General features: G+C 64.0%; 51 protein-coding genes (1 of these 51 cut by a window edge). 25 read left to right on the top strand and 26 right to left on the bottom strand.

Features of this window, described 5'->3' with window-relative positions; translation table 11 throughout:
* Positions 1-71 precede the first annotated feature (71 nt).
* Together FXB40_RS22810 and FXB40_RS22805 are read right to left on the bottom strand one after the other, a co-directional pair.
* A complete protein-coding gene (locus FXB40_RS22810; RefSeq protein WP_148774451.1) occupies positions 72-1,616 on the bottom strand; it encodes an acyl-CoA synthetase in 1,545 nt (514 codons plus the stop codon).
* A 162-nt stretch (positions 1,617-1,778) separates the two neighbouring features.
* On the bottom strand, positions 1,779-2,588 hold the full coding sequence (locus tag FXB40_RS22805; RefSeq protein ID WP_148774450.1) for a crotonase/enoyl-CoA hydratase family protein: 810 nt from the start codon (positions 2,586-2,588) through the stop codon (positions 1,779-1,781).
* A gap of 105 nt (positions 2,589-2,693) precedes the next feature.
* On the opposite strand from FXB40_RS22805, the gene FXB40_RS22800 reads away from it, so the two are divergent.
* Together FXB40_RS22800 and FXB40_RS22795 are read left to right on the top strand one after the other, a co-directional pair.
* The gene (locus tag FXB40_RS22800) at positions 2,694-3,566 is read left to right on the top strand and encodes an SDR family oxidoreductase (RefSeq protein WP_148774449.1); all 873 of its coding nucleotides are present in this window, start codon (positions 2,694-2,696) and stop codon (positions 3,564-3,566) included.
* A gap of 78 nt (positions 3,567-3,644) precedes the next feature.
* Complete coding sequence (locus tag FXB40_RS22795; RefSeq protein WP_148774448.1) at positions 3,645-5,222, top strand: fatty acid--CoA ligase; 1,578 nt, start codon at positions 3,645-3,647, stop codon at positions 5,220-5,222.
* 131 nt (positions 5,223-5,353) lie between these two features.
* On the opposite strand, the gene FXB40_RS22790 is transcribed toward FXB40_RS22795, so the two are convergent.
* On the bottom strand, positions 5,354-6,628 hold the full coding sequence (locus FXB40_RS22790) for an acyl-CoA dehydrogenase family protein (protein WP_148774447.1): 1,275 nt from the start codon (positions 6,626-6,628) through the stop codon (positions 5,354-5,356).
* Between the two features lie 211 nt (positions 6,629-6,839).
* On the opposite strand from FXB40_RS22790, the gene FXB40_RS22785 reads away from it, so the two are divergent.
* A complete protein-coding gene (locus FXB40_RS22785) occupies positions 6,840-7,619 on the top strand; it encodes an enoyl-CoA hydratase-related protein (protein ID WP_148774446.1) in 780 nt (259 codons plus the stop codon).
* A gap of 113 nt (positions 7,620-7,732) precedes the next feature.
* On the opposite strand, the gene FXB40_RS22780 is transcribed toward FXB40_RS22785, so the two are convergent.
* The 3 genes from FXB40_RS22780 to FXB40_RS22770 are packed head-to-tail and all read right to left on the bottom strand — an operon-like array spanning position 7,733 to position 9,884.
* Positions 7,733-8,110, bottom strand: coding sequence for a DUF6285 domain-containing protein (locus tag FXB40_RS22780; RefSeq protein ID WP_148774445.1), 378 nt, complete (start codon positions 8,108-8,110; stop codon positions 7,733-7,735).
* A gap of 2 nt (positions 8,111-8,112) precedes the next feature.
* A complete protein-coding gene (locus FXB40_RS22775) occupies positions 8,113-9,099 on the bottom strand; it encodes a phosphotransferase family protein (RefSeq protein WP_148774444.1) in 987 nt (328 codons plus the stop codon).
* Positions 9,096-9,884: an enoyl-CoA hydratase/isomerase gene (locus FXB40_RS22770; protein ID WP_148774515.1), complete on the bottom strand. Its 789-nt coding sequence runs from the start codon at positions 9,882-9,884 to the stop codon at positions 9,096-9,098. The genes FXB40_RS22775 and FXB40_RS22770 overlap by 4 nt, the downstream gene beginning before the upstream one ends.
* Positions 9,885-10,076: 192 nt before the next feature.
* Here FXB40_RS22770 and FXB40_RS22765 point away from each other — a divergent pair, with 192 nt between their 5' ends.
* The 4 genes from FXB40_RS22765 to FXB40_RS22750 all read left to right on the top strand — a co-directional run bounded on the left by FXB40_RS22765 (position 10,077) and on the right by FXB40_RS22750 (position 13,707).
* Positions 10,077-10,856, top strand: coding sequence for an SDR family NAD(P)-dependent oxidoreductase (locus tag FXB40_RS22765; protein ID WP_148774443.1), 780 nt, complete (start codon positions 10,077-10,079; stop codon positions 10,854-10,856).
* A gap of 109 nt (positions 10,857-10,965) precedes the next feature.
* The gene (locus FXB40_RS22760; protein ID WP_148774442.1) at positions 10,966-11,346 is read left to right on the top strand and encodes a VOC family protein; all 381 of its coding nucleotides are present in this window, start codon (positions 10,966-10,968) and stop codon (positions 11,344-11,346) included.
* 292 nt (positions 11,347-11,638) lie between these two features.
* Entirely contained in the window at positions 11,639-12,916 is a 1,278-nt protein-coding gene (locus tag FXB40_RS22755; protein WP_148774441.1) for an acyl-CoA dehydrogenase family protein, read from the top strand.
* Positions 12,917-13,089: 173 nt separating this feature from the next.
* Complete coding sequence (locus tag FXB40_RS22750) at positions 13,090-13,707, top strand: flavin reductase family protein (RefSeq protein ID WP_148774440.1); 618 nt, start codon at positions 13,090-13,092, stop codon at positions 13,705-13,707.
* Positions 13,708-13,777: 70 nt separating this feature from the next.
* Here the strand turns inward: FXB40_RS22750 and yghU are convergent, their stop codons facing one another.
* From yghU to FXB40_RS22735, 3 genes are all read right to left on the bottom strand, one after another.
* Positions 13,778-14,656 carry a glutathione-dependent disulfide-bond oxidoreductase gene (gene yghU, locus FXB40_RS22745; RefSeq protein ID WP_148774439.1) on the bottom strand — a complete coding sequence of 293 codons (879 nt, stop codon included), beginning with the start codon at positions 14,654-14,656 and terminating at the stop codon, positions 13,778-13,780.
* Between the two features lie 102 nt (positions 14,657-14,758).
* Positions 14,759-16,435, bottom strand: a complete 1,677-nt coding sequence (locus FXB40_RS22740) for a methyl-accepting chemotaxis protein (RefSeq protein WP_148774438.1) — start codon at positions 16,433-16,435, stop codon at positions 14,759-14,761.
* 173 nt (positions 16,436-16,608) lie between these two features.
* Positions 16,609-18,267 carry a flavin-containing monooxygenase gene (locus tag FXB40_RS22735; protein WP_148774437.1) on the bottom strand — a complete coding sequence of 553 codons (1,659 nt, stop codon included), beginning with the start codon at positions 18,265-18,267 and terminating at the stop codon, positions 16,609-16,611.
* A 221-nt stretch (positions 18,268-18,488) separates the two neighbouring features.
* On the opposite strand from FXB40_RS22735, the gene FXB40_RS22730 reads away from it, so the two are divergent.
* A complete protein-coding gene (locus FXB40_RS22730) occupies positions 18,489-19,622 on the top strand; it encodes a nitronate monooxygenase (protein ID WP_148774436.1) in 1,134 nt (377 codons plus the stop codon).
* Positions 19,623-19,807: 185 nt separating this feature from the next.
* Positions 19,808-21,322: an acetyl-CoA acetyltransferase gene (locus FXB40_RS22725; protein WP_148774435.1), complete on the top strand. Its 1,515-nt coding sequence runs from the start codon at positions 19,808-19,810 to the stop codon at positions 21,320-21,322.
* On the opposite strand, the gene FXB40_RS22720 is transcribed toward FXB40_RS22725, so the two are convergent.
* The 6 genes from FXB40_RS22720 to ltnD all read right to left on the bottom strand — a co-directional run bounded on the left by FXB40_RS22720 (position 21,319) and on the right by ltnD (position 30,763).
* The gene (locus FXB40_RS22720; protein WP_148774434.1) at positions 21,319-22,515 is read right to left on the bottom strand and encodes an efflux RND transporter periplasmic adaptor subunit; all 1,197 of its coding nucleotides are present in this window, start codon (positions 22,513-22,515) and stop codon (positions 21,319-21,321) included. The genes FXB40_RS22725 and FXB40_RS22720 overlap by 4 nt on opposite strands.
* Positions 22,502-25,681 (bottom strand): efflux RND transporter permease subunit, encoded by a 3,180-nt coding sequence (locus tag FXB40_RS22715; RefSeq protein WP_148774433.1) that lies wholly within the window; start codon positions 25,679-25,681, stop codon positions 22,502-22,504. The genes FXB40_RS22720 and FXB40_RS22715 overlap by 14 nt, the downstream gene beginning before the upstream one ends.
* 242 nt (positions 25,682-25,923) lie before the next feature.
* Positions 25,924-27,615: a methyl-accepting chemotaxis protein gene (locus FXB40_RS22710; RefSeq protein WP_148774432.1), complete on the bottom strand. Its 1,692-nt coding sequence runs from the start codon at positions 27,613-27,615 to the stop codon at positions 25,924-25,926.
* Positions 27,616-27,776: 161 nt separating this feature from the next.
* Positions 27,777-29,054 carry a 3-oxo-tetronate kinase gene (gene otnK / locus FXB40_RS22705; RefSeq protein WP_148774431.1) on the bottom strand — a complete coding sequence of 426 codons (1,278 nt, stop codon included), beginning with the start codon at positions 29,052-29,054 and terminating at the stop codon, positions 27,777-27,779.
* Positions 29,051-29,833, bottom strand: a complete 783-nt coding sequence (gene otnI, locus FXB40_RS22700; protein ID WP_148774430.1) for a 2-oxo-tetronate isomerase — start codon at positions 29,831-29,833, stop codon at positions 29,051-29,053. Before otnI ends, otnK begins: the two co-directional genes overlap by 4 nt.
* Positions 29,834-29,845: 12 nt before the next feature.
* Positions 29,846-30,763: an L-threonate dehydrogenase gene (gene ltnD / locus FXB40_RS22695; protein ID WP_148774429.1), complete on the bottom strand. Its 918-nt coding sequence runs from the start codon at positions 30,761-30,763 to the stop codon at positions 29,846-29,848.
* 105 nt (positions 30,764-30,868) lie between these two features.
* Here ltnD and otnC point away from each other — a divergent pair, with 105 nt between their 5' ends.
* Entirely contained in the window at positions 30,869-31,573 is a 705-nt protein-coding gene (otnC, locus tag FXB40_RS22690) for a 3-oxo-tetronate 4-phosphate decarboxylase (protein WP_187437074.1), read from the top strand.
* 139 nt (positions 31,574-31,712) lie between these two features.
* Here the strand turns inward: otnC and FXB40_RS22685 are convergent, their stop codons facing one another.
* The 6 genes from FXB40_RS22685 to FXB40_RS22660 form a co-directional block, all read right to left on the bottom strand.
* Positions 31,713-32,417: an ABC transporter ATP-binding protein gene (locus tag FXB40_RS22685; protein WP_148774427.1), complete on the bottom strand. Its 705-nt coding sequence runs from the start codon at positions 32,415-32,417 to the stop codon at positions 31,713-31,715.
* Complete coding sequence (locus tag FXB40_RS22680) at positions 32,401-33,132, bottom strand: ABC transporter ATP-binding protein (RefSeq protein WP_148774426.1); 732 nt, start codon at positions 33,130-33,132, stop codon at positions 32,401-32,403. Before FXB40_RS22680 ends, FXB40_RS22685 begins: the two co-directional genes overlap by 17 nt.
* The gene (locus tag FXB40_RS22675; protein ID WP_148774425.1) at positions 33,129-34,112 is read right to left on the bottom strand and encodes a branched-chain amino acid ABC transporter permease; all 984 of its coding nucleotides are present in this window, start codon (positions 34,110-34,112) and stop codon (positions 33,129-33,131) included. The genes FXB40_RS22680 and FXB40_RS22675 overlap by 4 nt, the downstream gene beginning before the upstream one ends.
* Positions 34,112-34,990, bottom strand: a complete 879-nt coding sequence (locus FXB40_RS22670; protein WP_148774514.1) for a branched-chain amino acid ABC transporter permease — start codon at positions 34,988-34,990, stop codon at positions 34,112-34,114. The genes FXB40_RS22675 and FXB40_RS22670 overlap by 1 nt, the downstream gene beginning before the upstream one ends.
* Positions 34,991-35,141: 151 nt before the next feature.
* On the bottom strand, positions 35,142-36,386 hold the full coding sequence (locus tag FXB40_RS22665; RefSeq protein ID WP_148774424.1) for an ABC transporter substrate-binding protein: 1,245 nt from the start codon (positions 36,384-36,386) through the stop codon (positions 35,142-35,144).
* A gap of 84 nt (positions 36,387-36,470) precedes the next feature.
* Complete coding sequence (locus FXB40_RS22660; protein ID WP_148774423.1) at positions 36,471-37,286, bottom strand: putative hydro-lyase; 816 nt, start codon at positions 37,284-37,286, stop codon at positions 36,471-36,473.
* Positions 37,287-37,405: 119 nt separating this feature from the next.
* Here FXB40_RS22660 and FXB40_RS22655 point away from each other — a divergent pair, with 119 nt between their 5' ends.
* Genes FXB40_RS22655 through FXB40_RS22640 form a run of 4 tightly spaced genes read left to right on the top strand, consistent with a single transcriptional unit; the run spans position 37,406 to position 41,614 of the window.
* Positions 37,406-38,323 (top strand): LysR family transcriptional regulator, encoded by a 918-nt coding sequence (locus tag FXB40_RS22655; RefSeq protein ID WP_148774422.1) that lies wholly within the window; start codon positions 37,406-37,408, stop codon positions 38,321-38,323.
* A 31-nt stretch (positions 38,324-38,354) separates the two neighbouring features.
* Complete coding sequence (locus FXB40_RS22650) at positions 38,355-39,605, top strand: Zn-dependent hydrolase (RefSeq protein WP_148774421.1); 1,251 nt, start codon at positions 38,355-38,357, stop codon at positions 39,603-39,605.
* A gap of 12 nt (positions 39,606-39,617) precedes the next feature.
* Entirely contained in the window at positions 39,618-40,529 is a 912-nt protein-coding gene (locus FXB40_RS22645) for an NAD(P)-dependent oxidoreductase (RefSeq protein WP_148774420.1), read from the top strand.
* 11 nt (positions 40,530-40,540) lie between these two features.
* On the top strand, positions 40,541-41,614 hold the full coding sequence (locus FXB40_RS22640) for a malate/lactate/ureidoglycolate dehydrogenase (protein ID WP_148774419.1): 1,074 nt from the start codon (positions 40,541-40,543) through the stop codon (positions 41,612-41,614).
* A gap of 61 nt (positions 41,615-41,675) precedes the next feature.
* On the opposite strand, the gene FXB40_RS22635 is transcribed toward FXB40_RS22640, so the two are convergent.
* A complete protein-coding gene (locus tag FXB40_RS22635) occupies positions 41,676-42,749 on the bottom strand; it encodes a tartrate dehydrogenase (protein ID WP_148774418.1) in 1,074 nt (357 codons plus the stop codon).
* Positions 42,750-42,905: 156 nt separating this feature from the next.
* On the opposite strand from FXB40_RS22635, the gene FXB40_RS22630 reads away from it, so the two are divergent.
* Together FXB40_RS22630 and FXB40_RS22625 are read left to right on the top strand one after the other, a co-directional pair.
* Entirely contained in the window at positions 42,906-43,682 is a 777-nt protein-coding gene (locus FXB40_RS22630; RefSeq protein ID WP_148774417.1) for an SDR family oxidoreductase, read from the top strand.
* Between the two features lie 113 nt (positions 43,683-43,795).
* On the top strand, positions 43,796-45,214 hold the full coding sequence (locus FXB40_RS22625) for an amidase (RefSeq protein ID WP_148774416.1): 1,419 nt from the start codon (positions 43,796-43,798) through the stop codon (positions 45,212-45,214).
* Positions 45,215-45,274: 60 nt separating this feature from the next.
* Here FXB40_RS22625 and FXB40_RS22620 read toward each other — a convergent pair whose 3' ends face one another.
* Together FXB40_RS22620 and FXB40_RS22615 are read right to left on the bottom strand one after the other, a co-directional pair.
* Entirely contained in the window at positions 45,275-46,381 is a 1,107-nt protein-coding gene (locus tag FXB40_RS22620) for an amino acid ABC transporter permease (RefSeq protein WP_148774415.1), read from the bottom strand.
* 2 nt (positions 46,382-46,383) lie between these two features.
* Complete coding sequence (locus FXB40_RS22615; RefSeq protein WP_148774414.1) at positions 46,384-47,571, bottom strand: amino acid ABC transporter permease; 1,188 nt, start codon at positions 47,569-47,571, stop codon at positions 46,384-46,386.
* A gap of 87 nt (positions 47,572-47,658) precedes the next feature.
* Here FXB40_RS22615 and FXB40_RS22610 point away from each other — a divergent pair, with 87 nt between their 5' ends.
* From FXB40_RS22610 to FXB40_RS22595, 4 genes are all read left to right on the top strand, one after another.
* On the top strand, positions 47,659-48,531 hold the full coding sequence (locus FXB40_RS22610; protein WP_148774413.1) for a MurR/RpiR family transcriptional regulator: 873 nt from the start codon (positions 47,659-47,661) through the stop codon (positions 48,529-48,531).
* A 3-nt stretch (positions 48,532-48,534) separates the two neighbouring features.
* Positions 48,535-49,884 (top strand): aspartate aminotransferase family protein, encoded by a 1,350-nt coding sequence (locus FXB40_RS22605; RefSeq protein WP_148774412.1) that lies wholly within the window; start codon positions 48,535-48,537, stop codon positions 49,882-49,884.
* A gap of 12 nt (positions 49,885-49,896) precedes the next feature.
* On the top strand, positions 49,897-50,910 hold the full coding sequence (locus FXB40_RS22600; RefSeq protein ID WP_148774411.1) for an amino acid ABC transporter substrate-binding protein: 1,014 nt from the start codon (positions 49,897-49,899) through the stop codon (positions 50,908-50,910).
* A gap of 61 nt (positions 50,911-50,971) precedes the next feature.
* A complete protein-coding gene (locus FXB40_RS22595; protein WP_148774410.1) occupies positions 50,972-51,610 on the top strand; it encodes an aspartate/glutamate racemase family protein in 639 nt (212 codons plus the stop codon).
* Here FXB40_RS22595 and FXB40_RS22590 read toward each other — a convergent pair.
* Entirely contained in the window at positions 51,607-52,254 is a 648-nt protein-coding gene (locus FXB40_RS22590; protein WP_148774409.1) for a TetR/AcrR family transcriptional regulator, read from the bottom strand. The genes FXB40_RS22595 and FXB40_RS22590 overlap by 4 nt on opposite strands.
* A gap of 155 nt (positions 52,255-52,409) precedes the next feature.
* Here FXB40_RS22590 and FXB40_RS22585 point away from each other — a divergent pair, with 155 nt between their 5' ends.
* The 5 genes from FXB40_RS22585 to FXB40_RS22565 all read left to right on the top strand — a co-directional run bounded on the left by FXB40_RS22585 (position 52,410) and on the right by FXB40_RS22565 (position 57,202).
* Positions 52,410-52,619 (top strand): ferredoxin, encoded by a 210-nt coding sequence (locus FXB40_RS22585; protein WP_148774408.1) that lies wholly within the window; start codon positions 52,410-52,412, stop codon positions 52,617-52,619.
* A gap of 78 nt (positions 52,620-52,697) precedes the next feature.
* Positions 52,698-53,918, top strand: coding sequence for a cytochrome P450 (locus FXB40_RS22580; protein WP_148774407.1), 1,221 nt, complete (start codon positions 52,698-52,700; stop codon positions 53,916-53,918).
* A 33-nt stretch (positions 53,919-53,951) separates the two neighbouring features.
* The gene (locus FXB40_RS22575; protein ID WP_148774406.1) at positions 53,952-55,274 is read left to right on the top strand and encodes an MFS transporter; all 1,323 of its coding nucleotides are present in this window, start codon (positions 53,952-53,954) and stop codon (positions 55,272-55,274) included.
* Between the two features lie 18 nt (positions 55,275-55,292).
* The gene (locus FXB40_RS22570) at positions 55,293-55,952 is read left to right on the top strand and encodes a sulfite oxidase-like oxidoreductase (RefSeq protein ID WP_148774405.1); all 660 of its coding nucleotides are present in this window, start codon (positions 55,293-55,295) and stop codon (positions 55,950-55,952) included.
* Positions 55,953-55,978: 26 nt separating this feature from the next.
* On the top strand, positions 55,979-57,202 hold the full coding sequence (locus tag FXB40_RS22565; RefSeq protein WP_148774404.1) for a bifunctional alpha/beta hydrolase/OsmC family protein: 1,224 nt from the start codon (positions 55,979-55,981) through the stop codon (positions 57,200-57,202).
* Between the two features lie 61 nt (positions 57,203-57,263).
* On the opposite strand, the gene pdxR is transcribed toward FXB40_RS22565, so the two are convergent.
* A protein-coding gene (pdxR, locus tag FXB40_RS22560; protein ID WP_187437079.1) for a MocR-like pyridoxine biosynthesis transcription factor PdxR crosses the window boundary here: on the bottom strand, positions 57,264-57,310 show its 3' portion. The gene runs 1,384 nt beyond the window's last position; 47 of the gene's 1,431 nt are visible here — the last part of the coding sequence; its start codon lies beyond the right edge, outside the window; the stop codon is at positions 57,264-57,266.

Here is a 57,310-nt window from a genome sequence, read left to right as displayed (position 1 = left end):
GCAGCGAAATCCGGGGTTTTCGACGCAAGCACCGCCCCGGATTGCGCTTCGCTCCATCCGGGCTACACAGTTCAAATCTTCCGCCCTGCCTGCTCCCAATAGGGATCGCGCAGGCGGCGCTTGAAGATTTTTCCGGAGTCTTCGCGCGGCAGGCCCGAGCGGATCTCGATATGCTTGGGTATCTTGTAATCGGCGAGTGACGCTTTCAGCCGCGCGCGGATGCCGGCGGCATCGAGCGTGATGCCGGGTTGCGGTTCGACCACCGCCATCAGCGCTTCGCCGAACTCGGCGTCGGGGATGCCGAACACGGCGCAATCATGGACGCCGGGCACGGCATGCAGCACGGATTCGATCTCGGCCGGATAGATATTGACGCCGCCCGAGATCACCATGTCGCGCTTGCGGTCGCAAATGAAGACATAGCCGTCCTCGTCGATATAGCCGACGTCGCCCGAGGTGATGAAACCGTCGCGATCGATCTCGGCGCGCTTCTCGGGCTTGTTGTGGTAGGTGAAGTCCGCCATCCCGACCATGCGCGAATAGATCTCGCCGATCTCGCCCACGCCCAGCACGCTTCCGTCATTGCCGATGAAGCGCAGCTCGGCGCCGGGCGAAATCTTGCCGACGGTGCCGGGCTTCTTCAGCGCGTCCTCGGAGGTCGCGAACGTGACGGCGCTGGACTCGGTCGAGCCGTAGAATTCATAGATCACCGGCCCCCACCATTCGATCATGGCGCGTTTGACGTCGGCCGGACACGGCGCGGCGGCATGAATGATGTGGCACAGCGAGGAGACGTCGTATCTCTTGCGCACCTCTGCCGGCAGCTTCATCAGGCGGATAAACATGGTCGGCACCATGAAGATGGTGTCGATCTCAAAGCGCTCGATCAGCTCCAGAAACTCTTCCGGCTCGAAGCGCGGCATCAGCACCAGCGCGCCGCCGAGTTTTCCAGCGCGGATGCCGAACGAGTTCGGCGCGGAATGATAGAGCGGGCCCGGCAGGATCGCGCGGGCTCCGGGCTTCAGCCCGTAGATCATCGCGCGCATGCGCTCGCCGGCGGCCTGCTGATCCGCCGTCGGCGCGTTGCGCCGCACGCCCTTGGGATGGCCTGTCGTCCCCGACGTATAGATCATGTTCATCGGCTGCGGCACGACCGGACCGTCATAGGGCTGGTGCTGCGCGAGCCAGCTTTCGAAATCGATCGCAAAGTCAGGAGTCGTCAGGTGATCGGGATCGATCTTGTAGTTCTTCAGGATCTCCGGCGGCGTCGGCACGCTGAGCACCGTGACGCCAGCGGGAATCGCATCGCGCAGGGCGTGCAGCATATCGGCATGTCCGATCAGCACGGACGTGCCGGTATCACCAAGGATGTAGTTGATCTCCTCCGGCTTGAAATGCCAGTTGACCGGCACTCCATAGGCGCCCAATCGCATCGCGGCGTAGGCAGCTTCCAGGAAGGCGATATCGTTTCGCATCAGCATGCAGACGCAATCGCCCTGCTTGACGCCGATTTTGGCGAGACCGGACGCGATGCGGTCGGCGCGATTGGCAACCTCGGCATGGGCGCGATGGCGCTCGCCGGAGACAATGCCGAGGAATGGGGACGTTTCGCTCATTTGTTTTTTCTTTTTGTTGAAATCGACCCTCTTGGTGAGGAGGCGCCACCGGGTCCGCGCAAAGCGCGGACCGATGATAAACTCCACGCCGTCTCGAACCATGAGAGCCCGTGGCCCATCCCTCGAGACGCCGCTTCGCGGCTCCTCGGGATGAGGACCGTGCTAATCCGCATACTTCGCCGCACGCTTCTCCAGATTCGACCGCACGGCTTCGGTCTGGTTCGCGCTGCCGATCAGCTTCTGCTGCTCAACCGACTCCGCGAGCAGCGCGGGGCCCGGATCGACCGAGAGATTGTTGAGCAGGCGCTTCGCGGCGCGGATCGCATCGGGGCTCTTGCCGGCGATCTCGCGCGCGACTTCGAGCGCCGCGGCCCGCGGATCATCGCAGATACGCGTGGCGAGGCCATATGTTATCGCCTCCTGCGCGGAGAAGATGCGGCCGGTGTAGGTGAGATCGCGCAAGATGTCGTCGCGCACCAGCGAAGCCAGGATCGGCGTGCCGGCCATGTCCGGCACGAGGCCCCATTTGATCTCCATCACCGACATCCGCGCATCGGGCGCGAGGAAGCGCATGTCGGCGCCGAGCGAGAGCTGGAAGCCGCCGCCGAAGGCAACGCCATGCACGGCCGCGATCACGGGAACCGGAAGCTTGCGCCATCCCCATACCGCCTGTTGCGGAAAGTTTGCCTGGCCGTGCGTCCGCTTGGTGAGGTCGCGATTTTCGCCACCCGGAATTCCGTTGCCACCGCCCTCCTTCATGGCGGCAAAACGCCCCATGTCGAGACCGGCGCAGAAGGCGCGTCCTTCACCTGATAGCACTACGACGCGCACGCCTTTTTCCTTCGAAAGCCGCTCGGTTGCCGCAACAAGGGCCTCGAACATGGCCTGATCGAGCGCATTCATCTTGTCCGCACGCACCAGCCGCACGTCGGCGACGCCTTCCGAGATCGAAATCGAGACGCGCTCTTCCATGGATGAATTCTCCCCTGTTCTCGTTCGGTGCCGCTTTACAGAAAGCTGACGGCCGGATTTAGTCAATCGACCAATTAACTGACAATCCGTACGGGAGAAACAGCCATGTTCAAGGAAAATCTTCTGGCTGGTCGGCGTATTCTCGTGACCGGCGGTGGCACGGGTCTCGGCAAGTCGATGGCGGCGCGCTTTCTTCAACTCGGCGCCGAGGTGCACATCTGCGGCCGGCGCAAGATCGTCTGCGACGAGACCGCGACCGAGCTGATGGCTGAGTATGGCGGCCGCGTCACCAGCCACGGCGTCGACATCCGCAACGCGCTCGCGGTCGACGAGATGATCGAGACCATCTTTCGCGATGCGCCGCTGACCGATCTCATCAACAACGCCGCCGGCAACTTCATCTCGCGCAGCGAAGAGCTCTCGCCGCGCGGCTTCGACGCCGTCGCCAACATCGTCATGCACGGCACGTTCTATGTGACGCATGCGGTCGGCAAGCGCTGGATCGCCCTGAAGCAACCCGGCAACGTCGTCTCGATCACCGTGACCTGGGTGCGCAACGGCTCGCCTTACGTGGTGCCGTCGGCGATGAGCAAGTCCGCGATCCACGCCATGACGATGTCGCTCGCGACCGAATGGGGCCGGCACGGCATCCGCCTCAACACCATCGCACCGGGCGAGATCCCGACCGAGGGCATGAGCAAGCGCATCAAGCCGGGTGATGAAGCCGGCGCACGCACCAAGGCGATGAACCCGATGGGCCGCGTCGGCACCATGGAGGAATTGCAGAACCTCGCAGTGTTCCTGATCTCCGGCGGCTGCGACTGGATCACCGGCGAGACCATCGCCATGGACGGTGCGCAGGCCCTCGCGATGGGCGGCAATTTCTACCAGCTCCGCGACTGGAGCGACGACGACTGGAAGACCGCGCGCGAGAGCATCATGGCGCAGAACGAGAAGGATCGGGCGAAGCGGGGGTAGCGTCCTCTCCCGTATTGTCTTTGCTCGCGGATGACGCCACACTCCGCAGCATAAAAACAAAACGCCCACGGGAGAAACATGACCACACAGCCATTGGCGAATCTCGCCGACATGGTGCGCGAACGCGCGACGAGCCGCGGCGATGCCATCGCCTATGAGTTCGAGGGCCGCGTCACCAGCTTTGCCGAGTTCAACGTCAAGACCAACAAGGTCGCGAACGCGTTGATCGCGATGGGCGTCAAGAAGGGCGACCGCATCGCCCATCTCGGCAAGAACAGCGACCTCTATTTCGAGCTGCTGATGGGCGCGATGAAGGCCGGCGTGGTGATGGCGCCGGTGAACTGGCGGCTCGCCGGGCCCGAGGTCGCCTTCATCGTCGCGGATTGCAAGGCGCCGGTGCTATTCGCAGGGCCGGAGTTCATCACGCAGGTCCGCCAGATCAGGGATCAGCTCCCGGGCGTGCGCACCATCATCACCACCGAAGGTGGCGCGCCGGAATGGCAGGATTTTACCGCATGGCGCGATGCGCAGAGCGGCGACGATCCGAAGGTTGCGATCGACACGAAAGACATCGCGATCCAGCTCTACACGTCGGGCACGACAGGCAAGCCGAAGGGCGCGATGCTGAGCCACGCGAACTTCCTCAACCTCGTGCAAACCGGCAATGCCGCGGACAAGCCGGAGTGGAACCGGTGGTCCACCAACGACGTCTCGCTGGTCGCAATGCCGATCTTCCATATCGGCGGCTCCGGCTGGGGCGTGATGGGGCTTTATCACGGCGCCCGCGGCGTGATCGCGCGCGAGTTCGATCCGACCAAGGTTTTGGATTTCTTCGAGCGGTCGGGCATCACAAAGCTGTTCATGGTGCCGGCGGCGATGCAGTTCGTGGTGCGGCAGCCGCGCGCGAAGACGGTCGACTTCTCCCGGCTAAAATACATGCTGTACGGCGCCTCGCCCATTCCCGCGGCCTTGCTGAAGGAATGCATCGAGGTCTTCAAATGCGGTTTTGTCCAGATGTACGGCATGACGGAGACGACGGGCACCATCGTCGCGCTGCCGCCGGAGGATCACGTCGAGGGTCTCGAGCGGATGCGCTCGGCCGGCAAGGCGCTGCCGGGCGTCGAGATCGCCATCCTCGACGCCGACGGCAAGCCGCTGCCGCCGCGCGAGGTCGGCGAGATCGCGACGCGCTCGGGCTCCAACATGGCGGGCTACTGGAATCTGCCGGAAGCGACCGCCTCGACGCTGCGCGGCGACGGCTGGCTGCGCACGGGTGACGCCGGTTACATGGACGAGGACGGCTACCTCTACATCCACGACCGCATCAAGGACATGATCATCTCCGGCGGCGAGAATATCTATCCGGCCGAGGTCGAGACCGCGCTGTGCGATCATCCTGACGTCGCCGAGGCCGCCGTGATCGGCATCCCCGACGACAAATGGGGCGAGGCCGTGAAAGCTGTCGTGGTGATGAAGCCGGGCAAGCAGGCGACCGCAACCGACATCATCAACTTCACCCGCGAGCGCATTGCAGGGTTCAAGACGCCCAAGAGCGTGGAGTTTCTGCCGGCGCTGCCGAGGAATCCGAGCGGCAAGATCCTGCGGCGGCAACTGCGCGAGCCTTATTGGGCGGGGAAGGATAGAAGGGTGAATTGATCGCGTAGCGACGAAGTGCCGTAGGGTGGGCAAAGGCGCGCTCTTCGCGCGCCGTGCCCACCATCTTGTCCCGCATTCAAGGCGCGGTGGGCACGCTTCGCTTTGCCCACCCTACCGCACCGGTGCAAGCCTCAATGCTTCCCCGGCCCCATATACCCGAACAGGAATCCCGCCACCTTGCGCATCTGGATCTCCTCGCTGCCCTCGGTGATGCGGTAGCGGCGGTGGTGGCGATAGATGTGCTCGAACGGCTTGTGGCGTGAGTAGCCCATGCCGCCGTGGACCTGCATGGCGCGGTCGGCGGATTCGCAGCAGAGGCGGTTTGCCCAGTAGTTGCACATGGAGACGCGGTCGGACAGCGTGCGCTCGATCTGCTCCTCGTTGAGCTGGTCCATCTCCCAGGCAGTCTTGCGGATCAGCAGGCGCAGCATCTCGGCTTGGGTCGCAAGCTCGACCAGCGGAAACTGGATCGCCTGGTTCTCGGCAAGCGCCCTGCCAAACGGCTTTCGTTCGCGCGCGTATTTCACACTCTCGTTGATGCAGTAGACGGCGGCACCGAGCGAGCTCGCCGCCTGGCGGATGCGGTTCTGATGGACAAAACACTGCGCCAGCGACAGGCCGCGGCCGACCTCGCCGAACTGCGCATCCTCGGGCACGAACACGTCCGTAAAACTGACGCGCGGGTGATCGGTCGGCATGTTGAAGGTCCACATATATTCCTCGACCTTCACGCCGTGGCTCTTGGCCGGCACCAGGAAGCAGGTGATGCCGCGGGCATCGCCGTCATTGCCCGACGTGCGCGCGAACAACGCGCAATGCGTGGCGACGTGCATGCCGGTGGTCCACATCTTCTCGCCGTTGATGATCCAGCCCTTGACGTTGTCGCGGGTCGCCGGCACCGCACGCGTCTCCATGTGGGTCGCGTCCGAGCCGTGATTTGGCTCGGTCAAGCCGAAGGTGATGCGATACTTGCCCTTGATCGAGCCATCGATCATCGCCTTCTGGTCGTCGCGGCCGTAGCGGTCGAGCATGGTGACGACGGGAAAATTGCCGACGATGGAATGCTCGTTCTGGAGGTCGTTATGCAGGCCAAGACCCTTTGCCGCAAAATGCTCGCGGATCACGGCCATCCAGAGGTTGGAGCCGTCCTTGCCGCCATATTGCTTCGGCACCGGGAAACGCAGATGGCCGGCGGCGTCGGCGAGATCCTTGGCCTTGCGCAGCAGCGCTTCCCATTCGTGGCGCGGCAGGCCGTCATTCTCGAAATCGGTGCGCGCCCATTCGCGGCGATGATCGAAGAAGCGGATGTTGTCATCGGTCTGTTCGAGCGGCTTGATCTCGCGTTCGATGAAACGATCGAGCTCTCCGAGATAGGCGACGAGATCGGCAGGCAGTGAGAAATCCACGGTTCTCTCCCGGATTGATTTTATCGTTTTGTGTTAAGGCGCTAGGCGCGTTTTGCTTCGCACGATTAAGGTGAGAAGAGCGTCTCCGAGTCAAGCAAAGCGAGGCGTGTCAGCGGCGCAAGGCGCACCCACGCAATTCGATGGTGCTCCGGCGCTGACGCGCGGTAGTATGACGCCAATATTCCTTCACGAGAAACTGCGGGAGCGCGCGATGGAGCTGAAATTCTCAAAGGTGGAACGCAAGGGGCCGATCACGATCATCACGCTGTCGCGGCCCGAGGTCTACAACGCGCTGCACATCGACGCGCATTTCGAGCTCAACAAGGTGTTTGACGATTTCGCCGCCGATCCAGAACAATGGGTCGCGGTCGTCACCGGCGGCGGCGACAAGGCCTTCTGCGCCGGCAACGATCTGAAGTGGCAGGCAGCGGGCGGCAAACGCGGCTGGGACAAGGGCGGCTTTGCCGGCCTCACCTCGCGCTTCGACTGCGACAAGCCGATCATCGCCGCGGTCAACGGCGTCGCCATGGGCGGCGGCTTCGAGATCGCGCTCGCCTGCGACCTGATCATCGCGTCGGAGAATGCCACCTTCGCCCTGCCCGAGCCGCGCGTGGGCCTCGCTGCGCTTGCCGGCGGGCTGCATCGGTTGCCGCGACAGATTGGCCTCAAGCGCGCCATGGGCATGATCCTCACCGCGCGTCATGTCAGCGCCAAGGAGGGACAGGAGCTCGGCTTCGTGAACGAGGTGGTGCCGCAGGGCGAGGCGCTTGCGGGCGCGCTGCGCTGGGCGGAGATGATCACCAAGAACTCGCCGATGTCGATCCGGGCGTCCAAGCAAACCATCCGGAAGGGCCTTGCCGTGTCGCTTGAGCAGGCGATCGAAGAGCAGCGGGAATATCCGGCGGTGAAGGCGATGATGGCTTCTCAAGATTACATCGAGGGCCCGAAGGCGTTTTCCGAGAAGCGGCCGCCGAAATGGATGGGGAAGTAGAAGGCCATCCCTCCGCCGTCATTGCGAGCGCGGCGAAGCAATCCAGAAATGCATCCGCGGAAGTACTCTGGATTGCTTCGTCGCAAGGGCTCCTCGCAATGACGGGGAGAGGTCTACCCGCCTCGCGACAGCTCGCGCTTGTAGGAGGCGTAATTTGGCTGATCGACGGCGAGTTTGTCCATCGTGGTCGCCCACAGATGCTCCGCCAGCCCCGGCGTTGCGAGATCGACCTCGCCCTTGGCGATACGCTCCGCGAGCGCGCGATTGAGCTCCGTCACCGAGCCATCCATGCCGAGCAGCGCACGCAGCCGCTCCACTTCACTCGCGTCACGCCCCTCCTCCTGTGTCAGCTGCCGCGTGACAAGGTCGAGGATGTTGATCGCCACGCGCAGCTTGAACGCCTGGTGACCCGTGATCAGCGGCGTGATGTCATTGCGGAGGAAATCGGCGACCGCCTTCGTCAGCTCGATCGGTGTCGGTTCGTCCTGCATGCCTAACCTCCCCGCGGCGCGAGCAGCCGCAGCAGATCGATCTCTGTCTCGGACGCACGGCGGCCGATCATCGCGCGCTCCATGGAATGATCCGGCCCCTCGCGGAACCGCTGCATCATGCCGCCGCACATGATGCCCCAGCGCAACGTACCCATCACTTCCCAGAATTTTACGCGCGACGGATCGACTTTGCGGCCGGCCGCCTCGTAACCCGCAAACAGCTCTACGCGCGAGCCAAAGCCGCCGACAGGCTTGTCGATCTCGCCGAAGCGCCAGGAGTTGACGCAGACCCAGCCGAGATCCTCCATGGGATCGCCGAGATGGGCGAGCTCCCAGTCGAGCACCGCACGGACGCCATCGGCGCCGATGATGAGATTGCCGTTGCGGAAATCGCCATGCACCAGCGTCGTCTCGACCGAGGGGCCCGGATCGTGGTCGCGCAGCCAGCGCAGCGCCAGCTCGAACACCGGCTTTGGCCAATTCAGGCTGCGATAGTCGCGCTCGAACTCGGAGATCTCCTGGGTCGCGGAGCGGCTGCGCAGCTCCGGCAGCTTGTCCTGCGGCAGCCTGTGCAGGCCGGCAAGCACGCCGCCGATCTGCCGCGCGAGATGCGGCCGCGCCGCGGCAAACTCCTCGTCGCGAAGAATCTTGCGGGCGATGGTCTCGCCCTCGACGCGCTGCATGATGAAGCCAGTGCCGAGATCCTCGTCCGGCGTCAGCACATGCATGACGCGCGGCGACGGCACGCCCGCCTCAAAGGCGAGCTGCATCAGTTGCGCCTCGGCGGCAAGGCCAGCCGCGCGCGTCGGCGCTGCGCCATAGCCTTTCGGCGAGCGGCGCAGGATCGCGCCGATCGGCCCGTCGGGATGCGTGATGTCGAAGCGCCAGGTTTCCTGACTGGCGCCACCCGAAAGCTTTGCCGCGCCGGTGACGCCGGTCGCACCGGCACACCAGCGCTGGACGCTGCGGGAAAGCTCCCCCTCGATCATTTGCCTTTGAACTGCGCAGGGCGCTTCTCCAGGAACGCGCCGACGCCCTCACGGAAATCCTGCGTGTCGCCAGCGCGGAGCTGGCACTGGAATTCGAGATTGAGCTGGTCCTCGAAGGAATTTTCCGGGCTGTCCCAATAGAGCTTGCGGATCAGCGACAGCGCGATCGTCGGGCCGCTGGCAAGGTCGCGCGCGAGCTTCATCGCCTCGTCCATCAGCACGCCGTCATCATAGACGCGGTTGACGAGGCCCCATTCCAGCGCCTTCTCGGCCGGCAGGCGCTCGCCCATCAGCGACAATTCGACCGAACGCGCCTTGCCGATCAGGCGCGGCAGCAGCCAGGTCGAGCCGCAATCCGGCACGAGACCGATGCGCCGGAAAGCCTGAAGGAAGTAGGATGAGCGTGCGCACAAAATCATGTCGCCGAGCAGCGCGAAGCTCATGCCGGCGCCGGCGGCGGGGCCGTTGACCGCAGTGACGATCGGGCAATGCAGATTGCGGATGCGGCGCAGGAACGGATGAAAGCCGGTTTCGAGCGTCAGGCCGGCCTTGGTCTTCTTCGACTGGTTGTTGCGGCCCTGGAGATTTGCACCGGTGCAGAACGCGCGGCCCGCGCCGGTCAGCACGACGCAGCGCACCTGGTCCTTCTTCTCCTCGATCGCGTCGAGCGCATCGGAGAGGCCGCCCAGCATGTCCATGGATACCGCGTTCATCACCTCCTGATGGTCGAGCCTGAGGATCGCAACCGAACCATCGAGATCGAGCGTGACGTGTTTGAACTGCATCGTTTCCTCGTCAGTTACCGCCTGCGTCAGTTTCGCAGGCCGGAATTCATTTTGCCGCGGCGCATATTTGATTTTTGGCACGGTCTTGTCCATGGTGACGAAAGCATACCCCACCGTCATATCGCATGATCTTGCGCGCACCGGCTGACGCGCGTCATACCAAGAAACCTTGCCAAAAACAGGAAACGCGCCATGAACCTTTTCGACCTCACTGGCCGCGTCGCGGTGATCACCGGCGGCAATGGCGGTATCGGGCTCGGCATCGCGCAGGCGCTGGCCGGCCAGGGCTGTAACGTCTCGATCTGGGGCCGCAATGCTGACAAGAACAAGGCCGCTGCCGCGAGCATGGCGGGCCTGTCCGGCAAGGTCGATACCCGCGTCTGCGACGTCACCGATCCGGCTTCGGTCAATGCCGCGATGAAGGCGACGCTCGACACCTTCGGCCGCGTCGATGGCTGCTTCGCCAATGCCGGCATCGGCGGCGGTGGCCGCCGGTCCTTCATCGAGCGCACCGAGGAGGAATGGCGCACGATGTTCGCGACCAATCTCGACGGTGTGTTCCACGCCTTTCAGGCCGCCGCAAAACACATGACCGACCGCGCCAATGCCGGCGATCCCTTCGGCCGGCTGGTCGCGACATCGAGCCTCGCCTCGATCTTCGGCACTGCGCGCAACGAGCATTATGCGGCGACCAAGGCCGCCATCAACGCGCTGGTGCGCGCGCTCGGTGTCGAGCTGGCGCGCCACGGCGTCACCGCGAACGCGATCCTGCCCGGCTGGATCAAGAGCGACATGACCGCCGGCATCATGGCCAACGAGAAATTCGTCGCCAACGTGATGCCGCGGATTCCGATGCGCCGCTTCGGCGAAGCCAGCGATTTCGGCGGGATCGCGGTGTATCTGATGAGCAAGGCGTCGTCGTATCACACCGCGGATACGTTCGTGATCGACGGCGGTTATACCGCGTTTTGATTTTCGTCGCCCGGATGGAGCGAAGCGTAATCCGGGATTTTCAAAACTAAGCAAGACCCGGATTTCGCTGCGCTCCATCCGGGCTACAAACTCTGAGGGGAATGGGCAAATGTTCTCACACATCATGATCGGCACTAACGACCTCGACAAGGCCAAGTCGTTCTACGACAACCTGCTCAGCACGCTCGAAGTGCGCCCGGCCAAGGTCGACGGCCACCGCATCTTCTACTTCACCAAGACCGGCGTGTTCTCGGTGACCAAGCCGATCAACGGCGAGCCGGCGACCTGTGCGAACGGCGGCACCATCGGCTTTGCCGCCAATTCGCCTGAGCAGGTCGACAAGTGGCACGCCGCCGGTGTCGCCGCCGGCGGAGCGCCGATCGAAAATCCGCCCGGCATCCGCGAGGGCGCAGGGAACAAGCTCTATATCGCCTATTTGCGCGATCTCGACGGTAACAAGATCTGCGCGATGCACCGGATGCCGAACTGAGCCGGCCGACACTGTCATTCCCGCGAGAGCGGGGAATCCAGTACGCCGCGGCCTCTCGATTCAATCACCGCCGTCTCTGGAATACTGAATCGCCCGGTCTTCGCCGGGCGATGACAGCGGAGAGTACGGCAGGCACATCGAGCCTGCGCCCCTCCATTCAAACAACATTTCAAACGCCCTTGCGAAATTCCATCGCATGGCATGGCTTGCGTGAGAAAATACGCGCTCGCCCTTTGGCCGCGCTCCGACTATTCTCCGGCCCAACGCGATCTCAGTGACCCCGGGAGGAACAATGACAAAGCACGCCTACATTCCCCGTACCACCAACTACACGCTCAATCCCGGCGACGAGCTCAACGACCTGCGCATGTCGGACCAGGTCCGGCCGCTCTACGATCACGTCAGGAAATTTATTCGCGACACCGTCGAGCCGATGTCGATCGAATTCGCCAAGGCCGGCGAAGGCAAACAGGATCGCTGGAGCTTTACGCCGAAGCAGCTCGAGGTGCTTGAGGTCGCCAAGAACAAGGCCAAGAAGGAAGGCCTCTGGAACTTCTTCCTGCCCGATGACGAGACTGGCCAGGGCCTGAAGAACCTCGACTACGCCTATATCGCCTCCGAGCTCGGCAAGAGCCCGCTGGCCTCCGAGACCATGAACTGCTCGGCGCCGGATACCGGCAACATGGAGGTGCTGGAGCGCGTCGGCACCAAGGAGCAGAAGGAGAAGTGGCTGAAGCCGCTGATGAACGGCGAGATCCGTTCGGCCTATGTCATGACCGAGCCGAATGTCGCCTCCTCCGACGCCAAGAACATTTCGACCACGGCAAAGCTCGTCGGCGATGAGTGGGTCATCAATGGCGAGAAGTATTACATCTCCGGCGTCGGCGATCCCCGCTGCAAGATCCTCATCGTGATGGTGAAGACCAGTCCGGACGCGGCGCCGAGCAAGCAGCAATCGCAGATCCTGGTCCCCCGCGACACGCCCGGCGTCGAGGTACTCGGCCCGATGTACGTGTTCGGGCAGGACCACGCGCCGCGCGGTCACATGCACATGCGCTTCAACAATGTGCGCGTGCCGAAGGAGAACATGTTGCTCGGCGAGGGCCGCGGCTTCGAGATCTCGCAGCTCCGCCTCGGACCGGGCCGCATCCATCACTGCATGCGCACCATCGGCAAGGCCGAGAAGGCGCTGGACCTGATGGTGCAGCGTGGCCTCACCCGCGAAGCCTTCGGCAAGAAGATCGCCCATCTCGGCGGCAACATGCAGATCATCGCGCAGGCGCGCTGCGAGATCGAGGCGATGCGGCTGATGGTGCTGAAGGCCGCGAAGGCCATGGACGTGCTCGGCAACAAGGAGGCCCGCGTCTGGGTCTCCATGGTCAAGGCCATGGTGCCGGAGCGCGCCTGCAAGATCATCGACCAGTCGATCCAGATGCACGGCGCCACCGGCATCTCGCACTGGACGCCGCTTGCGGAGATGTACCAGGACGTCCGTCATCTGCGCTTTGCCGATGGTCCGGACGAGGTGCACTGGATGGTGGTGGGACGTCACGAGCTGAGCATGGCGTAGAGTCTTTCCTCTCCCTCTCCCCGTTCTTACGGGGAGAGGGTTGGGGTGAGGGGCCTCTCTCCACACATGAGATCGTCGAGGGACCTGTACCCCCTCACCCGAATTCGATCTGCGATCGAATTCGACCTCTCCCCGCAAGCGGGGCGAGGTGAAGAACCTCCCACGGAGCCCCCATGGACTACGCCGCCAGCGATCTGACGCCACGCGAGCGCTACAAGGTGCTGACGTCCTTCATCCTGCCGAGGCCGATCGCTTGGGTGACGTCAATGGGGCCGACCGGCGTGGTCAACGCCGCACCCTTCAGCTTCTTCAACGCGTTCTGTGAGGATCCGCCGCTCTGCATGTTCGCGGCGAACCGCAAGCCGAATGGTCAGGACAAGGACACCTTCCTCAACATCCAGCGGACCGGCGAGTTCGTGGTCAATCTCGCGGACGAACCACTGGCGAAGGCCATGCATGAGAGCAGCGGCGACTTTCCGCCTGACATCGGCGAGCCCGACTATCTCGGCCTGAAGCTCGCGCCCTCGACCAGGATCGCAGTGCCGCGGCTCGCCGACACGCCCTGGGCGATGGAGTGCAAGCTGTGGAAGATGATCGACGTCAATGATGATCGCCGGCTGATCATGGGCGAAGGCATCCACTTCCACATCCGCGACGAGCTCTGGGACAACGAGGCGATGCGGGTGCATATGGACCGCTATCACCCCATCGGCCGTATGTTCGCCGACCGCTATTGCCGCACCGATGACCGCGTGGTGTTTCCTGCGGCGGAGGGTGTGAAGAGATCGTAGGGCGGATTAGTTTGCGGACAAATGGTGGGCACGCTTCGCTTTGCCCACCCTACGATATCGGCGAGCGACGTTACGCAGTCTTCGCCGTCTCGATCTTGTCCTGAGTCTTCGTCTCGAAGTCAGACGCGTCGTGGCGTTCGTGGAGCTGGCTGGCGGGGTCGCCGGAGACGCGGTTGACCATGCGGCCGCGCTTTACCGCGGGGCGTTGCGCGATCTGGTCCGTCCAGCGCTGCACGTTCTTGTAGTCCTGCACCGACAGGAACTCGCCGGCGCCGTAAACCAGCCCCTTGGCGAGCGCGCCGTACCAGGGCCACACCGCCATGTCGGCGATCGTGTAGTCCCTGCCCGCGAGATATTCGTTGTCGGCAAGGCGCCGGTCGAGCACGTCGAGCTGGCGCTTGACCTCCATCGCGAAGCGATCGATGGCGTATTCGATCTTGAACGGCGCGTAGGCGTAGAAATGGCCAAAGCCGCCGCCGAGATAGGGCGCGCTGCCCATCTGCCAGAACAGCCAGGACATGGCCTCGGTGCGGGCCTTGATGTCCTTGGGCAGGAAGGCGCCGAACTTTTCGGCGAGGTAGAACAGGATCGAGCCGGATTCGAAGATCCTGACGGGCTCGGGGCCGGAGCGGTCCATCAGCGCCGGGATTTTCGAATTCGGATTAATATCGACGAAGCCGCTGCCGAACTGGTCGCCATTGCCGATCTTGATCAGCCAGGCGTCATATTCGGCGCCCTTGTGGCCGAGCGCCAGAAGCTCCTCCAGCATCACCGTCACCTTCACCCCGTTCGGGGTCGCCAGCGAATAGAGCTGGAACGGATGCTTGCCGACCGGCAGCTCCTTGTCGTGGGTGGCCCCGGCAATCGGCCGGTTGATGCTGGCGAACTGACCGCCGTTCTCCTTGTTCCAGGTCCAGACTTTTGGCGGCACGTAAGGGGTATCGGTCATGCGAAGGGCTCCGGCGAAAAGATGCGCCTGCATTAATTAGCCCACGGACCGCCGATGACAAGGCCTGTCGGGTCTGCGTCCGGCGCGGGCCTCAAGGCTGCGTCATGCAGCCCTGACCTTACCGAGGAAGTTTTGGACCAGCGAGCGCATTGCTTGCGCCTCGTGCGACAGCGAGGTGGCCGCGGACAGCACCTCCTGCGCGGCACCGCCGCCCGAACGCGCCGACTGGCTCACGCCCTCGATGTTCTGCGTCACCGTGCCGGTGCCGGCGGAGGCCTGCTCGGCGCTGCGCGCAATCGCCTGCGTCGCGGCGCCCTGCTCCTCCACCGCCGAGGCGACCGTGGTCGAGATCTGGCTGATCTCCTGGATCGTGCCGCCGATCGCGGTGATGGCGTCGACCGCCTGCGCGGTCGCCTGCTGTACCGAATTGATCTGCTGGCTGATCTCGTCGGTCGCCCGCGAGGTCTGCGCGGCGAGGCTCTTCACCTCATTGGCGACCACGGCAAACCCCCGGCCGGCATCGCCCGCACGCGCCGCCTCGATGGTCGCGTTCAGGGCGAGCAAATTGGTCTGGCTGGCAATCTGGTTGATGAGGTCGATCACCTCGCCGATGCGGCGTGCCGCCTGCTGGAGGCCACCGACGATGTCATTGGTATGGTTGGCCTGCTTCACCGCCTTATGGCTCACCTGGGCAGCGAGCGCGACCTGCCGGGAAATCTCGTGGATCGAGGACGTCAGCTCCTCGGCGGCGGAGGCCACCGTCTGCACGTTGGCCGAAGCCTGCTGCGCGGCCGCAGCCACCGTCATGGCCTGTTGGCCGGTTTGGCCGACGGTGGACGACAGGCCGCCTGCGGTCACCTGCATGCGGCTCGCTGCATCGGCGACGCCACCGATGGCCGAGCTTGCCGCCACGTCGAATTCCTGCGCCAGTCCCATGATGTAGGCGGCATGACGCTCCTTCGCTTGCCGCTCCTCTTCCTGGCGCGCACGCATCTGATCGGCCGCGACCATGCCCTCCTTGAAGACGAGCACCGCGCGGGCCATGGCGCCGACCTCGTCGCGCCGCGACGTCGCCGGCACTTCGGTCGTGGTGTCGTTCTGCGCCAGGCGCCCCATCGCCTTGTCGAGCGCGAGCAGCGGCTTGGCAATTGCCGAGCGCAGCACGAAGCCGGCAGCCGCCGCGAGCACCATCATCACCAGCAGCACAATCATGATCACCGCGCGCGCATTGTCATAGGTCCATTCCGCCGTGGCGACGGAACGGCCGGCACCGTCGGTGTTTACCTTCACGAGTTTGTCGGCGTCCTCGAGCAGCTCGCGAAACTGGTTTCTGCCTGCGAAGAAAGCGTCCCTGGTACCGTCGGGATTGGTGCCCAGCATGTCGAGCGCCTTGTCCGATTCCAGGAAGGTGGCGTAGTGAGCGCTGAGGCGCTTGAGGGCCGCCTGCTCCTCCGGCGAGGTCACTAGCGCCTCATAGGATTTGAGGCTGTCGGTCACGGTCTGCTCGATCTTGCGCAGGGTCTGGCGGATCTCCTCGCGGTCGCCCTCCTTCGCCATCAGCACCGAGAGCTGGTTGGTCCGGATGCGGGCGATCTGGTATTGCAGGCCCCTCGCCTTGTCGACGCTCGGGAGCCAATTGCCGGACAGCTCGCGCGCCGCGCCATGCAGGTCGGACAGCGATTTCAGCGCGAAACCTCCGAGCACCACCACCAGCAGCACGACTGCCGAAAATGTGAGCAGGAGCTTGCGCCCAACAGACATGTTGTTGAACCAAGCCATCGCACTCTCCATTCCAGATAGTCATTCCGCGCTTGCGCGCGTTCGTTGTAATGGAGGCGACTTACCGAATAATTACGTTCCGTTAGACGGCCGCGCTGAAATGTTGAGCGCACGGCGTCGATCCCGGTACGCTTTGCCGATTTAACTAGGGGCGTTTCGGTGATGTCCGCGTTCTACCCCGCCGCCACCTTGCGCGGCTGCCCCTCCGCTTCCATCACGAATCCCTCATATCCCTTGGCTGCGACCTCATCGCAGATCCGCCGATAGACGCCGACCCCGCCGATATAGGGCATGAAGATGCGCGGCTTGCCGGGGATGTTGGCGCCCATGTACCAGGAATTGGCCTGCGGATAGAGGGTGCCATGGGCGACCTCGTTGACATGCGCCACCCACTTCTCCTCGGCGTCCCTGCCCGCCTCCATCGTGGCAAGGTTTTGCTTGCGCATATGGACGAGGCAGTCGGCGATCCAGTCGACATGCTGCTCGATCGACACGATCATGTTCGACAGCACTGACGGGCTGCCGGGACCGGTGATGATGAACAGGTTCGGAAAGCCCGCGGTCATCAGCCCGAGATAGGTTTTTGGGCCTTCCGCCCATTTCTGGTTCAGGATCTCGCCGCTGCGCCCACTGATGTCGATCTTCGCCACCGATCCGGTCATAGCGTCAAAACCTGTCGCCATCACCAGTGCATCGACCTCGTGGTCCTTGCCAGCAACACGCACCGCGCTCGCCGTGATCTCCTCAATCGGATTGGACTTGATGTCGACCAGCGAGACGTTCGGCCGGTTGAAAGTCGCAAAATAATCGGTGTCGACGCAGATGCGCTTGGTACCGATCGGATGGCTGTTCGGTTGGAGCAGCTTTGCAGTCGCGGGGTCCTTTACGATCTCGGCGATCTTGCCGCGGACGAAATCGGCGGCCGTGTCGTTGGCGGTCCGGTCGAGACCGAGATTGTTGTAGACGTACATGAAGGTCAGTCCGCCGCGCTCCCAACGCGAAGCGTACTTTCCGTTCCTGGTCTCGTCGCTATCGTCGAGCGCACCGTGATCGGGCTGCTCGGCATAGATGCCGTTGCGCGCGATCTCGCGGGCGAAGCGGCGGATCTCCGGATACTTTTTGCGAAACGCGTCGCGCTCCTCTTCCGTCAGCGCGGCGTTGCGGGCGGGAATCGAGAAATTCGCCGTTCGCTGAAACACCGTGAGATGCTTGGCCTGTTCGGCGATGACAGGTGTCGATTGGATGCCTGACGATCCCGTACCGATCAGACCAATGCGCAAGCCAGTGAAGTCGACGTCTTCATGCGGCCAGTTTCCGGTGTGGTAGACGGGGCCTTTGAAATTCTCGAGGCCCTTGATGTCGGGCTTGCGCGCATTCGAGAGGCAGCCCGTGGCGAGCACGACGAATTGCGCCTGAACTGCCCTGCCGTCAGATATCGTGACCGACCATCTGTTCGCGCGTTCGTCGAATACGGCGCGCTCGACGCGCGTGTCGAACTGGATGTCGCGGTGCAGGTCAAAACGGTCGGCGACGTGATTGGCGTATTTCAGGATCTCTGCTTGCGGCGCGTAGTGCTCGCTCCAGTCCCATTCCTGCTGGAGCTCTTCGGAGAACGAGTAGGAATATTGCATGCTCTCGACATCGCAGCGCGCACCTGGATAGCGATTCCAGTACCAAGTGCCGCCGACGCCACCGCCCTGCTCGTAGACTCGCGCCGAGAAGCCGAGCCCACGCAGACGATGCAGCATGTACATGCCGGCAAAGCCGGCGCCGACGACAACCACATCGTAGGCCTCGGCGGCTTGAGCCTGGCTCGCTTGCGCTGGCGACATTGGTTAGCGCTCCCTGATCGTTTTCTGTTGTTGTGAGCCAGCATTCTCTGACATCAACGAAAGCGCAAGAGGCTAATCCGTAGCCCCTCTCCCGCTTATTTTGCGCGACGGAATGGCTCAGCGCGCGACGCGACGCCTGCACGCAAGATGCGCGCGGGAATCCGGCATGGCATCGCACATGACGATGGGCTAGCGTCGTCGAAGGCCGCCGGGAGAGGACCATGAAATCGCCGATCTGCGACATGCTGGGTATCGAGTTCCCCCTGCTCGCCTTCAGCCATTGCCGCGATGTCGTTGCTGCCGTCAGCCGCGCCGGCGGCTTCGGCGTGCTCGGCGCCACCGTGCATACGCCCGATACGCTCGAACGCGAGCTGAAATGGATCGACGATCACGTCGACGGCAAGCCCTACGGCATCGACGTGCTGATCCCCGAAAACATCTCGACGGCGGGCGAGAAGGACGTCACCTGGAAGAGCCTGGAAGCGCGTGTGCCGCAGGAGCACCGCAAATACACAAGCGACCTCCTGAAGAAATACGACATCGAGCTGATCACCACCGATGTGGCCGACAACCAGCCGCAGCCGTTCGACGCCGAGACCGCGCTGGAGCTGCTGAAAGTCTCGTTCAATCATCCGATCCGGCTGATCGCGAACGCGCTGGGCGTGCCGCCGAAAGCGATGATCGAGATGGGCAAGAAGCACGGCGTGCCGGTGGCAGCCCTCGTCGGCGCCAAGGAGCACGCGTTGCGCCAGGTCGCTGCCGGCGTCGATATTCTCGTGGTGCAGGGCACCGAGGCCGGCGGCCATTGCGGCGAGGTCTCGACCATGGTGCTGGTGCCGGAGGTGATCAAGGCGATCAAGCCGATCCGCGACGTGCCGGTGCTGGCAGCCGGCGGCATCATGACGGGCCGGCAGATGGCGGCCTGCATGGCGATGGGCGCGGCCGGCGCCTGGACCGGTTCGGTGTGGCTTGCGACCGTCGAGTCCGAGACCTCTGCGATCTTTCGCGAGAAGATGATCGCCGCATCGTCCCGTGATGCAATCCGTTCGAAGGGCCGCACCGGAAAGCCGGCGCGACAGCTCCGTTCGGTCTGGACCGATGCCTGGGACCGCGCGCCGGAGAGCCCCGGCGCCCTGCCGATGCCGCTGCAGAGCATCATCAGCCGCGATGCCTTCAACTCGATCGACCGGGCCGCGGCCGCCGGCAATGCCAGGGCGCGCGACCTCGTCAGCTATTTCGTCGGCCAGGGCGTCGGCCTGATCGACAGCGTGAAGTCCGCCGGCGCCGTGGTGCAGGAGTTCAAGGAAGAGTTTGCCGAAGCCGTCGAGCACATGAATGCGCTGGTGGCGGAGTAGTTGCTCGTGGCCGGAACAGTACTCGCGGCCCATCCTTCGAGGCTCGTCCAACGGCGGGTTGCGCCGTCGGCCTCGCACCTCAGGATGACGCTGTCCCCGTAGCCGTCACCCTGAGGTGGCCGCCTCTTCAGCGGCCCTCGAAGGGCGACGACGTGCCGAAAATCTAACACGTGAAGCAAGAAGAAATGTCCAACTCCCCTATTCCCGAAGACCGCATCCCCGTCATCGTCGGCATCGGCGAGATCGTCGACCGCCCCAAGGAGATCATTGAGGGCCTCGAGCCGCTCGATCTGCTCGAACAGGCACTGCGACGCGCAGAAGCTGACGCCGGCGCGAAGCTGCTCGGCGAGGTGCAGTCGCTCGACGTCGTCAACTTCCTGAGCTGGCGCTATCGCGATCCGGAGAAGCTGCTGGCGCAACGGCTCGGCGTCTCGCCGGCGCATTGCTATTACGGTCCGGTCGGCGGCGAGAGCCCGATCCGCTTCATCCACGAGGCCGCAAAGCGCATTGCGCGCGGCGAATGCACCGTCGCCGCGGTCTGCGGCGCGGAAGCGCAATCGACGGCAACCAAGGCCGAGCGCGCGGGCGTCAAGCTGCCATGGACGCCGTTCGCCCACGATGTCCCGGAGCCGAAGCGCGGCGCGTCGTTCCAGAAACCGCTCGCCATGAAGCTCGGCGTGTTCCGCCCCGTCACGGTCTATCCGTTCTATGAAGCGGCATCGTCCGCGCATTGGGGCCAGACCCCGCGCGAGGCGATGGCGGAATCAGGCACGCTGTGGTCGCGCTATTCGGCGGTCGCCGCGCAAAATCCCAATTCCTGGTTGAAGCGGCGCTACGCGCCGGACGAGATCACGACGCCGACCGCGGACAACCGGCTCATTGCGTGGCCCTACAACAAGCTCATGGTCGCCAACCCCAGCGTCAACATGGGCGGCGCGCTGTTGCTCACCAGTCTTGCCAAGGCACGCGCGGCTGGCATTGCTGAGGACAGACTGGTCTACCCGCTCGGCGGCGCCTCGGCAGAGGAGCCGCCTGACTATCTCGTGCGCGACCAGTTTTACGAGAGCCATCCGCAGAACGCGGTGCTGAAGACCGTGATGGATATCGCCGGCGGCGACGGCAAGAAGTTCGACGCGATCGAGCTCTATAGCTGCTTCCCTTGCGTGCCGAAGATGGCGCGGCGGACGCTGGGTCTTTCCGCCGACGTGCAGCCCACCGTGAACGGTGGCCTCACCTTCTTCGGCGCGCCGCTCAACACCTACATGACGCATGCAGCCTGCGCGATGGTGCGGCGCCTGCGTGGTGGCGACAGGCTCGGCCTGCTCTACGGCCAGGGCGGCTTCGTCACCAAGCATCACGCCCTGGTCGTTTCGAAGACACCGCCGCAGGATGCGCTGGCGCAGGAGACCAGCGTGCAAGGCGAGGCCGACCGCAACAAGCGTGCGGTGCCGGGGTTCGCCACCGAGGCTTCAGGAAAGGGGCAGGTCGAGAGCTTTACGGTGCTCTACGGCCGTGGCGGCGATGCCGAGCACGGTGTGGTGATGTTGCGCACGGCAGATGACCGGCGCACGCTGGCGCGGATCCCGGCGAGCGATGGTGCGACGCTGGGGCATCTATTGAACATGGACAAGACGCCAGTCGGCTCAATTGGCGAGATCACCATGGCAGCCGATGGCACACCGGAGTGGCGGGTGGCTTAGCTCTTCGGCGCCTGCTTTTCCGACGCCGTCGCCGGCTTGCCGCCGGCGCCGACGACGCGAACCGCATCGCCGTCGGACAGGCCGTCCGGCGGAGCGGTGATGACGCGGTCGTCGGGCGCAATCCCTGAGGCAAGCTCGATCTCCTTGCCGAGATCGCGGGCGATGGTCACGGTCTTGAATTGCACCTTGTCGTCCGCACCGACCGTCGCGACGCGCAGGCCGCTGCCGTTGAAGATCAGGGCGCTGGCGGGAATGCTCAGCGGCGCGGTGTCGCGCTGCAAATTGAGTTTCACACTGGCATAGCCGCCAGGCATCAGCTCGCCACTCGAGTTGTCGAGACCAAGCTGCATGCGCGTGGTGCCCGAGGCGACATCGACGGCCTGCGAGGAGGCTTCCACCGTCGCCTGGAACGTCCGGTTTGGGTATTCCGGCATCACCATCGTAGCCTTGGCGCCGATCTTGATCGCCGGCACGTAGTTCTGGGGAACGTTGACGTAGACGCGCAGCTTGGTGATGTCGGAGACCACGAACATCGCCGGTCCGGACCCGCCGCCGGCGTTGATCAGCGCGCCGACGTCGGTGTCGCGCGCCGTGACCACGCCGTCGAACGGCACGGTGATCTTCTTGTAGCCCGCGAGCGCCTCGAGCCGCTCAACATTAGCCTGTCCGGAATGGACGGCGGCGTTCTTGTTGGAGAGGTCAGCGGTGCGCTCGTCGATCTCCTGCGCCGAGACGAAGTTGGAGGCGACCAGCGTCTTGCGCCGGTTCAGGGTTGCTTCCGACAGCCTGGCGCTGGCCTGCTGGCTGGCGAGGTCGGCGCGGGCCTGCAAAAGCTGCTGGTCGAGGTCGGGCGCCTCGATCTCGGCGATCACCTGGCCTGCCCTGACGCGGGCGCCCATGTCGACGCTCCAGCTTTTGAGATAGCCGGAGACGCGCGCGAAGATCGGCGCGCGATAATAGGCCTCAAGCCGGCCCGGCAGATCGATGGTGGAATTGAGCGCCTTGGCGTTGGGCAGGGCCACCGCAACACTGGGAACGGCCTGGTCGTCGGTCCATTCCTTCAGCTTGGAGCTCTGGTCCTCGCGGGCCCGGATGCCGGTGCCGACCACGAGGCCTGCCGCAATCAGCGCCACCACGCCGAAAATGCCCAGTTTCCGGTGCGACACCGGGGAGCGGGGTTCAGTGGGCGACATGCGGAGTCTCCAATGGGGCGGCGGCTTCGGCGCCTTGTTTCTTGTGTACCATACTGAACACCACGGGAACAAACATCAGCGTGGCGAAGGTTGCAAAGATCAGGCCGCCGATCACGGCGCGGCCAAGGGGGGCGTTCTGTTCGCCGCCCTCGCCCAGCCCTAAGGCCATCGGCGCCATACCGATGATCATGGCGAGCGCGGTCATCAGAACCGGGCGGAACCGAACGAAGCCGGCTTCCAGCGCGGCCGCGATGGGGTCGCCGAGCTCCTCATAGCGCTCGCGGGCGAAGGAAATCACGAGCACGCTGTTGGCGGTGGCCACGCCCATGCACATGATCGCGCCTGTCAACGCCGGCACCGACAGCGTGGTCTGGGTCGTGAACAGCATCCAGACGATGCCGGCGAGGGCTGCCGGCAACGCGGTGATGATCACGAAAGGATCGGACCAGGACTGGAAGTTCACGACGATCAGGAGGTAGATCAGCACGACGGCGCCCAGGAGACCGAACAAGAGGCCGGTGAAGGCGCTGTTCATGGTCTGCACCTGACCGAGCAGCACCACGGAGGAGCCCTTCGGCACTTCCTTGGCGGTATCGGCAATCAGCTGGCGAATATCATTGGAGACCGCTCCGAGATCGCGGCCTGACGTCGTCGCAAAAATCTGCACCAGCGTCTGGATGTCGTATTGCGACACCACTGCGCTCGACGTCGAGCGTTTGATGTCGGCGATGCCGCCGAGGATCGGCGACTGCGAATTGCCGGTCGCCGTGATCGGCAGCGTCTGGAGCGCGCTGAGCGAATCGATCTGGTATTGCGGCGTCTGCATCACGATGGAGTAGGACACGCCGTTGTCGGGGTTGAGGTAGTAGGTCGGCGCCACCTGCGAGGAGCCGGCGAGATTGACCACGAGACTGTTGGTGACGTCGCGTTCGGTCAGGCCGACATATTGCGCGCGGGTGCGGTCGACATCGATATTGAAGGTCGGGTTGCTTGGCGACTGCTGGATCCGCGCATCGGCGACGCCGGGAATGCGGCGGACTTTGGCGAGCAGCTTGTTGGCATAGGCGAAGTTAGCCGCGGCATTGGCGCCACGGACCTGGAGGTCGATCGGCGCCGGCGCACCGAAGTTCAGGATCTGGCTGACGATGTCGGCCGGCAGGAAGGCGAAGCTGACGCCGGGGAACAGCCGCGGCAACTGCTCGCGCAGCACCTTCACGTGCTCCTCGGTCGGCTTGTGGCCCTCTTTCAGCTTGACCTGGATGTCGCCGTCCTGCGGACCGATCACGCCGGTGTTGTTGTAGGTCATGTTGATGCCGGAGATCGGCATGCCGATGTTGTCGGTCAGCGTCTCGATCTCACCCGGGATCAATTTGCGGATCGCCTTCTGCACGTCGGCGAGCTGGTTGGCAGTCTCCTCGACGCGGGTGCCGACCTGGGTGCGGACATGCATCAGGATGTTGCCGGCGTCGACCGCGGGGAAGAAGTTGCGGCCCAGGAACGGCACCAGTGCGAACGATGCGCCGACCACGCAGAGGAAGCCGATCACGAACACCGAGCGGTGCGCGAGCGCGAGGCCGAGAAAGCCATGGTAGCCGCCACGAATGCGCTCGAAGCGAGCCTCGAAGCCGCGCTGGAACCACACCAAAGGATTGCGCGATTTCGGCGGCGCGCCCTCGTGGTGCACATGTGGCTGCAACAGATAGTTCGCCATCGTCGGCACCAGCGTGCGCGACAGGATGAACGACCACATCATGGCGAACATCACCGCTTCCGCCATCGGCACGAACAGGAAGCGCGCGACGCCGGTGAGGAAGAACATCGGCACGAACACGATGCAGATACAGAGCAGCGAGACGAAGGCCGGCGTCACGATCTGGTTGGCGCCATCGAGGATCGACTGCTCAACCGGCTTGCCCTGCTCCAGATGGTAGTTGATGTTCTCGATAGTCACCGTGGCGTCGTCGACGAGGATGCCGACCGCGAGCGCGAGCCCGCCGAGCGTCATGATGTTCAGCGTCTCGCCGATCGCCGACAGCATGATGATGGCGCCGAGCACAGACAGCGGGATCGAGACCGCAATGATGACGGTCGAGCGCCAACTGCCGAGAAACAACAGGATCATGACGCTGGTGAGCAGCGCCGCGATGACGCCTTCGAAAGCGACGCCCTGGATCGCGCCGCGGACGAACACGGACTGGTCGCCGATGAAGCCGATCTTCAGCGCATCCGGCAGCTGATCCTTGACGTCGATCACCTTCTGCTTGATGCCGGCGATGATATCGAGCGTCGAGGTCGCGCCCGCCTTCAGCACCATCATCAGCACCGAGCGGTTGCCGTCGACGTGGACGATGTTGGTCTGCGGCGGGTTGCCGTCGCGCACGGTCGCGACGTCGCGCACATAGACCATCGCACCGTTGACGGTCTTGATCGGCAGATTGCCGAGCTCGTCGATCTTGAGCGGCGAGTTGTTGAGCTGAATGTTGTACTCGAAAATGCCGATCTTCTGGGTGCCGACCGGCGTGATCAGGTTCTGGGCTGCGAGCGCGTTGGCGACGTCCTGGCCGGACAGGCCGCGGGCCTGGAGCGCAGTCGGATCGAGGTCGATCTGGACCTGGCGCTGCTTGCCGCCGAACGGGTATGGGATTGCAGCACCCGGCACGGTGACCAGCGGCGTGCGGAGCTGGTTGATGCCGATGTCGGCGAGGTTCTGCTCGGAGAGTCCTTCGCCCGACAGCGCCACCTGGATGATCGGCACGGTCGAAGCCGAATAGTTCAGGATCAAAGGCGGCGTTGAGCCGGGGGGCAGCTGCTTCAGCAGCGTCTGCGAGATCGCAGTGACCTGGGCGTTGGCGGTGCGGATGTCGACGGTCGGCTGGAAGAAGATCTTGACGATGCCGAAGCCGTTATAGGAGTTGGCGACGATGTGCTCGATGTCGTTGACAGTGGTTGTGAGCGAGCGCTGGAACGGCGTGGTGATGCGGCCGGACATCTGGTCCGGCGGCAGGCCGGTGTACTGCCAGACCACACCGATCACGGGGATACGTATCTCCGGAAAGATATCGGTCGGCGTTCGGAGCGCCGCCAGCGGTCCGATGATCAGGAGCAGGAGCGCGAGCACGACAAACGTGTAGGGCCGGCTCAGGGCAATACGGACCAGAGCAATCATTCGTAGGCAATTCCAAATCAGGGGACGGGGAACACGCCCCCGCGGGTTCCTCGGCTGATTTACCCGAACATCGCCGAAATGGCCAACGACAGCGAGTCACGCGCGGTCACTTCCCTGCTATCGCACAGCGAAATCGCATTCCAGATATGCAGCCTCTGCCAGGAAGATTACAGAAACAGCTTTCCCCAAGTAAAAAGCGGCGCCCGGAGGCGCCGCTTTCAGAACTGTCGTCTCTTTCAGACTCAGGCCGCGCGGACGTTGGTCAGGAACTTGCTGACCTCAGTCTTTAGTCGGGTGCTGTCGTTGGACAGCATCTGTGCGGCCGACAGCACCTGCGAGGAGGCGGTGCCGGTCTCGGTCGCGCCGCGCTGCACGTCGGTGATGTTGGACGAGACCTGCTGGGTGCCCTGGGCCGCCTGCTGCACGTTGCGGGCGATTTCCTGGGTCGCGGCACCCTGCTCCTCCACCGCGGCCGCAATCGCCGAGGAGATTTCCGAAAGGCGCTCGATGGTCGAGGAGATTTCCTTGATCGCACCGACCGAGTCGTTGGTCGCCGCCTGGATGCCGGAGATCTGCTGGCCGATCTCGCCGGTCGCCTTGGCGGTCTGCTCGGCAAGCGCCTTCACCTCCGAGGCGACCACCGCGAAGCCGCGGCCGGCCTCACCGGCACGCGCCGCCTCGATGGTGGCGTTCAGCGCCAGCAGGTTGGTCTGGCCGGCGATGGTGTTGATGAGTTCGACGACGTCACCGATGCGCGAGGCCGCCTTGGAGAGTTCGCTGACGCGCTCGGTGGTGGCACGGGCCTGGCCGACGGCGTCGCCCGCCATTCGCGCCGATTCCTGCACCTGACGGCTGATCTCGCCGACCGAGGATGCCATCTCCTCGGTGGCCGAGGCCACCGACTGCACGTTGGTGGAGGCTTCTTCCGAAGCCGCGGCAACCGTGGTCGCGAGCCGCTGCGAACGGTCTGCGCTCGAGGTCAGCGTCGAGGCCGAGGCTTCGAGCTGGGTCGAGGCCGACGACACGGTCTGGACGATCTCGCCGATCATGGTCTCGAATTCGCGGGTTACGTTGTCGACACGGCGGCCGCGCTCGATCTTGGCTTCGGCGTCGGCGGCAGCAGCCTCGTCGGCAGCCTTCTTGGCAATCAGCGCTTCCTTGAAGACCTGGAGCACGTCGGCCATGGCGCCGATCTCGGTCTTCTCGCCCCGGTGCGGGACCTCGGCGGAGAGGTCACCCTTGCCCAGCGCCTGCATCGGCTCGATGATCGAGTTGATGCCGCTGGAGACGTCCTGCACGAGGTAGAAGCTGACGCCGATGCCGATGATCACGGCAGCCCCGAGGATGATCGAGACCAGCATGAAGGCATAGTAGTAGCTGTCGCCGGCATCCTTGGCAGCCTGATCGCCGCCCTGGGTATTGAGCTCGATGTCCTTTGTCAGGACCTCATCCGACGCAAGTCCGATCTTGTTGACGGTCTTGGTATTCAGCTCCTGGGCGTCATGCGGGACCTTGCCGGCCTCCTTGCGCGACAGCGCAAAGACCTCGTCCGTGCCCTGCTTGTACTGGTCCCAGAGCTTGGCCCATTCGTTGTACAGCCCCCGCTCCTCCGGAGAGGTGATCATCGGCTCGTAGCTCTTGCGGGCCTTGCCGAGCGCCTCCATCACAGTGCCGGCGGTCTTCTCGTTCGCGAGCTTGTCTTCCAGCGTCTCGGCCAGCATGTGCTGGCGGACCACGTTGCGATAAGTGATGACGCTCGCCCGGATCTCGCCGAGCACCCGCACGCTGGGCATCCAGCTTGTGGTGATGTCGGTGGTATTGGCATTCATCGACCGCATCTTCATGACGGCGAGCAGGCCCATGCCAGTCATCGCAACCAACAGGAACGCCACGACACTGATGATCTTGGCGCGGATGGAGATGGTGGCGAACATAATAGGTCTCTTTGCGTTGGCGCGGTCGCGCGTCCTAAATGAGTCAACTAAAGGAGCGGCGCCGATATCCAACAACAAAGCGACTGAGCAGTTGTTAACTACGACTCCGTACGAGTACGGAGCCTGAAAGAGATGAACAGGCGACTAAGAATGCTCTGCGCTCAGCGCATGAGCCCAATCGCGTCTGAGAAAAACTCAGGCCCACCGAAGTTGCCCGACTTCAAAGCGAGCAGCATATCGCCCGCGGCGGCGCCGACGGCGCGAAGCACCGGCACACCCGCGGCGATCTCCGCGCCGACCAGGAAACCGGGAATCCCGAGGCGGTCGACGACGGCGCCGGAGGTCTCGCCACCGGCCACGATCAAGCGCCGAACGCCTGATTTCACTAGGTTTTCGGCGATGTCGGCCATGGTCTGCTCGATGGCGTGACCTGCAGCGTCGCGACCGTGACGCGCCTGGAGCGCAGCGACGTCAGCCGGCGTCGCGCTCGAAGCAATCAGCACGGGACCCTTGGCCAACCGCTCCTTCGCCCAGTCCAGCGCACGCTGCGTTTCGTTCACGCCCGTAAGAATACGGTCAGGGTCGAGACGAAGCACCGGCATGACGCGTTCGACGTTGGCGATCTGCTGCAAGGTGGCCTGCGAGCAGCTTCCCGCGAGGCACGCCACCTGGCCGCCGACGGCGGCACCCTGCTCGCTGCTGGCGGCGGCCGACTTGACCTTGCCGGTCGACACCAGTGCGCGAGCGAGGCCCAGGCCGATACCGGACGCGCCGACCGACAGCCGGTGCTCTGCCGCGACAAGGCCGATGGTCTCGAGGTCTCGGTCGAACACGGCGTCGATGATCGCGGCGCCGACGCCCTTGCCTGACAATTCAGCAAGCCGGGCCTGCACGGCCTGCGCCCCGCGCGAGAGGGTCGCGAGGTCGACGAGACCGATCTGCGTCTTGCTCTGGCGCGCCAAGATGCGCACCAGGTTGGAATCATGCATCGGGTTGAGCGGATGGTCCTTGAGCGGGCTCTCGTTCAGCGGCACGGCGCCGACGAACAGATTACCCTGGTAGACGGTGCGGCCGGTCTCGGGAAAGGCCGGCGTCACCAGCACGACGTCCTCGCCGCAATCCGCGCGCAGCGCATCCGTCACCGGCCCGATATTGCCGGCATCCGTGGAATCGAAGGTCGAGCAGATCTTGAACAGCACGTGGCTCGCGCCGCGCCCGCGCAGCCATTTCTCGGCCGCGCGCGAGCGCGACACCGCAAGGCCCGCTTCGATCGAGCGGCTTTTCAGCGACACCACGACGGCGTCCACTTCGGGCAGCTTCAGATCGTCGGCGGGCACGCCGATGGTCTGCACCGTGCGCAAACCGGCGCGCGTCAGCGTATTGGCGAGATCGGAGGCGCCGGTGTAGTCGTCAGCGATGCAGCCTAGCGCAAGTGTCACGGCTTCACTCCCGCATAGGGCTTGAACCAGGCGAGCCCATCGGTGGTCTTGCCGCGCGGATTGTATTCGCAGCCGACGAATCCGGCATAGCCGAGGCGATCGAGCTCATCGAACAGGAACGGATAATTGAGCTCCTCGCCGTCGGGCTCGTTACGCGAGGGAATGCTGGCAATCTGGATGTGGCCGATGATCGGCATCATCTCGCGCAGCCGCATGGTGACGTCGCCATGGATGATCCCGCAGTGATAGATGTCGAACTGCAGTTTCAGGTTGGGAAGCCTCAACTCCTGGATCAGGTCGCGGGCAAAGCCGAAATCATTGAGAAAATAACCTGGCACGTTGCGGGAATTGATCGGCTCGAGCACGATGTCGATGCCATGCGGCGCGAAGAATTCTGCGGCCCAGGCCACCGACTTGTAGAAGGCCTCGATTGTGACCCGTTCGCCGCGGTTGGCGATGCCCGCCATCAAATGCAGCCGCTTGACGCCGGTCGCCTTGGCGTAAGGCAGCGCCGTCTCCAGGCTCGCCTTGAGGTCGGCAAAGCGCGCCGGCAGTGCGGCAAAACCTTTCTCGCCGGCATTCCAGTCGCCCGGCGGCAGGTTGAACAGCGCCTGTGTCAGGCCGTTGCGCTTGAGCCGCTCGCCGATCGCCTCGACCGGATGCTCATAGGGAAAGAGAAACTCGACGGCGGTGAAGCCGGCTGCCGCGGCGGCGTCGAACCGGTCGAGGAACGGCACCTCGGTGAACATCATCGAGAGGTTGGCGGCGAAACGGGGCATTGGAATCCTCTTCTACTTGTCGCCGGGAAGTTTTACGCCGGTGACTTGCGCATACATTCGCGCCACCGACGCATCATCGTCACGCCCCATGCCGGCGGCTGATGTCATCAGGAACATCTGGAGGGCCGCGGCGGAAACCGGCACCGGGAATCTGGCGCTGCGCGCCATGTCCTGGATGATGCCGAGATCCTTGACGAAGATCTCGACCGCGCTACGCGGCGTGTAGTCGCCGTCGAGCACATGCGGCATACGGTTCTCGAACATCCACGAATTGCCGGCAGACGCCGTGATCACCTCATAGACCTTGCGGATGTCGAGGCCCTGCTTGGCGGCGAACGCGATCGCTTCGCTTGCGGCAGCGATATGCACGCCGGCCAACAGCTGGTTGATCATCTTGAACGCGGCGCCCTGCCCCGCTGCATCGCCGAGCTCGTAGAGTTTTGCCGCCATGGCATCGAGCGCGGGACGCGCTTTTGCGAATGCGGCGGAGCTGCCGGAGGCGAGGATCGTCAATTCGCCTTGGGCTGCGCGCTGCGCGCCGCCAGAGATCGGCGCGTCGAGATAGTTGCGGCCGGTCGTCTCCAGCTGTTTGGCGAGGCGGCGCGCCACATCCGGGTCCATCGTGGCGGAGGAGATGAACACGCTGTCTTTCGGCAGGGTCTCGGCGACGCCGTCCTTGCCAAATAGGATCGTCTCTGTCTGCGCGGCGTTGACGACGACACTGACGACGATGTCCGCGCCCTTGGCCGCCTCGGCCGGCGTTGTGGCGCCGGTGCCGCCGTCCTTGACAAAACGCGCCACCGCATCAGCCGAAACGTCACAGCCGGTGACCGTATGGCCGGCGCGCTTCAGCGAGGTCGCCATGCCGTACCCCATCGAGCCGAGCCCGATGACGGCGATGCGCTGATTTTGTGACGTGGAGGCAGACATGCAACTCACCCTTGCGAACGTTTCCCGGCAGGCCGGCCTTTGCGGCGGCTCGTGATCTCGAATAACACGGCTTGGCCGCGCTGCCAAAGCGTGAGACAAGCGGGCATGACGGCCATGAAAACTGAAACGAGCAACGAGACAAGGCTGCGTGAGGATATCTGCCGCTTCGGACGGTCCCTGTTCGAGCGCGGGCTGACGCCGGGCTCCTCCGGTAATATCAGTGTCAGGCTGGATGGCGGCGGCTGGCTGGTGACGCCGACCAACGCCTCGCTCGGCTTCCTTGATCCTGCAAAACTGTCGCGGCTGGACGATCAGGGCCGGCTCATGTCCGGCGATGCGCCGACCAAGGAAGTTCCGCTGCACACCGCGCTCTACGATACGCGCGGAAGCGCGCGGGCGATCGTGCATCTGCACTCCACCCATTCGGTCGCACTCTCGATGCTGCCCGAGATCGACTCGCGCGCCGCGCTGCCGCCGATGACGGCTTATTATCTGATGAAATGCGGCGCCACCGCGCTTGTGCCCTATTACCGCCCTGGCGATCCCGCGGTCGCGGATGCGATCAAGGGACTGGCCGGGAAATATTCATCCGTGCTGCTCGCCAATCACGGCCCGGTCGTCGCCGGCGACACGCTGGAAGCGGCGGTGTTCGCGACCGAGGAGCTGGAGGAGACGGCGAAGCTCTATCTGCTGCTGCGCGGGATGAACCCGCGCCATCTCTCACCGGAGCAGGTGGCGGATCTTGTGAAGGTGTTCGGGGTGACGTTGCCGGAGCATGGCCACGAGCGACACCCAACGACGTCATCCTGAGGTGCGAGCCTTGCGATGCAACGCATCGCAAGGTGAAGCCTCGAAGGATGGGCTACGGGCGCTTGCGGCTCATCCTTCGAGGCGCGCAAGGGCGCGCACCTCAGGATGACGGCGGAGATTGTGGCGATGACGGCAGCAGCTACAGCCCCAGATACGCCTTTCTTACGTCGGGATTGCCCCTGATCTCCGCCGCCGGTCCCTGCATCAGCACGCGACCTGTTTGCAGGATGTAGGCGCGGTCGGCGATCTCCAGGCACTCGGCCATGCGCTGTTCGACGATCAGCACGGTCATACCGGCGTCGCGGATGCTTTTCACCGCCTGGAAGATTTCATCGACCAGCTTCGGCATGATGCCCTGCGAGGGTTCGTCGAGCATCAGAAGCCGCGGACGCGTCATCAGGGCGCGACCGATCGCGAGCATCTGCTGCTCGCCGCCGGAGAGCGTTTCGGCGCGCTGATCGAGGCGTTCGGACAGGCGCGGGAACAGCTTGAAGACGAGATCGAGCGGTCCCTCGCGATCCGCCTCGCCGCGATAGAGATAGCTGCCGAGGCGGAGATTGTCGCGCACCGACAGGCGCGGGAACAGCCGGCGGTTCTCCGGCACATAGGCGATGCCTGTCGCGGTGATGTGATGCTGCGCCATGCCGTCGAGGCGTTTGCCGTCGAACGTCACCGTGCCCGAGCGCGGACGCTCGGCGCCGGCGATGGATTTCAGCAGCGTCGACTTGCCCGCGCCGTTGGCGCCGGCGACACAGACAATCTCGCCCTTGGTGACTTCGATACTGACCGCGGAGATCGCGACCAGGCCCTGATAGGCGGTCGTGACTTCATGCACCGACAGCATGACGATCTCCCAGATATGCCTTGATCACCTTGGGATCGCGGACGACGTCGGCGGGCTTGCCCTCGACGAGCACCTTGCCGAGGTCGAGCACGATGGCGCGATCGACCAGCGGCATCACGATCTCCATGACATGCTCGACCATCAGCACCGTGATGCCAGCATCGCGTACTTTTCGCACCAGCGCCACACCGGTCTGCGCCTCGGTCGGCGTGAGGCCGGTGAGGACTTCGTCGAGCAAAAGCAGTTTCGGTTCGGTCGCGAGCGCACGCGCAACTTCGAGGCGGCGCTTCTCGGCCGGCACGAGGTCGCTCGCAAGCACGTCGGCGCGCGCGGCAAGGCCGGTGAACTCCAGCACCTCATGCGCTTTGCGGCGCGCCTCGCGCATCACCGTGTTGCGCATGAGCGCACCGACGATGACGTTGTCGATCACCGTCATGGTCTCAAAGCTCTTGACGACCTGGAAGGTGCGCCCCACGCCGCGCTGACAGCGCTCGGCCGCCGGCAGTTTTGTCACATCCTCGCCATCGAACCAGATCGAGCCTTGGGTGGGCGGCAGAACGCCGGCGATAAGATTGAACAGCGTCGACTTGCCAGCACCGTTGGGGCCGATCAGGCCGACGATCTCGCCGCGGCCGACCGAGATCGAGACGTCCGAGTTGGCGACGAGGCCGCCGAAGCGCTGCCAGACGCCGCGGGTTTCAAGGAGCGCGGTCATCGCGTGGCCCCTTTTGCCTTCGAACGGGAGAACAGGCTCACCAAACCTTGCGGCAGAGCCAGCGAGATCGCCACGATCAGCCCGCCATAGACGATGAGGTCGACGCCGCGGCCGGAGCCGCCGATATAGGAACGCGTCAGCTCCGTCATCGGGATCAGGATGGCCGCCCCCAGCACGGGACCCCAGAGGGTGCCGATGCCGCCGAGCACGGCCGGGAGTGCCATCAGCAGCGAGAACTGGAAGCCCATGACGCTTTCGGGATCGATGTAAGCGAGGAACTGCGCGTAGAACGCACCGCCGACCGCGACAAGAAAAGCGGACACGGCAGCCGCGCCCATCTTGGAGTTGAACACGACGACGCCGAGGCTTTCAGCGGCTTCCGGATTGTCCTTCACCGCGCGCCACCAAAAACCCCATTTGGAGTCTTCAAGCCACCAGGTGACGAACCAGGCGAGGCAGCAAAGCGCCAGCGCGAAATAGAAATACGGCAGCTTGCTGCGCATGAACTGGAATTTCAGCCAGCTGTCGCCGCGCACCGGAATGGTGATGCCCATCGCAGCCCCCGCCCATTCCCAGTTCTGGAACAGCAGCAGCCCGATCTCGGCGATGACGATGGTCGCGATCACGAAGTAATGGCCGCGCAGGCGGAAGAAGGGATAGCCGAGCCCCATCGCGATGAGAGCCGCGATCGCACCGCCGGCGAGCATACCGAACCAGGGCAACACGCCGAACTTCGTGAACAAAAGCTCGGTCGTGTAGGCGCCGATGCCGAAATAGAGAGCGTGGCCCAACGAGATCTGTCCGCAATAGCCAGAGAGGATGTTCCAGCTCTGCGACAGCGCCGCATACATCAAGGTCAGGACCAGGATGTTCTGGATGTAGACGTTCTTGACGAACAGCGGCGCAAGCGCGGCCAGTGCGGCCAGCACTGCGGCAATGATGAGATCGCGACGACGCCGCGCGGTATAATTCTTGTCCATCACATTGACCCGAACAGGCCGCGCGGCCGGATGAAGACGACGAGCAAGTACACCGCATAGATGCCGACCGACTTCAGGGAGGGCGGCAGCATCAGGGCGGTCACCGCTTCAACCAGGCCGACAATGATACCGCCGGCAAAGGCGCCGAACACGCTGCCAAAGCCGCCGAGCGCCACCGTGACATAGGCAATCAGCGCAAAGGATGCGCCAACGTCGGGATAGATGTAGAAAAACACGGCCATGATCGCGCCGGCGAGGCCGACAAGCGCAGCGCCAAGGCCCCAACCGAACGCGAACACGCGGTTCTTGTCGATACCGACGAGCGCGACCGCACCGGGATCTTCACGGGTGGCTTCCAGCGCGCGGCCGAAATCGGTGCGGTGGATGAAGAAGTAGAGGCCGGCAAAAGCCGCGATCGAGACCAGCGCACCGACCAGCTGCGGCTCCGGCAGGAAAATGCCTGCAATCGAGACGGTTTTACCGCCGAGCCAGGATTGCGGAATGCTGCGATAGTCCGGCGTGAAGAACAGCTGGGCCAGTCCGCGCATGACGATGGCCAGGCCGAAGGTGGTGAAGATCTGCACCATGCCGGCATTGGCCTTGGCGCGCATGGCGAAGCGTACAATCAACAGGTAGACCACCGCGCCGAACACGAACATCGCCGCCGCGACCAGCGGCGCCGAAAGCAAGGGATCGATGGCGAAGAACGTGAACAGAAAGAAGGACGCGTACATCGCGATCATCAGGAACTCGCCATGGGCGAAGTTCGTGACGTCCATCAGGCCGAAGATCAGCGCGAGGCCGACGGCGATCAGTCCGTAGAGCAGGCCCATCAGCAGGCCGCTCGCGAGACTTTGGACAACGGTTTCGACTGTCAGCAACTTGTCCCCCAGAAAAGCTCTCACCCCCGAGGGGCGTCATCGAACGCGCATCGCAAAGAACGGGCCGCCCTCGTCTCTCCCGACGCGGGCTCCGTCTTACTCGCAGGACCAGGATCGGGAGCTATCGTCCGAGCTCCCGATTCCATCCTCACTTCATCGGCCAGACAGCTTCGGCCACCGCCGCCTGCGACGGGAAGATGGTGACAAACTTGCCGCCGATATATTGCAGCAGCACCGGATCGGCGTCGTTGTTCTGGCCCATGTCGTCGAACTTGACCCGCTTCCAGGGCATGATGGTCTGCTCGCCCGGAATGTCGGTTGCGGCCATCGCGTCGCGAATCTTCTCGCCGTCGGTCGACTTGGCGCGGTTGATGGCGTCCGCAATCACGATCATCGCCATGAACTGCCGCGACGTGTTGTCGTTGAGATCCTTGCCCGATTTCGCCTTGAACAGATCGTTGATCTTGCCGACCATCGGCCGCTTGGCGGCAAGATCGAGCGAGAAGCTGCCGCGGGTGATTGCGCCTTCGAGCTTGTCGCCGACGGCGTCGTAAAGCGCCTTTTCGGAGAAGCCGGCTGCCTGGGCCAGGATCGCGTTCGGCTTGTAGCCGAGCTCCGCCATCGTCTTGACCAACAGGATGCCGTCCGTGGTGTAGCTCGAGGGCAGCAGCACGTCGGCATTGGCGGCCTTGAGCTGCTGGACTTCGGCAGACAAAGACGGCGAGTTGGCGCGGTACTTGATGTCGGCGACGATCTTGTAGCCGCGCTCGGCTGCGAGCTTGGTCTGGGCGTTGGCGGAGTCGGTGCCGAAGATCGTGTCTTCGTGGAACAGCGCCAGCGTGTCGGCCTTGACGCCCTTCTTCTTCATCGAGTCGAGGAAATCGAACATCCCGGCCGAGAACATCTCGTCATGCGGCGAGGCGCGGAAATAGTACTTCAGTCCGCGGCGATGCAGGCTCGGCGAAGAATTGTCCGCCGACAAGAACGGGATCTGGTAACGCTCGCAGATCTGGCTGACCGTGACCGCGACTGCGCTCTGATAGGAGCCGAGCACCGCGCAGACTTTCTCCTGGGTGATCAGTCGCTCGGCTTCGGCGCGTCCCTTTTGCGGGTCGCCCTGGTGGTCGGCGTACACCATGCGGATCTTGGCGCCGCCGAGACCCGGCAAGCCGACACCCTTCGCCAGCGGAAGATCGAAGTCCTGATCGTTGTTGATGATGTCGATTGCGGTTTCGAATGCGCGCTGCGCGTCGACCCCTACCTGGGCGCCGGCGCCCGACAAGGGATAGGTCGCGCCGATCACCACCTCAGAGGTTTGCGCGCGCGCGGCTAGCGGCAACAGCGCGGCAGCGGCGGTGGCTCCGAGCAGAACGTCGCGGCGAGTGATCGTCATTGGCAAAGTCCCCTGTTATTGCGCGTATCGAATGAAACGATTGGCAAACTGCGTAAAGCCTGAAGAAGCAGCAAATGCTGCCCACTAAATCACGGCCATGTTCCTGTTCTTCAGATCCGTCACCAGCATCAGGCCGGGCGAATGCGTAATCGCGAACGGGACCTTGGCTGCATTGATGACTGATTGCGGCGTCACGCCGCAGGCCCAGAACACCGGAATCTCGTCATCGGCGACAGGTACGGGATCACCATAGTCGGGCTTGGCGATGTCCTTGATGCCAATCAGATGCGGATGGCCGAGATGCACCGGCGCGCCGTGCACGGCGGGATAGCGCGAGGTGATCTGCACCGCGCGGATCGCATCCGCCGGCTTGAACGGACGCATCGAGACCACCATCGGCCCCGCGAACGGGCCGGCCTCGCCGCAGGCGATGTTGGTGCGGTACATCGGCACCCGCACGTTCTGCTCGATGTGGCGGATCGGCATGCCCTCGTCGAGCAGCGCCTCTTCGAACGAGAATGAGCAGCCGAGCACGAAGGTCACGAGATCATCGCGCCAATGCTTGGTCACGTCGGTCGGCTCGTCCACGACCTCGCCGTCGCGCCAGACGCGGTAGCGCGGGACGTCGGTGCGGATATCGAGATCGGCGCCGAGCGCCGGGATGTGCGGGCTGCCGACGTCGGACATGCCGATGATCGGGCACGGTTTCGGATTGAGCTGGCAGAAGCGGTGAAAGGCGCCGGCGAATTCAGCCGGCAGGATCGCCAGATTGCCCTGGACGAAGCCGGGCGCGATCCCTGCGGTGGAGCCGACCTCGCCGCCACGATAGGCGAGCCGGGCCTGGCGGCTCGGGAGAGTGTCGGGTGTTCCAGTTTGCTGCGCTGCCACTAAAACAGTCATGTGATCGACCTGCCTATGAACTCGACAAGCGTAGCCAACATCAAGCATACTATAAAGTCTAATCGTCCTTTTTAATCGATATCGATAAATCTATTTTATCGATCAGGAAAATCACTCCAATGCTGGACTTCAGGTCGATCGAAACCTTCCTCTGGGTCGTGAAGCTCGGCAGCTTCCGTGGCGCCGCAGCGCGGCTCAATACGACCCAGCCGGCGATCTCCCAGCGCATCGCCCAGCTCGAGCGCGAGATGGGCGTAAAACTCCTGAACCGCGATCATCGCGTGGCGTCGCCCACCCCGAGCGGCCGGCAGATGATGGTCTATGCGGAAAAGCTGATCGGCCTGCGCGCTCAGATGATGGCCGAGATCGGCGACCGCTCGGCGATGCGCGGCGTGATGCGGCTCGGCGTCGCCGAGACCATCGTGCACACCTGGCTGCCGCGGCTGGTGAAGAGCATGAACCAGATCTACCCCAACCTGTCGTTGGAGATCGAGGTCGACATCACGCCGAACCTCACCGCGCGCCTGCTCGCGCAGGAGATCGAGCTTGCCTTCGTGGTCGGGCCGCTGTCGGCCTCGGGCGTGCACAACCGCGTGCTCGCCGATTATCCGATCGGCTTTCTCGCAAGCCCGTCACTCGGGCTCGGCCATGGCCCGGTGACGCCCGCCGATCTCGCGCGGTTTCCGATCATCACTTTTCCGCGCAAGACCAGGCCATACGAGGTCGTGCGCGAGGTGTTCGACCGGCCGGACTTGCCACCGATCCGTCTCCACGCCTCGGCCTCTCTCGCCACCGTGATCCACATGGCGGTGGAAGGGCTCGGCATCGCCGTGATCCCCGACGCCATCGTCGAGAACGAGCTCGCCGATGGCCGGCTGCAATTGCTCGACACCGATCTGGAGATCGCGCCGCTGACGTTTACAGCAAGCTGGCTCGCCTCGCCCGACGTCGTCGCGGTGGAGCGCGTCGCCGAGCTTGCATGTCAGATTGCGCAGAGCAGCCTCGCGGTTGACGCGCCCGCGTTGGCGCGTCATTGAAACAGGCGCCGGACCAATGAGAGACTGACGCATGAGCCGAGCCGCGACTAATTTGCAGATCGATTCCGCCCGCCTCTGGGGCTCCATCCACGAGACCGCGCAATTCGGCGCGACGGCCAAGGGCGGTGTAAGGCGGCTGACGCTGAGCGGCGAAGACAAGCAGGTTCGCGACTGGTTCCGGAAAGCATGTGAAGACGCCGGCCTCGAGGTGCACGTCGATGCACTCGGCTCGCAGTTCGGCCTGCGCAAGGGTCGCGACATGTCGAAGCTGCCCGTCGGCATCGGCTCGCATCTCGATACCCAGCCGACCGGCGGCAAATACGACGGCATTTTGGGCACGCTCGGCGCGCTGGAGGTGATCCGCACGCTGAACGACGCCGGCATCGAGACCGAGGCGCCGATCTGCATCGTCAACTGGACCAACGAGGAAGGCTCGCGCTTCGCCCCGGCGATGATGGCGTCCGCAGCTTACGTCGGCGATTTCACCACCGACGACATTCTCTCGCGCAAGGACATCGAGGGCTCCACCGTCGGCCAGGCGCTCGACAGCATCGGCTATCGCGGCGACAAGCCGGTCGGTTTTCAGAAGCTCGGCTGCTTTGTCGAATTGCATATCGAGCAAGGTCCGATCCTCGAAGCGGAAGGCAAGACCATCGGCGTCGTCGATTCCGGACAGGGCGTATTGTGGTACGACGGCAAGATCTCCGGCTTCGAGAGCCATGCGGGCTCGACGCCAATGCCGCTGCGTCGCGACGCACTCGCAACGCTGTCGGAGATCGTGCTGGCGATGGAGGCCATCGCGAAGAAGCACGGACCGAACGCGGTCGGCACCATCGGCGAGGCCGTGATCGCAAATCCCTCGCGCAACGTCATTCCCGGCGAGATCGCGTTCACTATGGACTGCCGCAGCGCGGACGGCGCGATCATGGATGCGCTCGATCATGACCTGCGTGCCGCGATCTCGGAGATCGCCGCGCGCCGCAAGGTCGAGGTCAAGATTGATCTCGTCTGGCGCAAGCCGCCGACGCATTTCGACCCGAAGCTCATTGCGGCTGTCGAGAATGCGGCCAAGACGCTCGGCTATTCCTCCCGCCGCATCACCTCCGGCGCCGGCCACGATGCCTGCAACCTCAATACGGTGATGCCGGCGGCGATGGTGTTCGTGCCCTGCAAGGACGGCATCAGCCACAACGAGCTGGAGGACGCCACGCAGCCCGACTGCGCCGCGGGCACAAACGTGCTGATGCATACCGTGCTGGCGATCGCCGGCGTCGCATCCTGATCGGAGACAGACATGCGCGGAGTTTTCGTCGACGCCAATGAAGCGCTTGCCGTGATCATGGAGCGGCTGGAGAAGCCCGGCGATCCCAAGGTGCGGATCCACCGGGATCCCGATATCAAGCCCGAGCAATATCCGGAGATCCTCGACGGCGCCGAGATCGCGATCGTGGACCACACCGCGCTTCCCACCGAAGTCGCGAGAAAATGCGCGGGCCTCAAGCACGTCGTGTTCCTAGGCACCGGCGCGCGCAGCTATATGAATCCCGAAGAACTCGCCGAGCTCGGCATCTCCGTGCATCTGATCAAGGGCTATGGCGACACGGCCGTGGCTGAATCCGCGATCGCATTGATGTGGTCCTCCGCGCGCATCATCGCGATGATGGATCGCGAGATGCGCGTCGGCAATTGGCTGCGCGAGGACGGCATGCAGCTCACCGGCAAGACGCTGGGCCTGATCGGCTTCGGCGGTATCGCCGCCGAAGTCGCGCGCATCGCGTCCGGCAGCGGCATGAAGGTGATTGCCTGGAACCGCTCGCCGAAGACCTATCCCGGTGTGGAGTTCACTGATCTCGACACGGTCCTGGCGAAGAGCGACGTGGTCTCGTTGCATCTGCTGCTCAATGACGAGACGCGCGGCATGATCACGCGCGAAAAGATCGCGAAGATGAAGCCGGGCGTCATTCTCATCAACACCGCGCGCGCCGCCGTCGTCGACGAGCAAGCAATGATCGACGCACTGAAGTCGGGCCACATACGCCATGCCGGCCTCGATGTCTTCAACATCGAGCCGCTGCCCGCGGATCATCCGCTGACCAAGATACCGAACGTGACGCTGTCGGCGCATTCTGCCTTCCGCACGCCGGAGGCGAGCGAGAACCTGATTGAAGCGGCATGGGTCCACTGCCGCAGGATCGTGAAGGGATAAGAGCAACAACAATGGCCGACTATCGCACCATCAAGGCAGAACCGCTCATCAACGTCATCCGCGCCATCGTCAAGGCAGGCGGGTCTACGGATCGCGAAGCCGAGCTCGTGTCCACCAATCTCGTCGAGGCTAATCTGAAGGGACATGACTCGCACGGCGTCGGCATGATCCCGCGCTATGTTTCGAGCGTCACCACGGGCGGCCTCGCCGTGAACCAGCACGTCAAGATCGTGCTCGACACCGGTCCGCTCCTCACCCTCGACGGTCTCACCGGATACGGCCAGGTGATCGGCCATGAAGCGATGGAGCTGGCGGCAGAGCGCGCCAAGAGCAACGGCGTGTGTCTCGTCGGCCTCTCCAACGCCCACCACATCGGCCGCATCGGCCATTGGGCCGAGCAGTGCATCGACCACGGACTGGTGTCGATCCACTTTGTCAACGTGATCTCGCGTCCGATCGTGGCGCCCTGGGGCGGCAGCGATGCGCGCCACGGCACCAACCCGTTCTGCGTGGGCATCCCGCGCAGGGGCAAGGACCCGATCGTGCTCGACTTTGCCACCAGCAGGATTGCGCAAGGCAAGACCCGCGTCGCCCACAACAAGGGCGTCGAACTGGAGCCCGGCACCATCATCGACAACGAGGGCAAGCCGACCACCAATCCGCGCTACACCGTGATCCCGCCGCACGGCGCCATCCTGCCGTTCGGCGAGCACAAGGGCTCGGGGCTCGCGCTGGTGTGTGAAATCCTCGGCGGCGCGCTCTCCGGCGGGCAGGTGGTCAAGGGCCCGTCCGACGGTAAGTACAACGTCCTCAACGGCATGCTCTCGATCATCATCGATCCGGGCAAGCTCGGCACCGGCGAGAACCTGGCGCGCGAAGTCGAGAGCTTCGTCGCCTGGCACACCGGCTCGCCTCCAGGCCCCGGCGTCGACAAGGTCAAGATCGCCGGCGAACCCGAGCGCGAGACCAAAAAGAAGCGGCTCGCCGAAGGCATTCCGGTCGATCCAACCACCTGGCAGGAAATTCTGGAAGCCGGGAAGAAGTTCGGGCTGGACGAGGCGGCGCTTGAGAAGATTGCCGGATAAGCCATCACAACTGGCGTCATCCCGGCGAAGGCCGGGACGACGTCTTCGTTGGCAGCGCGCCTTAATCCACCATATCCGCGACCGCCTTGCCGCAGGCGGTCGTGTCGGCGTTGCCGCCGAGGTCCTTGGTGCGCAGCGTACGCTCAGCCAGCGTCCGTTCGATCGCATCGACAATCGACTTGCCGGCGACCTTCTCACCGAGATGCTCGAGCATCATCGCGCCCGACCAGATCGCGCCGATCGGGTTGGCAATGCCCTGCCCTGCGATGTCAGGCGCCGAGCCGTGCACCGGCTCGAACACCGACGGGAAATCGCCCTCGGGATTGATGTTGCCTGACGGCGCGATACCGATCGTGCCGGTGCAGGCTGGGCCGAGGTCGGACAGGATGTCACCGAACAGGTTGGAGCCGACAACGACGTCGAACCAGTCCGGATGCAGCACGAAGTTCGCGGTGAGAATGTCGATGTGGTACTTGTCCCACTTCACGCCCGGAAACTTCTTCGCCATCGCCTCCACGCGCTCGTCCCAATAGGGCATGGTGATGGAGATGCCGTTGGACTTGGTCGCCGACGTCAAATGCTTCTTCGGCCGCGACTGCGCGAGCTCGAAGGCGAACTTCAGGATGCGGTCGACGCCCACCCGGGTCATCACCGTCTGCTGGGTGACGAACTCGCGGTCGGTGTCGGGGAACATGCGGCCCCCGACCGAGGAATATTCGCCTTCGGTGTTCTCACGCACCACCCAGAAATCGATATCACCGGGCTTGCGGCCCGCCAGCGGCGACGGCACGCCGGGCATCAACCGCACCGGGCGCAGATTCACATACTGATCGAACTCGCGCCGAAACTTGATCAGCGAGCCCCACAGCGAGACGTGATCCGGAATCTTGGCCGGCCAGCCGACCGCGCCGAAATAGATCGCGTCATGCTTGCCGATCTTCTCTTTCCAGTCGTCCGGCATCATCTGGCCGTGCTTCTCGTAATATTCCCAGGACGAGAAGTCGAAATGATCAAAATGCAGGGAGACCCCGTGCTTCTTCGCGGCTGCCTCCAAAACGCGCAGGCCCTCCGGCATCACTTCCTTGCCGATGCCGTCGCCGGGAATGACTGCGATCCGGTATTGTTTCTTGCTCATCGAGAACGTCCTTTTTTAGTCCGGCAGCCGCCGCCTTTTTGACCGCACTGCAATGGACCAAAGTCAGCGGCAGTGCAACGCTGCACTGCAATGTTGACCGTGGCGCGACGTACCGCCTACTGATTTCATTCAGTTCCCACCGAGCGAGTACCTCTCATGGATCTGCATCTGCGTGGCAAGCGCGTCCTGATCACAGGCGCGTCCAAGGGCATTGGCGCTGCTGCCGCCGAAGCGTTTGCAGAGGAAGGCGCGCATCTCCTGCTTGCTGCCCGCAACGGCGAGCAACTCAAGGCGCTGGCCGACCGCTTGCGCTCGGCGCATCAGATCGATACTGCGACCAGCATCGTGGATTTGCGCGATGCCGAGGATCTCGCGCGGCTGGCAAAAGAGGCCGCCGACATCGACGTGCTCGTCAACAATGCCGGCGACATCCCCGGCGGCTCGATCGACAAGATCGATGAAGCCACCTGGCGCCACGCCTGGGAATTGAAGGTGTTCGGCTATATCAACCTGACGCGGCAGATTTACGCGCAGATGAAGGCCAAGGGCGGCGGCGTCATCGTCAACGACATCGGTGCTGCCGGCGAAAAATTCGACGCGAATTACATCTGCGGGAGCGCCGGCAATGCCGCGCTGATGGCTTTCACCCGCGCGCTCGGGGGCAAGAGCCTCGCCGACAACATCCGCGTGGTCGGCATCAATCCCGGCCCTGTCGGCACCGACCGTCACGTCACGCTGCTCAAGACGCGCGCAAAGCACCAGTTCGGCGACGAGAACCGTTACAAGGAATTCCAGAAGAGCCTCCCGCTCGGCCGCCCCGCGCATGCGCGCGAGATCGGCGACCTCATGGCGTTCCTCGCGTCGGATCGCGCCGGCTATACGTCCGGCGTGATCTACACGGTCGACGGCGGCATCAGCGCAGGATGGGGTTAGTTGATCCGTCATTGCGAGCGCAGCGAAGCAATCCAGGAATGCATCCGCTGTGGCAGTCTGGATTGCTTCGCGGCGGTCGCAACGACGACCCAACAAGCATAGGAGTAAAATAATTGTCTCAAGACCTGATCCGCGAAACCGCCTGCACCGTCGTCGACAAGCTGCGCTCCGGCGACATTTCTCCACTCGAGTTGCTGGACGTGGTGGAGAGGCGCATCAGTGAGGTCGACGGCAAGGTCAACGCACTGCCGACGCTGTGCTTCGACCGCGCGCGGAGCAACGCGAAAGCTCTGATGCAGAAGCCGGCCGGTGCACGCGGGCTGCTGGCGGGCCTGCCAGTGCCGATCAAGGACCTGACCGATGTCGCGGGTGTGCTGAACACCCAGGGCTCGCCAATCTTCAAGGACAACATTCCCGTGACGTCCGACCTCATGGTCGAGAACCTCGAGGCCAATGGCGCGGTGGTCTACGCAAAATCCAACACGCCGGAATTCGGCGCCGGCGCCAACACCTTCAACGAAGTGTTCGGCGCGACGCTCAATCCCTGGGATACATCGAAGTCGGCAGCCGGCTCCTCCGGCGGCGCCGCGGTGGCGCTTGCGACGGGCATGGCGTGGCTGGCGCAGGGCTCTGACATGGGCGGCTCCTTGCGCAGCCCCGCGGCCTTCTGCGGCGTCGTCGGCATGCGGCCGAGCATCGGCCGCGTCGCCCATACTCCCAAATCCGGCATCGATCGCAATCTCGGCGTCGTCGGCCCGATGGCGCGCAATGTCGAGGACCTCGCATTGCTGCTCGACGCCATGAGCGGCGACTATGCGGACGATCCGCTGTCACTGCCGGCGCCTGCAACCTCTTTCCTGTCGGCGGCACAATCGGGCAGGAAGCCAAAGCGTATCGCCTACTCGCCCAATCTCGGCATCACACCGGTCGATCCCGAGGTGAAGGCGATCACGCGCAAGGCGGCCGAGCGCTTCGCAGAAGCCGGCGCCATCGTCGAGGAGGCGCATCCCGATTGGCGCGAGGCGCATGAATGCTTCCACGTGCTGCGCGCCTTCGATTTCGCGCTCACCAAGGCCAATCTGCTGCGCACCAAGCGCGACCTGCTCAAGCCCGAAGTGATCTGGAACATTGAGGAGGGCCTCAAGCTCACCGTCGAACAGCTCGCGCGCGCCGAAGCCCAGCGCGTCGGCATGACCGCGCGCGCGATCGAGTTCTTCAAGACGTATGACCTCCTGCTGACGCCGACCACAATCGTGCCGCCCTTCCCGATCGAGCATCGCTATGTCGCGGAATGCGCCGGCAAGAAGTTCGAGAACTATGTCGAATGGCTCGGCATCGTCTACGCGATCACGCTGGCCTGCTGCCCGTCACTATCGCTGCCCTGCGGCTTCACCGCCTCCGGCTTGCCGGTCGGCGTACAGGTCGTCGGTGCGCCGCGCGCGGATGCGCAGGTGATCGCGGGCGCGAAGGTGCTGGAGGACATTTTGGGCCTGCGCGGGCAGACGCCGATTGATCCGCGGGTGAAGAAGTAGGGCGCTACGCGCTCGGTGCGCTCCCTCGCCCCGCTCTTGCGGGGCGAGGTTAAGAAGCCCTCACCTCGCGCTCGTCGCCTCCAGGCTGCGGCTATAGCGCGACATCGCGAAACAGAAGACGAAATAGATCGCGGCGACGAAGATATAGACCTCGACCGAGAACTGCTGCCAGGCCGGATCGATGATCGCGGTTTTCGCCGTCGTCAGCAGGTCGAAGATGCCGATGATCAGGACCAGGCTGGTATCCTTGAAGAAGGCGATGAAGGTGTTGACCAGCGGCGGGATGACGTGGCGAATCGCCTGCGGCAGGACGACCAGCCGGTGTTTGCGCCAGTAGGACAGCCCGAGCGCGTCAGCGGCCTCATATTGCCCCCGCGGCACGGCCTGGAGGCCGCCGCGGATAACTTCGGCGAGATAGGCGCCCGCAAAAAGAATGATCGCGATCTGCGCTCGCAACAGCTTGTCGATGTTGAATCCGCTGGGCATGAACAGCGGAAACATCACGCTCGCCATAAAGAGAAGGCTGACCAGCGGCACGCCGCGAATCAGTTCGACATAGAGCACGCTCAGCGAGCGGATCGCCGGCAGCTTTGAGCGCCGGCCGAGCGCGACCAGAATGCCGAGAGGGAAGCCGAACGCCAATCCGAACGTTGCCAGGATCAATGTCACCGGCAGCCCGCCCCAGCGATCCTGCGAGACGAAGGACAGCCCGAACACGCCGCCCCACATCAGCACGCTGATCAGCGCTAGCGCGCCGATCCAGAGATAGGCCAGTTCGCGCCGCCAGAGCGCGCGGCGCGTGGAGAGAAAGAACAGCGCGATGAACAGCACGACGGAGAGCGCAGGCCGCCATTGCTCGTCGAACGGATAGGTGCCGAACAGGATGAACCGGTATTTCTCGGGGATGACGGCCCAACAGGCACCAAGGCCGCGCGCTGCCTTGCAGGCGCTGGAATCGTTGGCCGGCGCGAACCAGACCGCGTTCGCAATGCCCCACTGAACGAAGCTCACCACGCCTTTCGTCAGTACCGCCAGCAGAACGACCGTCAGAATGCCATTGGGGATCGATGAAAACAGATTGGTACGCAGCCAGCGCAGCACCGGATTGCCGATTTGCGGACGTCGGGCAGCGCGCGGCAAGTCCGGCATATCAGTGATTGCCGTCATGCTCAGCGCTCCGCCAGCGCGATGCGCGCATTGAACCAGTTCATGAAGAAGCTGATGCCGAGGCTGATCGTGAGGAAGACAGCCATGATCAGCGAGATCGCCTCGATCGCCTGCCCGGTCTGGTTCAGCGTGGTGTTGGCGACCGAGACTACGTCCTGGTAACCGATCGCGACGGCGAGCGAGGAGTTCTTGGTCAAATTGAGATACTGGCTCGTCATCGGCGGCACGATCACGCGCAGCGCCTGCGGCAGGATGATCTGCCGCAGCATGAAGCTGCGGCGCAGGCCGAGCGCGCTGGCGGCGTCCCACTGCCCGCGCGGCACCGACTGGATGCCGCTCCGCACGATCTCGGCGATGAAAGCCGACGTATAAGTGACGAGGGCGATCAGCAGCGCGAAATATTCCGGCGCGAGCGTCAGCCCGCCGACGAAGTTGAAGCCGCGCAGCTCAGGCCATTCGATTGTCCAGGACACGCCGAGCAACAGCGACACCGCTACCGGCAGCACGACAATGAGACCAAGCGCAAAGGGCCAGGCCGGCCGCGGCTTGCCGTCACGGATCTGCTGCGCGACCAGCCATCGCTGAATGACAAAGAAAGCAGCGCAGCCCAGCACGGCCGCGCCGAGCACCCAGAGCTGCGGCGAGCCCACCGGGATCGCCGGCAGGATCAGACCGCGATTGGAGAGGAAGACGCCCTCGACCGGCCGCCACGCCGCACGCGCGGCCGGCAACGCCTGCATCAACACGTACCAGAACAACAGCTGAAGCAGCAGCGGGATGTCGCGCAGGACTTCGACATAGACGGCAGCGAACCGCGACAGCAGCCAGTTCGCCGACAGCCGCGATATCCCGATCAGCGTACCAAATATGGTCGCAAGCACGATGCCGATCACGGCGACACGCAACGTGTTGGCGACGCCGACGACGAAGGCCCAGAGGTAGCTGTCTTTCGGATTGTAGGCCAGCAGGCTGTCGGCGATCGGCATGCCTGCTTCGCGGCCGAGAAAGGCAAAGCCGGTGGTGATGCGGCGAGCCGAGAGGTTGGTGACGGTGTTGGACCAGAGGAACACGATGACGGCGACCGCAATGCCGACCACCAACACCTGCCAGAACAGGCCCTTCAGTTCGTTCGGCCCGAGCGCGCCGAAAAAGCTGCGGCGCGGCGGCGGCCTGGGATCGTCTGAGGTCACGGCACAAAAATCCTTCCTGAAAACAGCGATTTCCGGCGGCTCACGTCAACTGTTGCACCAAACCAAGAACCGTGCAACAAATGTTTCATGGTCGAGCCCGCGAAATCCTCGCCGCTGAGCGAACTGCGCATTGCATTGCCATCGCTTCCGATGCGGTTGCAGGAGGTCGGACGTTTCGTCGCAGCCAACGATTATGACGCCACCACGCGTTCGATGCGCGATCTGGCGGCGGAAGCCGGTGCAGATCCTGCGGCGTTCACGCGCCTTGCGAAGGCGATCGGCTATTCCGGCTGGGACGACTTACGCGCCGCGCTGACGGAGGCACGGCGGCCGTCGCCGACCTCGCCCTTCTCGGCTCGCGCCAAAGGCCGCCGCCACGGCCCGGACTCAGACGTCACGCTCATCACCGACAAGCTCGAGGCCGAGGCTGCGGGCCTGCCGCGCATCTCCGCCCACGCGATCGCGGACGCGGCCCGCACCCTGCACGATGCAAAACGGATCTGGATCACCGGCTATCGCAGCTGCCGCAGCGTCGCGGAATTGCTCAACTACGAACTCCGGCTGTTTCGCCCCGAGCAGGTGCAGATCGTCGGCGCGTCCGGCCCCGACGATCTCGATCTCGGCGCATTCCGGCCCGGCGAGGCCGTGATCGTCATCGGCTTCATGCCTTACACCAATGCCAGCGTCCGGGTCGCACAGGCTGCCTATCGTGCCGGCGCGAGGCTGATCGCGATCGCGGACAGCGTAGCCGCGCCGATGGCCGAGGGCGCCGACCACGTCTTGCTGTTCGAAGCCGCCTCCTCGCCCGGCTTCTTCCCGAGCCTCACCGGCGCGCTCGCGATTGCGCAGTCGCTGGCCGCAGTGACGTTCTCCCTCGGCGGCACCGCCGCCAAGAAACGGCTCCAGGACACCGAGGCGCGGCTGGCCGCGACTTCCACCTACGTCTCAGAGAAAGGTTGATCCATGAGCACCCGCACCAGCCGCGTGCTGCATCGCTCGTTGCGTGAGACGCCCCCCAAGGCGATCGGCGGCGAAGGCGTTTATCTCTTTGCCGAGGATGGGCGGCGCGTGATCGACGCGTCCGGCGGCGCCGCGGTGTCCTGCCTCGGCCATCAGCATCCGCGCGTGATCGCGGCAATGACGAAGCAGGCCTCGACGCTCGCCTATGCCCACACCGCCTTCTTCTCCTCCGAGCCGGCCGAGGCGCTCGCAGAGGCGCTGGTCGGGCATGAGCCCGGTGGTCTCGCTTACGCCTATTTCGTCAGCGGCGGATCGGAGGCGATCGAAGCCAGCATCAAGCTCGCGCGACAATATTTCATCGAGCGCGGCGAGCCGCAGCGACAGCATTTCATCGCGCGGCGGCAGAGCTATCACGGCAACACGCTCGGCGCGCTGGCCGCCGGCGGCAACGCCTGGCGCCGCGCGCCCTATGCGCCCCTGCTCTCGGCCGCCTTCAGCCACGTCACGCCGGCGTTTGCGTATCACGAGAAGCACGACGGCGAGTCCGACACGCAGTTCGTGGCGCGGCTCGCCGCAGAACTCGAGGCCGAGTTCCAGCGTCTTGGTCCGAACACCGTTGCTGCATTCCTCGCCGAGCCGGTCGTCGGCGCCACCGCCGGCGCGGTGACCGCGCCCGACGGCTATTTCAAGGCGGTGCGCGAGATCTGCGACCGGCACGGCGCTCTTCTCATTCTCGATGAGGTCATGTGCGGCATGGGCCGCACCGGCACCACGCACGCCTGGCAGCAGGAAGGCGTCGCCCCGGATATCCAGGCGATCGCAAAGGGGCTCGGCGGCGGCTACCAGCCAATCGGCGCAATGCTTGCGAGCGGCAAGATCATCGACACCATCCGCTCCGGCTCGGGCGCGTTCCAGCACGGCCATACTTATCTGGCGCATCCCCTCGCCTGCGCGGCTGCGCTCGCGGTGCAGGACGTGATACGGGAGGACAATTTGCTTGAGCAAGTGAAGCAGCGCGGCAAGCAGCTCGAACAGCGGCTCACCGAGCGCCTCGGCAATCACCGCCATGTCGGAGATATCAGGGGACGCGGGCTATTCTGGGCGATCGAGCTCGTCGCCGATCGTGCCAGCCGCATCTCGTTCGACCCGGCACTCAAGCTCAATCAGAAGATCAAGGCGGGAGCCTTCGCCAACGGGCTCGGCTGCTATCCCGGCGGCGGCACTGTGGATGGCGTCCGCGGCGACCATGTGCTGCTGGCGCCGCCCTATATCGCTTCGGCTGACGAGATCGATCAGATCGTCGACAAGTTGGGTACAGCCGTCGACAACGTTTTGCGTAGTGTCAATCACTGAGGGGAGAGTCACATGATGAGGACAATGGTTATCGCGGCGAGCGTGCTCGCGGCATCGGCGGTGGTCGCCCAGGCGGCGACGCTCGACACGGTCAAGAGCCGCGGCACGCTGGTGTGCGGCGTCAGCGCGGGCTTTGCCGGCTTCTCGGCACCGGACTCGCAAGGCAATTACAAGGGTCTCGACGTCGACTATTGCCGCGCGCTCGCGGCCGGTGTGCTCGGTGATGCCAACAAGGTGCGTTACGTCTCTCTGACCGCGCAGAACCGCTTCACCGCGCTGCAATCGGGCGAAATTGACGTGCTCTACCGCAACTCGACGCAGACTTATCTGCGCGGCGTCACGCTGGGCCTGCGGCAGGGTCCGATCAACTTCTACGACGGCCAAGGTTTTGTCGTAAAGAAGGACCTCGGCGTGAAGGAGATCAAGGACCTGAAGGGCGCCACCGTTTGCGTTGCGCAAGGCACCACGCACGAAGTCACGCTCGGCGATTACGGCCGCGCCAACGGCATCGACTGGAAGCCGCTGGTGTTCGACCGCGTCGACACCATGTACCAGACCTTCTTCGGCGGCCGCTGCGATGCCATGACCCAGGACGCCTCCGCGCTTGCCGGTGCCGTGACGACCGCCGCGCCAAACCCGGCCGACTACGTCGTACTGCCGCAGACCATCAGCAAGGAGCCGCTCGGGCCCTTCAGCCGCAACGGTGACGAGGTCTGGAGCGACATCATCACCTGGCTGCATTACGGCCTGATCGAAGCCGAGGAGCTCGGCGTCACCCAGGCCAATGTCGACGAGATGACGAAGTCGCAGACCCCCGCGATCCAGCGGCTACTCGGCGCCTCCGGCGATCTCGGCTCGCGGCTTGGTCTTGACAACAAATGGCTGGTCACGGCGATCAAGGCCACCGGCAATTACGGCGAGATCTATGAGCGCAACGTCGGCAAGGCGAGCCCGCTCAAGCTCGAGCGCGGCCTCAACGGCCTCTGGAGCAAGGGCGGCTTGATGTACGCGGTGCCGTTCAAGTAAAGAGCCCCTCACCCCAGCCCTCTCCCCGTCAGAACGGGGCGAGGGAAAAGAGACACCACCCATGCGCATCGCCCTGATCCACGCCCTCAAGCACTCCATCGCCCCGATCGAGGCGGCGTTCGCGCAGGCGTGGCCGGAGGCGCGGCTGATGAACCTGCTCGACGACAGCCTGTCGGCGGATCTGGCGCGCGACGGCAAGCTTAGCGATGCCATGACCGAGCGCTTTCTTGCGCTCGGCGATTATGTGACAGCGACGGAGGCGAACGCGATCCTGTTCACCTGCTCGGCCTTCGGTCCCTGCATCGATGCCGTCGCGCGGGCGCATGCGCCGATGCCGGTGCTCAAGCCGAACGAAGCGATGATCGAACGGGCCGTGACGATGGGCAAGAAGATCGGCCTGCTCTCGACCTTCCCGCCGACGCTGGTCTCGATGCCGCCGGAGTTTCCAGCCTCCGTCCAGATCGTGCCGAAGCTTGCCGACGGCGCGCTGGCCGCACTCGACCGCGGCGACCGAGCCACGCATGACCGGCTGATCGTCGAGGCGTCAAGGGACCTTCGCGATTGCGACGTCATCGCGCTGGCCCAGTTCAGCATCGCCGCAACTGCGCCGCTCGTTGCGGAGGCCACCGGCCGCCCCGTCGTGACCACGCCGGATAGCGCAGTCGAAAAGCTGATGCGGCTGCTGAAAGCGACGGCCTAAGCGTCGGCCTTCTTTCGACGCTGCGCGTCCTTGATCGCGAGGGCGAGCGCGGCCTTCGTCTCGTTCACAAAATCCTCGACCAGTTCCTCGCGCGTGGCATGTGCGGCCTCACCGGTGAACAGGCCCTGCTCGGCCAGCATCACGACGCCGTGCAGCGCCGCCCAGATCTTGAGCGCCTGGCGCTCGCGCAAATATCTGACGGCTGGCGCTTCCAGCGCTTCGATGACGAGCGCAAATGTTTCACGGGTCGCCTCGTGCAGCTCGCTGCCCTTGGCTGCGCAAGACACCGTGCGCGAGGCAAACATCAACCGATAGATGCCGTTGCGGCGCAGGCCAAAATCGAGCGTTGCCTGCGCCAGCCGCGACAGCTTTGATTGCTTCGACGGCTTCGCCATCGCCTCCCTGAGAAGCGCGCTGAGCTGCCGGAACGCCTCCGCCGTCACCGCGGCAAGCAATGCCTCGCGGTCAGCGAAATGACGGTACGGCGCTGGCTGCGAAACCCCGAGCTGCTTTGCCAGCGCCTTGATGCTGATCGCTTCCACTCCGCCCTGTTCCGCCTCGCGTAACGCGGCCTTGATCAAGGCGTCGCGGAGATCGCCATGGTGGTAGGTGTTTTCGGGCTTGCGAGCGAGTTGTGAACGCATGTTACGGCGAAGCCTATAAGTTTGCGCTTGACAGGGGAAGCCTGCCGCGAATGTAATAGCATATAACTTAGAATAAGCGGCAAATGTCGCAGACAACATTGACAAGAGGAACGCGCCGCCCTTCGGGCCACGCGCAGACGATCGAGGGAGCCGCAATGGCAGAACGACTGAGAGTTCACGTCGATCCCGACAAATGCCAGGGCCACGCACGCTGCAAGGCGCTGGCGCCGGAGCTGTTCGAGCTCGATGAATACGGCAACGCCCACGAAGCCGGAGACGGCACGGTTCCGCCGGGCCTCGAAGACAAGGCCTGGCTTGCCAAATCCAACTGCCCGGAAATCGCGATCGATGTGATCGAGGAGTAGCGCGGCCCCTGCCCGCGCGCGCTTTGAGTGCCTTCAGCGAACACGAGCCCCAAGGGATATTCAAGGGATTTTCCTGCCATGTCCGACGTGAGCCAGCCCACTGCCCATCCGCCCGTGACCGACTGGGTCAATGATTTCGACCACACCGATCCGCAATGGACGGACGATCCCTTCCCGATCTGGGAAGAGCTGCGCGCCGCGAGCCCGGTCGTGCATACCGAGCGCTTCCTCGGCTGCTATATGCCGACGACCTATGAGGCGGTGCGCGAAATCGCCAACGACGCCGAGCATTTTTCGTCGCGCCGCATCATCGTCCGCGATGTGCGCCCCGAGGTCGCCCGAAACGCGGCCCCGCCGATCACCTCCGATCCGCCCGTCCACAAGCCGGCCAAGCAATTGCTGCTGCCGCCGTTCACGCCGGATGCGATGAAGAAGCTCGAGCCGCGCATGCGTGCGATCTGCAACGAGCTGATCGACGGATTCATCGCCGACGGCAAGGTCGATGCCGCAGCGCAGTACGGCAAATACATTCCGGTTCAGGCCATCGCGCACATGCTCGGTATTCCCGAGAGCGACAGCGATCTCTTCATCAACTGGATCCACATGATCCTGGAGCTCGGCATCAAGGACGAGAACAAGCTGCTCCAGGCGGTGCAGGAGATGAGCGCCTATTTCAGGACGCATATCGAGGAACGGAGGTCGAAGCCGACCAAAGATCTCATCTCCTATTTGATGAATGCCAAGGACAAGGAAGGCCAGCCGCTGGAGGAGTCGCACGTGCTGGGCTCGCTGCGGCTGCTCCTGATCGCCGGCATCGACACCACCTGGAGCGCGATCGGCTCCTCGCTGTGGCATCTCGCCCGGACGCCGGCCGATCGCGAGCGGCTGATCGCCGAGCCCGGGTTGATCCCGATCGCCGTGGAGGAGCTGCTGCGGGCCTACTCGCCGGTGACGATGGCCCGCGAGGTGGTCAAGGAGACCACGGTCTCAGGCTGCCCGGTCAAGGCGGGCAACATGGTGCTGCTGTCGTTCCCGGCCGCCAATCGCGATCCCAAAATGTTTCCGGACGCTGACAAGGTCGTCATCGACCGGCGGGAAAACCGCCATGCCGCCTTTGGCCTCGGCATCCACCGCTGCGTTGGTTCCAACCTGGCGCGGATGGAGATGCAGGTCGCGCTGGAGGAATGGCTGAAGCGGATTCCGGACTTCCGGCTCGACCCGGCGGGCACCGTGACCTGGTCACAAGGCACGGTAAGAGGCCCCCGCCAGTTGCCATTTCTGCTTGGAAAGGCGATGTAGGCTCTCAGACACAGGATTTCTGGGAGGCCGGACGTGACAGAGCAGGCAATCAAACCGGCCTCCGACCACATTGACATCGCCGACGCCGAACGCCGGATCAAGGCGATCTTCATCGGCTCGATCGGCAATCTCGTCGAATGGTATGACTTTTACGCCTATACGGCGTTTGCGCTCTACTTCGCCCCGGCCTTCTTCCCCGGCAGCGACCCCGTGGTCCAGCAATTGAACATCGCCGTGGTGTTCGCGGCGACCTTCCTGATGCGCCCGCTGGGCGGCTGGCTGTTCGGCTATATCGCCGATCACTACGGCCGGCGCATCTCGCTGACGCTGTCGGTCGTGTTCATGTGCTTCGGTTCGCTGATTATCGCGCTGACGCCGACCTATGCCACGATCGGCTTTGCCGCCCCGGTGATTCTGGCGCTCGCCCGCGTGATCGAGGGCCTGAGCCTTGGCGGCGAATATGGTGCCAGCGCCACTTACCTCAGCGAAGTCGCCGATCCCAAGCATCGCGGTTTCTATTCGAGCTTCCAGTACGTGACCCTGATCGGCGGCCAGCTCACCGCGATCATCGTGCTGCTGCTCCTGCAAAAGGTCTTCCTGACGCCCGACGAACTGAAGGCCTGGGGCTGGCGCATCCCGTTCGCGATCGGCGCTGCGCTCGCGATCTTCGCCGCGGTGATGCGGCGCAACCTGCATGAGACTGAAGCCTTTGAGGAAGCCAAGAAGGTCGTGCAGCCGACCGGCTCGATCACCAATCTGCTGCGCTATCCGCGCGAGCTTTTGCTCGTGGTCGGCCTCACCGCCGGCGGTACCGCGGCGTTCTACACCTTCACCACCTACATGCAGACCTTCGTCAAGCTCTCGGTGGGCCTGACCGAAGACCAGACCACCTTCGTGATCTTCGGCACGCTGATCTTTGCGACCATCCTGCAGCCGATCTATGGCGCGATCTCCGACAAGATCGGCCGCAAGCCGCTTTTGATCTTCTTCGGTGTCGCTGGCTCGCTGGCGACCGTGCCGCTTTTGATGACGCTGAAGGAGACCAAGTCGCCTTTCATGGCCTTCATCCTGATCTGCTGCGCCTGGCTGTTCGTCGCCGGCTACACCTCGATCAATGCGGTGGTGAAGGCCGAGCTGTTCCCGACCAATGTCCGCGCCCTCGGTGTTGGCCTGCCCTATGCCATCACCGTCTCGATCTTCGGCGGCACGGCGCCCGCGATCGCGCTTTATTTCAAGAGCATCGGGCACGAGGAGTGGTTCTACTACTATCTCGCCGGCGTCATCTTCCTGTCGCTGATCATCTATTCTACCATGCGCGACACCAAGCATGCCTCCGCGATGCACCGCCACGAGTAGCTCATTTTCGAGTAGATCATGGCCGACGAAACGCCATCCGACAGCAAGCTGACGCGCACCAAGGAGAAATGGGCGCGCGAGGGCCGCTTCCTCACCGGCAAGGTGACGCGCCCGGAAGACCAGCGGCTGCCGCCAGGCCAGCATCTGACAAAAGACTGGCCGGTACTTGATCTCGGGGTCTTGCCACCGGTCTCCCGCGAGCGCTGGCGGCTCGACGTCTACGGCGCGATCGAGACCCCCGTGTTCTGGACCTTTGCTGAGTTCGCCGCGCAGAAGCAGGTGCAGTTCACCTCCGACATCCATTGTGTGACGACCTGGTCGCGTTACGACAATGTGTGGGAAGGGCTCGCGACACGCGAATTGCTCGCAGCCTGCCAGCCTCGGGACGATGCGCGTTTCGTGGTGCTGCATTCATCTGATGGCTACACCACCAACCTTGCACTGGAAGACTTTGCCGCCGAGGACGCGCTACTCGCCCATAGCTGGTCGGGCCAGCCGCTGTCCAGCGAGCATGGTGGCCCGGTACGACTCGTGGTGCCGCATCTGTATTTCTGGAAGAGCGCGAAATGGCTCCAGGCCATCGAATTCGTCACCGAGGACGCGCCGGGCTTCTGGGAAGTCCGCGGCTATCATAACCGCGGCGATCCCTGGGCAGAGCAGCGCTATTCAGCCGACTAAGGTCGAGCAAAGACAAGGGGGAGCCCATGCCGACGGAACGCTTTCAATTCACCGGCGAAGGCGGTCATCAGCTCGCAGCCGCGCTGGAGCTGCCTGACGGCGAGCCCGTAGCTTACGCACTGTTCGCCCACTGCTTCACCTGCGGCAAGGACACGCTGGCCGCCAGGCGCATCTCCGTTGCACTTGCCGCCAGGGGCATCGCGGTGCTGCGCTTCGATTTCACCGGGCTTGGCTCCAGCGAAGGCGATTTCGCCAATTCGACGTTCTCGTCCAACGTCGCCGATCTCGTGCATGCCGTCGATCACCTGCGTGCGACCCGCAAGGCACCATCGATCCTGATCGGGCACAGTCTCGGCGGCGCGGCGATCCTGGCGGCCGCCGGAAAGATTCCGGAAGCCAAGGCGGTCGCAACCATCGCGGCGCCGTCTGATCCTGCTCACGTCACCGGTCTTTTCAAAGAACATATCGACGACATCCGAGCGCAGGGCGAGGTCGAAGTCTCGCTCGCCGGGCGACCGTTCCGGATCAAGCGCGAGTTCCTCGACGACGTCGCCGAACACGAGCTGATGAAGGACATCACCGGCTTGCACAAGGCGCTGCTGGTGATGCAGTCACCAGTCGACGACACCGTCGGCATCGACAACGCGACCAAGATCTTTGTTTCGGCAAAACACCCCAAGAGCTTTGTCTCGCTCGACCATGCCGATCATCTGCTGACCAAGCCGGCCGATGCGCTCTACGCGGCCGATGTGATCGCAGCCTGGGCGAGCCGCTACATCGACGCGGCAAAGCCGGTACAAACGTCGAGTTCCTCGGAGGAGCCGCGAAGGGTCGTGGTGCAGGAGACCCGCAAGAGCAAGTTCAACCAGATCATCACCGTCGGGCCGCATCATCTGGTGGCGGACGAGCCGGTGGCGGCCGGCGGCGAAGATACCGGTCCCGGGCCCTATGATTTCCTTCTCGCCGGTCTCGGTGCCTGCACCTCCATGACCATGCGACTCTATGCTGACCGCAAGTCGCTGCCGCTCGACCGCGTTACCGTCACTTTGAAGCATTCAAAAATCTACGCCAAGGACTGCGCGGAGTGCGATACGCGGGACGGCATGCTCGACCAGATCGAGCGAGATATCGCAATCGACGGCGCGCTTGATGGCGAGCAACGCAAGAAGCTGATGGAGATCGCCGACAAGTGCCCGGTACACCGGACGCTGACCTCGGAGATCCGCATCGTCACGAAGGCGGTGGACTAGCACGTTATTGTTTGAGCATGATCTTTTCGGAAAACCGCTTCACACTTTTCCGGATCATGCTCTAGAAGCACGACGCCATCGTTCGTACCGCAGCACTGATCTCGCTCT

Origin of the sequence: Bradyrhizobium rifense (genome assembly GCF_008123425.1) — a bacterium.
GTDB classification, from domain to species: domain Bacteria; phylum Pseudomonadota; class Alphaproteobacteria; order Rhizobiales; family Xanthobacteraceae; genus Bradyrhizobium; species Bradyrhizobium rifense.
Note: the sequence above shows the minus strand (reverse complement) of the source record. Positions and strands in the feature narration are given on the sequence as shown.

Coding starts and splice junctions, on each gene's coding strand:
- FXB40_RS22810 (WP_148774451.1), bottom strand. CDS start 1,616: ATGAGCGAAACGTCCCCATTCCTCGGCATTGTCTCCGGCGAGCGCCAT.
- FXB40_RS22805 (WP_148774450.1), bottom strand. CDS start 2,588: ATGGAAGAGCGCGTCTCGATTTCGATCTCGGAAGGCGTCGCCGACGTG.
- FXB40_RS22800 (WP_148774449.1), top strand. CDS start 2,694: ATGTTCAAGGAAAATCTTCTGGCTGGTCGGCGTATTCTCGTGACCGGC.
- FXB40_RS22795 (WP_148774448.1), top strand. CDS start 3,645: ATGACCACACAGCCATTGGCGAATCTCGCCGACATGGTGCGCGAACGC.
- FXB40_RS22785 (WP_148774446.1), top strand. CDS start 6,840: ATGGAGCTGAAATTCTCAAAGGTGGAACGCAAGGGGCCGATCACGATC.
- FXB40_RS22780 (WP_148774445.1), bottom strand. CDS start 8,110: ATGCAGGACGAACCGACACCGATCGAGCTGACGAAGGCGGTCGCCGAT.
- FXB40_RS22775 (WP_148774444.1), bottom strand. CDS start 9,099: ATGATCGAGGGGGAGCTTTCCCGCAGCGTCCAGCGCTGGTGTGCCGGT.
- FXB40_RS22770 (WP_148774515.1), bottom strand. CDS start 9,884: ATGCAGTTCAAACACGTCACGCTCGATCTCGATGGTTCGGTTGCGATC.
- FXB40_RS22765 (WP_148774443.1), top strand. CDS start 10,077: ATGAACCTTTTCGACCTCACTGGCCGCGTCGCGGTGATCACCGGCGGC.
- FXB40_RS22760 (WP_148774442.1), top strand. CDS start 10,966: ATGTTCTCACACATCATGATCGGCACTAACGACCTCGACAAGGCCAAG.
- FXB40_RS22755 (WP_148774441.1), top strand. CDS start 11,639: ATGACAAAGCACGCCTACATTCCCCGTACCACCAACTACACGCTCAAT.
- FXB40_RS22750 (WP_148774440.1), top strand. CDS start 13,090: ATGGACTACGCCGCCAGCGATCTGACGCCACGCGAGCGCTACAAGGTG.
- yghU (WP_148774439.1), bottom strand. CDS start 14,656: ATGACCGATACCCCTTACGTGCCGCCAAAAGTCTGGACCTGGAACAAG.
- FXB40_RS22740 (WP_148774438.1), bottom strand. CDS start 16,435: ATGGCTTGGTTCAACAACATGTCTGTTGGGCGCAAGCTCCTGCTCACA.
- FXB40_RS22735 (WP_148774437.1), bottom strand. CDS start 18,267: ATGTCGCCAGCGCAAGCGAGCCAGGCTCAAGCCGCCGAGGCCTACGAT.
- FXB40_RS22730 (WP_148774436.1), top strand. CDS start 18,489: ATGAAATCGCCGATCTGCGACATGCTGGGTATCGAGTTCCCCCTGCTC.
- FXB40_RS22725 (WP_148774435.1), top strand. CDS start 19,808: ATGTCCAACTCCCCTATTCCCGAAGACCGCATCCCCGTCATCGTCGGC.
- FXB40_RS22720 (WP_148774434.1), bottom strand. CDS start 22,515: ATGTCGCCCACTGAACCCCGCTCCCCGGTGTCGCACCGGAAACTGGGC.
- FXB40_RS22715 (WP_148774433.1), bottom strand. CDS start 25,681: ATGATTGCTCTGGTCCGTATTGCCCTGAGCCGGCCCTACACGTTTGTC.
- FXB40_RS22710 (WP_148774432.1), bottom strand. CDS start 27,615: ATGTTCGCCACCATCTCCATCCGCGCCAAGATCATCAGTGTCGTGGCG.
- otnI (WP_148774430.1), bottom strand. CDS start 29,833: ATGCCCCGTTTCGCCGCCAACCTCTCGATGATGTTCACCGAGGTGCCG.
- ltnD (WP_148774429.1), bottom strand. CDS start 30,763: ATGTCTGCCTCCACGTCACAAAATCAGCGCATCGCCGTCATCGGGCTC.
- otnC (WP_187437074.1), top strand. CDS start 30,869: ATGACGGCCATGAAAACTGAAACGAGCAACGAGACAAGGCTGCGTGAG.
- FXB40_RS22685 (WP_148774427.1), bottom strand. CDS start 32,417: ATGCTGTCGGTGCATGAAGTCACGACCGCCTATCAGGGCCTGGTCGCG.
- FXB40_RS22680 (WP_148774426.1), bottom strand. CDS start 33,132: ATGACCGCGCTCCTTGAAACCCGCGGCGTCTGGCAGCGCTTCGGCGGC.
- FXB40_RS22675 (WP_148774425.1), bottom strand. CDS start 34,112: ATGGACAAGAATTATACCGCGCGGCGTCGTCGCGATCTCATCATTGCC.
- FXB40_RS22665 (WP_148774424.1), bottom strand. CDS start 36,386: ATGACGATCACTCGCCGCGACGTTCTGCTCGGAGCCACCGCCGCTGCC.
- FXB40_RS22660 (WP_148774423.1), bottom strand. CDS start 37,286: ATGACTGTTTTAGTGGCAGCGCAGCAAACTGGAACACCCGACACTCTC.
- FXB40_RS22655 (WP_148774422.1), top strand. CDS start 37,406: ATGCTGGACTTCAGGTCGATCGAAACCTTCCTCTGGGTCGTGAAGCTC.
- FXB40_RS22650 (WP_148774421.1), top strand. CDS start 38,355: ATGAGCCGAGCCGCGACTAATTTGCAGATCGATTCCGCCCGCCTCTGG.
- FXB40_RS22645 (WP_148774420.1), top strand. CDS start 39,618: ATGCGCGGAGTTTTCGTCGACGCCAATGAAGCGCTTGCCGTGATCATG.
- FXB40_RS22640 (WP_148774419.1), top strand. CDS start 40,541: ATGGCCGACTATCGCACCATCAAGGCAGAACCGCTCATCAACGTCATC.
- FXB40_RS22635 (WP_148774418.1), bottom strand. CDS start 42,749: ATGAGCAAGAAACAATACCGGATCGCAGTCATTCCCGGCGACGGCATC.
- FXB40_RS22630 (WP_148774417.1), top strand. CDS start 42,906: ATGGATCTGCATCTGCGTGGCAAGCGCGTCCTGATCACAGGCGCGTCC.
- FXB40_RS22620 (WP_148774415.1), bottom strand. CDS start 46,381: ATGACGGCAATCACTGATATGCCGGACTTGCCGCGCGCTGCCCGACGT.
- FXB40_RS22610 (WP_148774413.1), top strand. CDS start 47,659: ATGGTCGAGCCCGCGAAATCCTCGCCGCTGAGCGAACTGCGCATTGCA.
- FXB40_RS22605 (WP_148774412.1), top strand. CDS start 48,535: ATGAGCACCCGCACCAGCCGCGTGCTGCATCGCTCGTTGCGTGAGACG.
- FXB40_RS22600 (WP_148774411.1), top strand. CDS start 49,897: ATGATGAGGACAATGGTTATCGCGGCGAGCGTGCTCGCGGCATCGGCG.
- FXB40_RS22595 (WP_148774410.1), top strand. CDS start 50,972: ATGCGCATCGCCCTGATCCACGCCCTCAAGCACTCCATCGCCCCGATC.
- FXB40_RS22590 (WP_148774409.1), bottom strand. CDS start 52,254: ATGCGTTCACAACTCGCTCGCAAGCCCGAAAACACCTACCACCATGGC.
- FXB40_RS22585 (WP_148774408.1), top strand. CDS start 52,410: ATGGCAGAACGACTGAGAGTTCACGTCGATCCCGACAAATGCCAGGGC.
- FXB40_RS22580 (WP_148774407.1), top strand. CDS start 52,698: ATGTCCGACGTGAGCCAGCCCACTGCCCATCCGCCCGTGACCGACTGG.
- FXB40_RS22570 (WP_148774405.1), top strand. CDS start 55,293: ATGGCCGACGAAACGCCATCCGACAGCAAGCTGACGCGCACCAAGGAG.
- FXB40_RS22565 (WP_148774404.1), top strand. CDS start 55,979: ATGCCGACGGAACGCTTTCAATTCACCGGCGAAGGCGGTCATCAGCTC.